This is a genomic window from Ruegeria sp. YTSA219 (assembly GCF_059609985.1).
The window spans coordinates 115,344-169,962 of sequence record NZ_JBXWMT010000009.1 but is presented as its reverse complement, the minus strand read 5'-3'; the positions used below and the strand labels follow the sequence as shown (position 1 = coordinate 169,962).

The window sequence follows — 54,619 nt, the reverse complement described above, 5'->3', positions numbered from 1 at the left end:
AGAATAGATTGCTCATGTCATACCCCTGAAACTCACGGGTATGAATCACGCAGGCGGGATGACGGCAACCAAATTAACAGGTCCAGAACCTAAGCCGTGGCTAACTGTCCACGCAGCCAAGCTTTGAACAGGTCGACATCGATATGCGAAACGTTCAAATGCCGGGCCGCTGCTCGAAGCTGCATAACCAACTATGGGTATTGGGTTTGATCTAATCTAGCGACAAATAGTTTTTGTGGTAGATAGCCTGTTTTATCATTTTCACTTGCAGCTCAGGTCGCGATACAAGTTTTTCAATTGTCTCAAATCCGAACAGGAAATCTGGACTTGATCAAACCAGACGTCTCATCGACGAAAGTCAGGATTGCCACATTCGTGGCCAATCCGGCGCTTGGCTTCGACTTCGTGGCAAACGCGGCCGGTCCTGGCGTTATTGCAGGTTCCAACGTCGTTTATCAGACAAAGGGGTCGGTGGCACCTTGTTCTCGGGAATCGCTTATCGACCGCTCACCTAGCGGATCTGTTTGTTTGGATTTTTCGTACACTCGGAAGGAATAGAAGATGAAAGTAGGGTTCATTGGACTTGGTAATGTCGGCGGAAAGCTTTCAGGCAGCCTGTTGCGGAACGGAATCGACCTGACGGTTCTTGATCTAAACCGCGACCTGATGGCAGCGGCGGCGGACAAGGGTGCCAAGTTGGCGGAAAATGCCGCAGCATTGATGCGTGATTGCGATGTCGTCATCACCTGCCTACCCTCGCCTACCGCATCGGACGCTGTCATGCAGGAGATGCTGCCAGAGGTGAAAGAAGGCAAGATCTGGCTGGAGATGTCTACCACTGACCAAGCCGAAGCCGAACGCCTTGGCGGTATCGTCATCGCCGCCGGTGGTGCCGCAGTCGATTGCCCGGTATCTGGCGGTTGCCACCGCGCCGACACTGGTAATATCTCGATCTTTGCGGGCTGTGACCGCTCAACGTTCGAGCGAGTTCTGCCGTTGCTGAAGACAATGGGACGCCGTATCCTGCATACCGGTGAACTTGGCAGCGCCTCGATGCTCAAGGTACTTACCAATTATCTGGCCACCGTCCATCTGGTCGCCAATGCCGAAGCGTTGGTGACGGCAAAGGCTGCAGGTATGGACCTGAACACAGCCTACGAGGCGATCAAAATTTCGTCCGGTAACAGCTTTTCCCATGTTACCGAAAGCCAGGTAATCCTGAACGGTTCGCGCGATATCTCATTCACCATGGATCTGGTGAAAAAAGATGTGGGCCTGTTCCAGAGTATTGCCGAACGAAACAATGTGCCGCTGGAAGTCTCACCCTTGATTTGCCAGATTTTTGACGACGGCATTGCACGCTATGGCGATCGCGAGCTATCGCCCAACATTATCCGCCGGTTAGAGGACGCCACCGGTCTTTCCATCCTTGCCCCCGGCTTCCCTGCGGAAATGGCGGATGACGAACCAGAAGAGCCTGGATACGAGGTGATCCCGCAGGGTTCGTCGCGCGTCTCTGCCGGCAGCTAGAGCCCGTTTCAGCAGCCACGAGCAAGTTGAGGGCAGGTATCATACCTGCCCCGACGGCCAATGCTCAGAGGCTCAGAGGCTCAATGCCCTTTGAACGGCGTCGCACCAGCTTACTCGGCCTCGAATTGCGGGACGGTATGATGCAATGCGCAAAACAAAAAATCCGAGGATGAGGCGGATATACGATAGGGACGAAGGTCCGACAGGGCCGTATTGACACTGGGTGAGGGCGTCGGATGTGGACTGCCGACCGCCCAAAAACTCATTTCCTAACACGCCCTCTCTGTGATCCCGACACGCGCCTCTGTTCTTACCCGTCGAGCATAGCGAGAACAGCGTCACGATCGGACAGAACCAGCAACAAAGCGATATCATCCGGTTGTAGCTTTTCAAGTATCATTGATGCGGCTTGTGTGGGCGAAGCGGCTCTGAGTATTTGTTCTGCACCATACCCATGTTCCAACGCCGTCTTTTCGATCAGATCAGAAATTTCCCCCGAATCGCGGCCTCTTAGATATCCTTCCAGCTCGGTTGCGACGACCACGTTAGGTTGGAAATTCAGCGCTGTCGCGGTTACGTCCCGGATATCCTGATCCGATCTGTCCCCCGCATGGCTGAGCATGATGAAACGCCGTTTTGCTGGCAAGCTCGACAGCGCATCGCAAACGGCGGAAATCGAATGCGGGTTATGTGCAAAATCCACAAAGACCCGTGCCCCGTTGTATCGGAACTCGTTGCAACGGCCTGGATTATCCTTGGCGTCTGGTTTGAACCCGGCCAATCCATCCCGAGCCGCCTGAACGGGCAAGTCCAGCGCCAAAGCCAGGCACAAGGCCGCTAGCGCGTTCAGGATATTGTATTTCGCAGCGCCGCCCATGGTCAGGGGAACATCGGAAACTGCAATCACCACCTGTTCCGCCGCACCGTCGAAAAACACGATATCACCCTGCCGCACATAGGCGCAGCACCTGTCTGCATCGCGCGCCTGGCGGATCAGGTCGTTCTGCGCGTCCAGCGAAAACCACCAGATATTCGCCGAGGTACTCTCCGCCTCGGCACGGACAAAGTCATCATCGGCATTCAGAACCAGCACGCCCCCTTCGGCCAATGTTCGATGTACGGCGAATTTGGCCTGGGCCAGTTCCGGCACCGTGTTGACCCCGTATTGGCCCAGATGGTCGTTGGCCACATTGGTGACAGCCGCCGCCGTGGCGGCGCGGGTCGGCAGACCCCGGCGCAGGATGCCCCCACGGGCGACTTCAAGACAGGCAACCTCCAGCCTTTTATCGCGCAGCAACATCCGCCCGCCGCCGGGGCCCGAGTAATCGCCACGGTCCAGTATATCATCGCCCACGCGGACAAACTCGGTCGAGGTTAGCCCGGCGACCTTGCCCGAAGCGCGCGCGATAGCCTCAAGCAGCCGGGTCGTAGTGGTCTTGCCGTTGGTTCCAGTGATGAACGCGACCGGGATATCATGCAGCGCAGACCAGTCCACCTCACCCGGGGTGGGCAGCCCATCAACAGGCCAAGTCTGACTGCCTGTGCCATGCCCGATCGACACCTCATCATCATCGCAAAGGATATCCACGCCATGCGCCTCAGCCGCTGCGATCAAGGCGATCAGCGCAGGATTGGCTTCCATTTCCATGACGCCTTTGACATCCGCAACCATCTGATCGAAATCTCCGGGCTCGGATGCCAGCAGTTCTGCAGCACAGAAATGCCAGGCGGTTTGCGCTGCGAATATCCCGGAATAGAGCTGATCCATCGGTGTCGAGATCGCCAGATTGACGCCGCCCGTAAAGGTACGGTGGATCAGACCCTGTCCCTGCCAGCCCAATGCGTCCAGAACCCGGCGCGCATGCTTCTCCCACAAGTCGGTGATCTGCGTCGCGTCGATATCAGTGAAGAAAACATCCATCACCGCGCCCGGTCGGTTCCATAGCAGGCCCGGCCCGGTCAGACGCCGGGCGTCATCCACCTGAATATGGTCAACGGTCGCGCTTTCTATTGTCAGCGCGGTCTCAAGCTCTTCGATCCGGTCCATTCCGGTGCCTCCGCTCAATCCGCGTCTTCGCTGATTTCACGGGCCAGACGCACGCCACGCTCATCCCGGATCAGGTTCTGGTCGCCTTCGAACATATCTTCGAACGAGGTTTCGGCGGGGGCTGCCACAGGTGCGACCTCGGGTTCTTCGCCATCAGAATTGAAATAGATGATCTGTTTCCAGCAGCGCGTTGTGTCATCACCAAAGATCACCAACAGATCGCCCTGTCCGGCCTGTTCCAACGCGGCACTGACCGCTTCGACCTCGTCGGGGATGACCGTGATGGCTGCGGCATCCACTCCGTTGTCGATCAGGGCTTGACGCATCATCTGCGGCACCTCGTCATGCCCGCGTCCGCGACGGCGGTCATCTGCCTTGCAGATGAAATGATCAAAATGTCCGGCCAGGGCGGCGGCCCCATCGACAATATCTTCGTCGCGCCGGTCGCCAGGCATCGCTACCACGCACAGCCTGCGGCCCTTGATCTCTAACTGATCGGCCAGCGCCGCCATCGCTTTCAGCGCGGCGGGGTTATGGCCATAATCGAGGATCACCTTGAAGGGATGTTCGTCATAGACATTCATCCGTCCAGGTGCCTGAAAATAGCTGGTGTCGAAGGTGCGCAGCCCATGACGGATATTATCTAGGTCCACGCCGAAACTATAGGCCATCGCGGCGGCGAACATCGCATTCTGGACGTTGAAAATTGCCTTGCCTTCCAACGTCGCGGGGATCAGATGCGACCACAGAACCGGGATATGAAGCCCGTTGTCATAGATGGTCAGCATGTCACCATTCATGCCTTTTTCAAGCACGATAGCCTTGCCGCCGGCCTTGATATGTTCCTTGACCAGACTGTGCGCTGGATTGGTCGTGACATAGAAAATCTGATCCGCTTGAGCGTAGTCGGCCATTTTCAGACAGTTGATGTCATCGGCATTCAGCACTGCAGTATCCACAGCGCTTTCAACCACCACGCGCTTGACAACGGCCAGCTCCTCGACCGTGTTTATGCCGCCGAGACCCAGATGATCGGCCGAGACATTCAGACACGCCGCCACGTTCGACCGCTGATAGCCCAGACCGGACCGCACAAGCCCGCCGCGTGCGGTTTCCATCACCGCAAAATCGACCGCCGGATCACGCAGGACGATCTGTGCGGATTTCGGTCCCGTCATGTCGCCCTTGACGCTTAGTTTACCGTCCACATAGACGCCATCGGTCGAGGTCATGCCAACGGTCTTGCTGCTGGTTTTCATAATATGCCCCAGCATCCGCGAGGTCGTCGTCTTGCCGTTGGTGCCTGTGATCGCCGCAATCGGGATGCGGGTTTCTTCGGTGGCTGGGAACAACATGTCGATCACCCTGCCCGCCACGTCGCGGGGCTGACCTTCGGACGGCGCCACGTGCATCCGAAAGCCCGGGGCGGCGTTCACCTCGACGATAGCTCCGCCAATATCCTTGTAGGATTTGGTGATGTCGTCGATCAGAAAATCCACACCTCCCACATCCAATCCAACCGCCATTATGGCGCGTTCGGCCATGTCACGATTGTCAGGATGCACCACATCCGTCAGATCAATCGCTGTCCCCCCCGTCGAAAGATTTGCCGTTGAACGGAGATAGAATATCTCGCCTTCCGGCAGCACGGTTTCTTCGGTCACGCGCGCATTCTCCATCAAGCGTTTGGCCTGATTGTCGATTTCCAGCATTGTCAGCACTTTCTCGTGCCCGATGCCACGGCGTGGATCCTGGTTCACGATGTCAACCAGTTCGGCAATCGTGTGTGTGCCGTCTCCAACGACATGTCCGGGGACACGCTTGGCCACCGCAACCAGTTTGTTGTTCACAACCAACATTCGGTGGTCAAAACCGGTGATGAAGCTTTCCACCAGAATGGCCCTGCTGCGAGAATGTTCCTTGGCTTCGGCAAAACCGGCCTCGACCTCGGACTCCGAATTCAGATTGATCGAAACACCGCGTCCATGATTGGCGTCAAGCGGCTTGACGACGACAGGAAACCCGATACGCCCAGCTGCTTTTGCCGCCTCGCGTGCCGAATAGACCATGCGCTGCTGTGGTACCGGCAGGCCCAGATCGTTCAGCAGATTGTGGGTATCTTCCTTGTCGCAGGAAATCTCGACCGAGATATGTTTGGTCTCAGAAGTGATGGTAGCCTGGATGCGTTTCTGATACTTCCCGTGTCCGAACTGCACCAGCGAGCCAGAGTTCAGCCTGATCCACGGAATGTCCCGCTCTTGTGCCGCCTTGACCAACGAGCCGGTCGAGGGGCCAAATTCTTTGCGCTGCGCCCGCAGCACAAAGCTGCGTAACTCATCATCCCAGTTGAAATCCGGATCAAAATCGTAATCCACCTGGTCCTTGAGGGAGTGTGGCAACAGATGCATTAGCAGACGCATCGCCAGCTTGCCCGCATCCAGTCCGACATCGCGCTGGCGGTATTCATAGACCATGTTGTACTGGCCGGGTTCGCCAGTGCCGCGCGTTCGGCCAAAAGTCACATCCGTACCGGCTACGTTTTGAACCTCGATAGCGCAATGTTCCAGCACATGACCCAGCCATGTGCCCTCATCTTCGCGCAGGCGGCGGATGAACCCGCCGGGTTCGCGATAGGAACAGCCATGTTCTGCCAAACCGGGAAGTGCCGCGACCAGAGCGTCGATAAATTCCGAACCAATTTTTGCCGAAGGCCATTCTTCCAGAATACCCAGATCGATAACGTGGCGAATAACCGGAAAACTTGCCCAAACATTCGGGCCGACAAAGACGTTGGTCGAAATTATTTTCATGAGGCACCCTGTTGGTTAGTTTTTATTTTCCCCCGCCGGCGCCCTCGTCCCCGGACAGGTCCGGCAATGTACAGAACGCCATATGCTCATCCGGCGGAAACGCCTGCCGAGCCGTCAGATCATAACGGCACCCTTCGCCCAGAACGTCAAGCCGAAGTCCCAGAAGGCTCAACGCCTCTCCGCGGCGGGCATCCCACATCGATGAATGCGTCAGATGGCTGGCATCCACCACAGTGACCGTTCCACTGCCTACGACCTCAAGGACGTTATCGGGCCCAATGAAGGCCGCCGTGTCTTCGTCAACGCCCAACCCGATCAGGAAAGGGTTGAAAGATGAGGCGGTTAACAGGCGCCCCAGGCGGTTACGCTGCGTGAAATGCTGGTCAATGATGACTGCATTGGTCAAACCCATGCCCGGGGCCAGAGTGATATTGCCTTCGGCTGGGGCGGAATTGCTGCTGCCGCCTGCAACCATATGCTCGGACATGACCGACGCCCCGGCTGAGGTTCCCGCAATCGGTATCCCCGCCGCATTCCGGCGCCGGATTTTCTGAGCAACAAGCGTGCCACCCAGAATCGCCGACAAGCGCAGCTGGTTCCCGCCGGTCATGAATATCCCGGTGGCGCGGTCCAACATCTCGGCATAGTCGGGATTGTCGCAATCGGCGCGACGCGAGATGGGCAGGAACTCAACCTGACCCGCTCCAAGCTCAGAGAAAATGCGGTTATAATCCGGCCCTGTTTCTTCCAGCATCGAGGCTGTCGGGATCACGACAATATCGGCATCGCCGCCGCCGGACAGCTCTACGAATTTGCGGTGAATCTGCATTTCCTTGACGCGGTCTTCGCCACCGCCGATCGGGATGATGAACCCGCGCGGGGTCTCTGCATCAATGGGTGCAGGGCACATATCTTAACTACCTTCCGGAGCTATAGCGGGCAGCCACCGGGGACCGCGCGGACGTTCAAATCTGTTCATACAAGCCGCGCCGGGCTATCTGGCCATCGCGGACATGCCATTCCCCCCGGGCCATCACATGCCGCACAGCGGTGTTTTCGTCAAGAACCACCAGATCGGCGTCCATACCTACGTTCAAACGGCCTTTTCGGTGCAGCTTGAGCAGATCGGCGACATTTGACGTTAGCGGGGCCAGCGCATCTGACAGGGGCATTCCTTTGTCGGTCAGCTCGCGCAGCGTTTCTGGCAGAGTGTCGGACAACCCCACACCAAACCGTGTCAGATTGCCCTCACGGTCAAAGGCCGGCAGGCAGCCACCCCCATCAGAGCTGATGGTGAAACGGTCCGCACGACCACCCAGATCGCGAAATTGGATATAGGCCTCGGCGGCTGATATGCCCGGCTCGATATGCTCGCAAGGGAATGCGGTCGCGTCGATGTAACATCCGTGCCGCGCCAACGCGACAGCCTGTTCAAAGAGGGGTTTGTTGCGATTGACATGAGTTGGATTGAAGACGCGTGCGGGGATTTCGCAGGTCTCGATTGCCTGTTCCAACATCGAAAGGCCCCTGTCGCCGTCGCCCATATGGCAATGCACGATCCCTGCCTTGCCGGTCATCAGGCCCGCGACATGCGCCTCACTTGCGATCCGCAGAAACTCGTCCATTGTCGGTTGGCTTGACCGGTGATCACTGATCGCCAGTTCGCCGACGCCGATAACCGGATCAAGGAATACTATATCACCCCGGGCGGAACCGGTCAGGGTGGTCAGAGGGACGTGATAGCCACCAGTGTGACACCAAGCCGAAAGCCCCTCCTCCCGCAGCCCATAGGCCTGCTGCACCAACGTCTGCGTGTTGCGGGTCAGATCGTCCGTACCCAATACCCCGACAACCGAGGTGACCCCGGCACGGGTGAACGAGGACAGGACCATCGGCGGCACCCGGCTGGCTGGCCCGGTTTCACCGCCACCACCCGTGATATGCGCATGTCCGTCGATCAAACCCGGAACAACCGATGCACCTTCGACGTCAACGACTTCAGCCTGAAGCGGATCCGGCAGTTCGGGTTGAGTGCTACCGAGGTAAATAATGCGTTCACCCGCGGTGAGAATATGGCCTAAACCAACAGGCTCAGGCGTATAGAGCCGCGCATTCTTGATCAGTTTCAACACGTTTCATACCCGTCAGTAAGAGCAAAGACATCCTTTCTTGCACTGAAAGTCAGCAGAAGAACCATCCCTTAATTCGGAGAAAGCGTAAATGTCGGGCGCAGGCCTTAAAGGCAAAATCTTAGGAGCGCTGAGGTAAAGCTGGGCATTTGCGCAATTCGCCGCGCCAGTCGCTTTCGGATCGGAACAACCGTAAGAAGCGAATGTAGCGGACGCCGTGAAACCTTTGTTGACAGCCGCCTCACTGAGAAAAGGCCCGCCGAAATGGTGGGCCTTTCTATTTTCACGTTCAGCTCTTTTTGCCGACATTTTCTTCGAATGAGACTTCAAAAGCCGCCTGCTTTTCAGGACTGGCTTCGGTCTGATACTTGGCTTTCCATTCGCTCATGGTCATCCCGTAAAAGATCTGGCGGGCTTCGTCCTTGTCCATCTCAATGCCCTGTTCATTGGCCGCTTCCTGATACCAGCGCGACAGGCAGTTGCGGCAAAATCCGGCCAGGTTCATCATGTCGATGTTCTGAACATCGGTCCTGTCTTCCATCAGGTGCTGCTGCAACCTGCGGAATGCGGCGGCCTGAAGTTCGGTTTCAGTTTTCTGGTCCATGTTCTCGCTCCGGATGCTTGCCCAATATGTTCAAGATGACCTAACAACCAAAGCGGGCCGTTTCAATCATCAGCAACACCTCAGTGCGCTAGGCCAGTTTCAACGCCAGCCAGGGCACGATGGAAAAGATAAGCACCAGAATTTTGTAATTGGCCAGATACCTGAAATACGCACGTTTCACATCCGCGCGGTCCATTTGGAACATCCGACTATGGATGCCAGCCGCCCAATCCTGCATCAGCACGACCATCAGGGTCGAAAATAGTAACACAGCAAGGTTGATCACCGCCATCCAGCCGAAAACAGATGTCAAAAGCTCTTGCGTCATGATCGCCTCCTTTCGCCTGATATATGGGGTTTCGGGCGTGGTCGCTCAATGGTGCGCAGGCTCTCAGCCACCAAAAGTCACAATTCGCTTTGCGAAAGGGCGTCTTCCAGGACAATTCCCAGACGTTCGGCCCACGCGCGCTGCCCCGCGTGGTCGGCGATCAGGTCATTGCGCAGTTCGATTAACGCATTAGGGCGGCCAAAGGCAGTGCAATGCTTGTCGATCGCATCGCCCGGCAGAACGCCAGTATAGGGTTCATTGACGCCAACACATAGGTCCTTTTCAGCCTGCAACCGGTGGATCAGTGGGCGCGAAAAACGCTCATCCGGAGTGTGCAGCACACCGACATGCCAGGGACGCGGTTCGCGTCCACGCAACTGCCGGGTGAAGGAATGCATCGACACGATCACCGCATGGGGCAGTGCGGCCAGCTCAGCCAATGCCCTATGGTAAGGGCGGTAACACATGTTCAGACGCCGCTCGCGCTCATCCGCATCGGCGTTACGGTTGCCGGGAATGATTGACCCATCATACAGTTTCATCACAAGAGTCGGGTCGTCCTCGCCTCGGTTCGGATCGATCACAAGGCGCGAGAAATTCGCCGCGATCACAGGCACGTTCAGAATTTCACCCAGATGTTTCGATACTTCATAGGCGCCCACGTCATAGGCAATGTGGCGCTCCATATCCTCACGCGGCAAGCCAAGATCCCCACCATTGATTCCCGGTGGAACAGTATTGGTCGCGTGGTCACATGTGATCAGCCAGCGGGAAGGGCGATCCGCGCCATGGATAAAAAACGGAGAATACGTCATAAGCCTGTCATGTTGTTTCCGGCAGGTTTAGGACAGTTGCTTCGGAAAGGGAATTGCGCAATAAGCGGGCAGAGTCGATGTTTGCGGTAACATTCGCGCAAATTCAGGACATGATTTGAGGAGAACAAGGTCAATGCGACGCCTGAGAAATGTGAAAATCGTGGCGACGCTGGGGCCGGCGTCCAATGACTATGACACCATTCGCGCATTGCACGAAGCTGGAGCCGACGTATTTCGCCTGAACATGAGCCATGGCAGCCATGACGAAATCCGCGAGCGGCACCGGATCATCCGTCAGGTCGAAAAGGATCTGGACAGCCCTATCGCCATTCTTGCAGATCTGCAGGGGCCAAAGCTGCGTGTCGGCGTATTTGCCAATGATGCGGAAGAGCTGATCGAGGGCGCCGTGTTTCGGTTGGATCTGGATCCGGCCCCGGGCGACGCAGGCCGCGTATGCCTGCCCCATCCCGAGATTTTTGCTGCGCTGGAACCCGGTGCGCGCCTCTTGGTCAATGATGGCAAAATTCGCCTGATCGTACAGGATTGCGGCCAGGATCATGCGAATTGTACCGTCGAGGTTGGCGGGACAATTTCGAACCGAAAGGGCGTGAACGTGCCGGATGTCGTGCTGCCCTTGGCCGCGTTGTCCGCCAAGGATCGTGGTGATCTGGAATTCGTCTGCCAGCTGGGTGTGGATTGGTTGGCGCTGAGTTTCGTTCAGCGGGCCAAGGATGTTTTTGAGGCTCGGGCACTGGCCGATGGGCGCGCCTCGATCCTGTCCAAGATTGAAAAGCCTGCTGCGGTTGAAGCGTTTGACGACATCCTCGATGCCTCTGACGGCATTATGGTTGCGCGCGGAGATCTGGGCGTGGAGCTGCCGGTTTCCGCGGTGCCTCCGATCCAGAAACGTCTGGTCCGCCGGTGCCGTAGCGCCGCCAAGCCGGTGATTGTGGCCACACAGATGCTGGAAAGCATGATCGAAAGCCCGATGCCCACGCGCGCCGAGGTTTCAGATGTGGCAACCGCAATCTACGAAGGCACGGATGCCATTATGCTGAGTGCGGAATCTGCCGCTGGCTCATATCCGATCGAGGCCGTGCAGACCATGAACAAGGTCGCCATCGAGGTCGAAGCCGACCCCACTTATGATCAGATTATCGCAGCATCGCGCACGGCGAAAGGGACTACCGTGGCCGACGGCATCGTCGCCGCCGCTCGTGAAATTGCCGAGAAAACGGATATCAAGGCCATCTGTTGTTTCACTCAAAGCGGCACAACTGCGCTGTTGACCGCGCGCGAACGCCCCGGAGTTCCGATCATTGCAATGACCCCGGCAAAGGGAACGGCCCGTCGGTTATGCCTGAGCTGGGGCTGCCATTGCGTAATGACGCCCGAGCTTGAGCGTTTCAAAGGGGCGGTCGTGAGCGCCGCCCGTGCTGCTCGTTCTGGTGGATTTGCAACTGACACGGATCAGATCGTTGTCACCGCTGGTGTTCCGTTCAACGTGCCCGGCACGACCAATATCCTGCGGATCGCGCCTTGCGACGAAAGGCTGATCTATAACACGGATCCTGGCTGATCAGGCGGGTATGACATTCTGCCCGACCGGTTCCTTGACGATTTCCATCACGGTAAAGGAACTGGTCTGGTGAATGCCCGGAAGCTTATTGATCTTTTCCCCCAGGGTCTGGCGGAAATGGGCGATGTCGCGTGTGCGAACGGTTAACAGATAATCAAACGACCCCGCCACCATCAGGCAGCTTTCGATTTCGGTGACATCGCGCACGGCATCGTTGAATTTATCCAATGAGTTCTCAGACGTTGCAGCCAGGGAAACCTGCACAACCGTCATATGCCCGAGACCCAACCGCTCCTTGTCCAGAACGGCGCTGTATCCGGTGATATAGCCGGTTCTTTCCAGTCGTTTTACACGCTCTGAGCACGGGGTGTTGGTCAGGTTTACCCGCATGGCAAGCTCGACGATTGGCAGGCGGCCATTGGCTTCCAATTCCTGCAGGATGCGTTGATCGATCTTGTCCAATTCTCTGTCCATTAGGTAAATTCCCTGTAATTTTGGCGCATAATGGGATAATTTACTGAGAATAGACCAAAAATAATACCATTTCCTAGTGATTTTTCCTGATACTGACTTGAGGGCAGTCTACAATAAATGCTCCAAGTTCCGGCTGCCCTGCCGGGGGCACGGGCCCCGGTCAAATGAACAATAAATGGAGGAACGAGATGACAACAAAAATTGTCATAGGACTGGACGGGACAGAATCCGGAGAACGTGCCATCGCCTTCGCCAAAGATTTGGCTGAAAGAATTGGTTCATGCGAGCTTCTGGTTGCATATGTCATTGAATGGTCGCCCTACACTTTTCAGACACCTGAAGAAAACGCAAAGCGGCACATGCGGCGTGAGGAGGAGATTGAACTAGCAACGACACGGGTGGTGGCACCCGCCGTCGACGCCCTGAAGGCCGCGGGTTTCGCCGCGACCGGAGTGGTGCGCCACGGAGATGTGGCTGAAACGCTGAATGCCATCACGGTAGACAGCAAGGCCGTACAGATTGTCGTTGGACGCTCGTCCGCGGATGGCCTCAAAAAGCGTATCTTCGGCAGCTCAACGCAAAACCTTGTAATGCATGCCGATGTACCGGTCACGGTCGTGAATTGAGGGAGGCACAGGAATGAAAACACTATCTCAACTGGGATTGGCAGCCGCCACCCTGATGGCCAGCCCCGTCGCCGCGCAAGAGGCGCCCGGGTTGGACGAAAAGATCAATCAGGCTTTTGCTGATATCACTGGGCCATTCGTTAGCTTCATATTCGCACCAATTCCCGGGACAGGATTTCCCTGGATCGTGATGTGGTTGGTTATCGCGGCGTCGGTCTTTACTCTGTACTTTGCTTTTGTGCAGATGCGCTTTTTCGGCCACGCGATAAGTCTGGTCAAAGGCGACTATTCCGATCCCAACGATGCTGGTGAGGTTAGCCACTTTCAGGCATTGGCCACTGCCCTGTCGGGCACGGTCGGGCTTGGCAATATCGCAGGCGTTGCCGTTGCTGTTGGCATTGGTGGCCCCGGGGCGACCTTCTGGATGATCCTGGCTGGTCTTCTGGGCATGGCGTCAAAATTCACCGAATGTACACTTGGCGTAAAGTATCGCAACGAATACGAAGACGGCAGCGTCTCGGGCGGCCCGATGTACTATATGTCCAAGGGTTTTGACGAGCTTGGCCTGCCCGGAGGTAAGATCCTGGCGGTTGTGTTCTCGATCTTCTGTATTCTTGGAGCGCTGGGCGGGGGCAACATGTTTCAGGCCAATCAGGCGCATCAGCAGATTGCAGGCATCGTCGGGAATTACCCGGGTTGGATCACCGGTGTGGTCTTTGCGGTTGTCGTGTTCATGGTGATCGTCGGTGGACTTAAATCCATCGCGCGAGTGACTGAAAAAGTTGTGCCCTTTATGGGCGTGATGTATGTCGCGGCGGCTCTGGTCATCATCGTCATGAATGCGGATATGATCGGTTGGGCCTTTGGTCAGATCTTTGCCGGTGCGTTTACCGGTCTTGGTGTGGCCGGCGGAATGGTCGGTGCTCTAATCCAGGGCTTCAAACGGGCCGCGTTCTCGAACGAGGCCGGCGTTGGGTCTGCTGCGATTGCCCACTCGGCGGTGCGCACAAAGGAGCCGATCACAGAAGGCTTTGTTTCGCTGCTTGAGCCGTTCATCGATACGGTCGTGATCTGTACCATGACCGCGCTGGTGATCATCATCACACAGCAGCTGATCATCGACCCCGAGACCGGCAACTATATGTTGAACGAAGCAGGAAGCGCTATTGCGACCGTTGACGGCAACTCGGGCGTCAGCCTGACCTCTGCCGCCTTTGGCAGCGCGTTCAGCTGGTTCCCCTATGTTCTGGCGATTGCGGTGATCCTGTTTGCTTTCTCGACTATGATCAGCTGGTCCTACTATGGCCTGAAGGCCTGGACCTATCTGTTCGGTGAGGGGCACACCAAAGAGCTGGTGTTCAAGATCATCTTCTGCGTCTTCGTGGTGATCGGTGCTGCGGCCAACCTCGGCCCGGTTATCGACTTCTCGGATGCGGCGATCTTTGCGATGGCGGTTGTGAACGTCTTTGCGCTCTACTTCCTGATGAAGATCGTTCGTCAGGAACTGGCATCGTATAGTGAAAGACTGAAAAGCGGTGAGATCCGCAAATACGGTCACTAAATAGACCACCGGGGCGGCCTGCGTCGCCCCGGTGCCTGACTGGGCTGCTAAAATTGCAGATTCAGCCAAAACCCCCTTGCCAGTATGGTCGAACTTGCGTAAACGGCGCTTCTGATCGCGTGACCGGCCGAGATGGCATGCCGAGTCGCGTTTCGAACCGAACCCCGAAAGGAGACGGAAATGCCTAAGATGAAGACAAAGTCGAGCGCCAAAAAGCGCTTTAAGGTGACTGCGACCGGTAAGGTCCTTGCTGGCCAGGCCGGCAAACGTCACGGCATGATCAAGCGGACCAAGAAATTCATCCGCGATGCTCGTGGCAACACCACCCTGTCCGCCCCCGACGCCAAAATCGTCAAGGGCTATATGCCCTACGATCGATAAGAGGAGATTAAGACATGTCCCGCGTTAAAGGTGGAACCGTAACTCACGCCCGTCACAAGAAGGTTATCAAGGCCGCCAAAGGTTACTATGGCCGCCGCAAAAGCACCTTCAAGGTTGCCCGTCAGGCCGTAGACAAGGCCAACCAATATGCAACCCGCGACCGTAAGAACCGCAAGCGTAACTTCCGCGCGCTGTGGATCCAGCGGATCAACGCTGCTGTGCGTTCGCATGACGAAGCCCTGACATATTCCCGCTTCATCAACGGCCTGAACCTGGCCGGTATTGAAGTGGACCGTAAAGTTCTGGCCGATCTGGCCGTGCACGAACCGGAAGCGTTCGGCGCGATCGTCGCCCAGGCTCAGGCTGCTCTGACCGCCTGATCCTCTGTAAAGAGACAGTGAATAAAGGGCCGTTCCGTTTGGGGCGGCCTTTTTTGTTACTGGTAACTGGCAGGGTCCACTTTGAACCAAGAAGGCCGGATGCTGTGCAATGTCTGTCTGCCCGATTACTGAGAACGGTCAAACGATCTTGGGTTTATTTGCGATTTGGCTCACATAGGACATAAAACCAAAAAACATCTTGGCAGATAGTCTGCGTTTCGCTTCTGATTTCAAAGCCTCTGCAGTTTCGGAAAATAACAGACCCTCTTCCACCATGCGGTCCGCTCCGCGTTCAATTACGGTGAGAAAATAGGTCGCTTCCCCTTCTGCCACATATCCATGACCTTTCCGGGCCCCAAGTTGAAATCCGGCATCGACCAGGATGCCTGAAATCTGACGCATTATCCAAAGATTAGTGACATTTTGATTGATCATGAATTTGATGAGTTGATCGAGCGGATCAAAGTCCGCGATCTGCGCAGTTGCGGTACTGTAGTCGCCATCGCAAATTGCCAGCACACCTCCGGGCTTCAAAAGGCGGAAGGCCTCTTGAACAACGTCTTCAGGTCCAGGGACGTGGCACAACAACGTGTGCATTAACACAAGGTCAAAGGTCTCGCTTTCAAAACCTGTGTTTTTGGCATCCCCGATATCGAAGCTAAGTCGATCATCATCCCCAAAGCTCTTCTGGGCCCGTGTGACCATGACGGGCGAGGGTTCAATTCCATGGGCCGTTGCGGCTCCTGCAAGCTCCAACAAATCTCGGGTAACGTGTCCTGTTCCTGAACCAAGCTCCAGCGCCCGTGCACCTTTGGGGAGCCTCAGGTTTTCCATGTAGGCTTTGCGAATTGCAATCTGCGCAGGCTCTAAACAGCGCACTTCCATTGCTGTTGCGATCCGCTCTTGAAGGGCGGTGTCTTGCGCGCCGAGGTCAGAGTATGGATCGGCCATAAGTTAACTCATTTGAAATGGACCACAGGAGGACATGATAGACCAACATTTTCATCGGCACCAATAGCGGCCATTGAGGTCCATTGGTCGTGTGACGGGGCATCTCCGGCCCTCTGTCCCCTAGCTACACCAGCAACACGTAGGGGCTTCGCCGTCATCATGTGTGAAGTTGGCTCCTGAAAACCGCAACTCAGCGCGTAATATGCCGCCTGGTTTCGGCCATACCAATACCCTTTGTCAGGCTGAGTATGCCTATTCTCAAAGCGGCCTGTCAGGATGCAGGATCACCAACTATCGTGTTCAGTTCGCGCTCAGAGATTTTGGTGCCGCACCTTCTTTGCGCCGTTCATCCCGACCAAGACCTGCACGCGGCACCAAATGTTGTCAAATTCGTTGCGACCACCCCATGCCACACAAACGCCCAGCATGGGATTTCTTTAGAGTGCTGCCTTGCGGCTTTCGTCCAGATAAATCTCACGCAGACGTTTGGCTATGGGTCCCGGCGTGCCGTCGCCCAGCGCTGTGCCGTCAATTTCAACCACAGGCATGACAAAAGCACTGGCAGAGGTGGTGAACGCCTCATCGGCCTCCTTGGCCTCGTCGATAGTGAACAGGCGTTCTTCGACAACCATCTGCGCTTCGGCTGCCATTCGCAGAACGGCCTTGCGGGTGATGCCGTGCAGGATGTCGCTCGACAACGGCCGGGTGACAATCTTGTTGCCTTTGACAAAATACGCGTTGTTGCTGGTGCCCTCGGTCACATAGCCGCCTTCCACCATCCAGGCATCATCACAGCCCGCAGCCTTGGCCATCATCTTGCCCAGCGAGGGATAGAGCAGTTGTGTCGTCTTGATGTCGCGCCGGCCCCAACGGATATCCTCGATCGAGATGACCTTGGCACCTTTCCGGGCAGCAGGGCTGTCTGCCAGACCCGGCTTGTTTTGGGTGAACAAAACCAGTGTGGGTTTGGTATCAGCCGCAGGAAATGCAAAATCTCGGTCGCCGTCGCTGCCGCGCGTGACCTGGAGATAGACCAGCCCCTCTTCAATGCCGTTCAACTCAACCAGCTTGCGGTGGATCTCCAGCAGCTCGTCCTTCGCGCAGGGTTCAGCCATCTGTAATTCGTCCAGCGAGCGCTTGAGGCGGACCGCGTGGCCTTCGAAGTCGATCAGCTTGCCGTCCAGAACGCTGGTCACCTCATACACGGCATCGGCCATCAGGAAGCCACGATCAAAGATCGACACTGTGGCTTCGGTTTCGGGCAGGTAGTCGCCATTCACATAAACGGTGCGGGTCATGTCAATCTCCTTAGCCCCAGAGCGCCGCCAATGGCGGGTACACTCCGGCATCATCAAAAGTCAGCGGGTTGTCGCGGTCTTCGGCCAACAGAAGTGGTCCGTCAAGGTCCGTTACCATCGCACCCTGCGCCAGCAATGTCGCAGGGGCCATCGCCAAAGAGCTGCCGACCATACAGCCGACCATGATGTCATAGCCTTCAGCAATCGCCGCTTTGCGCAGCTCCAGCGCTTCGGTCAGACCTCCGGTCTTGTCGAGCTTGATGTTGATCACATCATATTTGCCCTTCAGTTTGGGCAGGCTGGCACGATCATGGCAGGATTCGTCGGCGCATACGGGAACCGGGCGCTCCATCCCGATCAGCGCGTCATCGTCACCGGCGGGCAGAGGTTGCTCGACCAAGGCCACACCCAGGCGCACAAGATGTGGCGCAAGATCGGTGTAAACGGCGGCGGACCAACCTTCATTTGCGTCCACGATGATTGTCGCATCCGGTGCGCCTGCGCGAACGGCTTCAAGTCGGGGCATGTCATCCGGCGTGCCCAGTTTGATCTTTAAAAGCGGGCGATGTGCATTCGCAGCCGCCTGCGCCTGCATCGCCTCGGCGGTGTCCAATGACAATGTATAGGCCGTGATTTCGGGGCCCGGCTGAGGCAGCCCAGCCAGATTCCAGACGCGTTTACCGGCACGCTTGGCCTCAAGATCCCACAGCGCACAATCTACGGCATTCCGTGCAGCGCCCGCAGGCAATAGGTCCATCAGTTGCACTCGGTCGAAACTGTCGGGCAATCCGGCAATTTCAGCCTCGACCGAATCCAGTGTTTCACCATAACGCGCATAGGGCACACATTCGCCCCAGCCCTGATACTGGCCGTCAGAAATGCGTACAGTCAGAACCTTGGCCTCGGTCCGTGACCCACGTGAAATTGTAAAGACCTGAGCCAGCCTGAATACATCGCGAGAGACGTCAATTTGCATAACATACCTTTTCCTGGCTGAGCCGCCCGGATTTTCCAATTTAGATCCGGGCCGGCGGGACCAGACCGCTTTATACTGCTGCCAGCGCGTCGACCAGCTTGCCTGCACCAAAACGGAACGGGTCCGTCGCGGGCAGCCCCATGTCGGCTTCGACCTGTGCCAGATAGGCGGATGCGTCTGCTTCGCTCATATGCTGCGTGTTGACCGAAACACCGATGACCTGACACTCAGGATTGGCAACCTTGGCCAGCGCCAGCGCCGTGTCCCGCAGAGCCTGCAAAGATGGCAAACTATAGGTCGGCAGACCGCGCATATGCTCGCGGGTGGGTTCATGGGACAGGATCAACGCGTCCGGTTGACCGCCATGGATCAACGCCATTGTCACACCGGAATATGACACATGAAACAGTGACCCTTGCCCTTCGATCAAATCCCAGTGGTCGTCATCATTGTCGGGTGTCAGCCATTCGACCGATCCCGCCATGAAATCTGCGATCACCGCGTCCAGCGGTACACCGTCACCGGTGATCAGAATGCCAGTCTGGCCAGTAGCTCGGAAGGTCGACTTCATGCCACGCTTGCGCATCTCGGCATCCATAGCCATCGCGGTGTACATCTTGCCAACCGAACAATCGGTGCCCACGGCAAGACAGCGCTTACCTTTACGTTTGATGCCGTTGGCGATTGGGTAGTCGACCGACGGAACCCGCACATCATGCAGCTTGCGGCCTGTTGCTTCGGCGACTGCGACTAGATCGGGTTCATCATACAAAAGGTTGTGCAGGCCCGAGGCCAGGTCGAAACCTTCCTCCAATGCCATGACCAGCACCTTTTTCCATTCCTGACTGATCACACCGCCACGATTGGCCACGCCAATGACCAAAGTCTTGGCCCCGGCCTCTTTGGCCTTAGCCAGGGACATGTCGGTCAGGCCCAGATCGGCTTTACAGCCCTCCATCCGGTATTGACCCACGGCGTTTTCCGGACGCCAGTCCTTGATTCCAACGGCAACCTTGGCCGCCAGCTGGTCGGGCGCATCGCCCAAAAACAACAAATACGGTGTCTCGATCATTGCGGTGCACTCCTTTGATTCTGGCGCAGGCTATGGGACGGGCAAGGCGAGTGTTTCTCGATTTCGCCCAGCATCGCTGGATCCCGCAGGAAAATTTCGCGCAAATATCGCAGCTTGCGCAAAATTCTTTCAAGTTTTTAAAGCGATTAAACTTTAATCACCAGAGACACGGCGCATTGCGGCGAATGCTGCGACTGCATTGCCGCAGATGCACAAACATGCTTGCGGAGACCTGCGCAATTTAATACCTCATAAGACAACAAAATCGCAATTTCCTTTCCTGCACGAGGTCCAGATGAGCTTTCGCATTCAACCCGCCGCCCCCGCGCGCCCCAACCGTTGTCAGTTGTTTGGCCCCGGGTCGAACACCAAGCTGTTCCCCAAGATGGCGGCCTCTGCGGCGGATGTGATCAATCTTGATCTTGAGGATTCGGTTGCACCATCTGACAAGGACACAGCGCGTGCCAATGTCATCGAGGCGCTGAACACCCTCGATTGGAGCACTAAATACATGTCCGTACGAATCAACGGGCTGGATACGCCTTACTGGTACCGCGACGTCGTGGATGTGATGGAGCAGGCCGGAGATCGACTGGACCAGATCATGATCCCCAAGGTCGGTTGTGCGGCGGATGTCTATGCGGTGGACGCGTTGGTCACCGCCATCGAACGCGCAAAAGGCCGTACTAAACCGATCAGCTTTGAGGTCATCATCGAATCCGCAGCTGGCCTCGCCCATGTCGAAGAAATCGCTGCCTCGTCCCCCCGGATGCAAGCCATGAGCCTTGGGGCCGCCGACTTTGCGGCCTCGATGGGCATGCAGACAACTGGCATCGGCGGCACGCAGGAAAATTATTACATGCTGCGCGAAGGTGAAAAACACTGGTCCGACCCGTGGCACTGGGCGCAGGCCGCCATCGTTGCCGCCTGCCGCACCCATGGCGTGCTGCCGGTGGATGGACCGTTCGGCGATTTCAGCGATGACGAAGGCTATATCGCGCAGGCCAAACGTTCTGCCACTTTGGGCATGGTCGGCAAATGGGCAATCCACCCCAAACAGATCGCGCTGGCCAACCAGGTCTTCACCCCCTCGGACGAGGCGGTGTCAGAGGCCCGCGAAATCTTGGCCGCCATGGAGCAAGCCAAGGCCAATGGCGAAGGTGCGACGGTCTACAAAGGGCGTCTGGTCGATATCGCCTCGATCAAACAGGCCGAGGTGATCGTGGCCCAGGCCGAATTGATCGCTGCCAATAGCTAAAAGTAGAAAGGCGCCTCACCGGGCGCCTTTTTCTTACCGTCCGAAGACATCATTGGGTGTCCAGGTGAACCTTTCGCCCTTTTTACCAGATTTCATCATCAGACAGGATGTTCCGAGCTTCTGGAAATAGATGATCTTGAGCGCGTACCACCCGGCTTTGGGCACATCGACTTCGGTCCGCTGATTGGCCTCGCAGCCCTGAATGCCCGAGACTTGTCCAATGTTCTGGCCTCCGACGAATGCCTCTATCCCGTCATTTGACCACGTTTCCAACTCGTAGATTCCAGCAGAGTCGAACCGCATGTACCCCGTAATCTCGGCGGCGACATTGTAAGCGCCGTCAAACGTCATGACGTCCTGACCCTTACTGGTGTCCCTGTAATCCAAGCCCCGCAACGGTTGTCCGGGCTGCGCTTTAGACAGCATGCTTTTTGCATGGCTCAGATCTCGGATCTTCTTGTGTTGATTGCCAGTGCCAAAGTAATTCACATTCAATCCCGCCTTGGGGCTGGGCTGTGGGTTGGCAGGTTGCAGTTTTAACGGAGCTGCAAAAGATGCACCCGCAATCATCACCAAAGTTGCGACCAGTGCTCCGGTCCGAACAAGTTTCATCGTCTTCTCCCTGAATACGACCGGTTGGGGTTGTCCCCATTTTTGGTCAAATCTTTGGCAAGACAGTAAAACGTGAATCCAACTCCGGCAAGCCGGTACAGAATCATCTTTCCAATGTCAGGCCCGCATATCCTTGGGCGAGCCCATGACGACATAGGACGTGATCGACGTGACATGGGGCAAAGTCCCCAGAACTTCGGTGTGAAAAGTTTTGTAAGACGACAGATCGGCACATTCCACGCGCAACAGGTATTCGATCGTGCCGGTGATGTTATGGCACTCCACCACCTCAGGCGCGCGCTGCAATGCACGCTCGAACCCTTCCTGAGCGGCCTTTGTATGTTCGCCCAGCCCCACGCCAATATATGCGACAAAGCCGATGCCCAGCGCAGGTGGGTTCAATACAGCACGATAGCCCGAGATCACGCCCGCGCGCTCTAATTCCTGAACACGGCGCAAACAGGCCGAGGCTGACAGCCCGACCCGATCGGCCAATTCAAGGTTGCTTATCCGCCCATCACGTGTCAGCTCACGCAATATATGGCGATTTATATCATCCAACTTGATCATTAATTGCAGAATTACCGCAATAACCAGCGCAAACGCAATTTCATTTGGGCGGATTCCATCAATTATCTGCGCTATGAACCCTGAATTGCTTTTTGCCCTCGTCACCTTTGCCTTCGTCTCGTCGATCACGCCGGGACCCAATAACCTGATGCTGATGGCCTCGGGCGCGAATTTCGGGTTTCGACGCACAATCCCACATATGTTCGGAATCGGGTTGGGCTTTACAGTCATGGTCCTTCTGGTCGGAACGGGGCTGGTGCAGGTGTTTGATGCCTATCCAATCAGCTATACCGTGTTGAAAGCGGCGTCGGTGGCCTATCTGCTGTATCTGGCATGGAAAATCGCGCATTCGGCCCCAGCCGAAGCGGGCGCACCTGCGGGGACACCGATGACGTTTTTACAGGCCGCAGCATTCCAATGGGTCAATCCAAAAGCCTGGGCCATGGCCCTGACAGCAACAACCGTATACACCCCCGATCGCTCCCTGAACGCCATCGTCATTGTCGCGATTGTTTTCGGCGCAATCAATTTGCCCTCGGTCAGCACATGGACGGTACTCGGGCAGCAGATGGCGCGGATTCTCACGAACCCACACCGACTGATGCTGTTCAACTGGGTGATGGCGGGGCTGCTGGTCGCGTCGCTCTACCCTGTGCTTTGGCCCGTTTGAGAACGCTCGCAGGCTGACAATGACCGGTCATCAAGGCCCTTTTGAGGGTGAATACGGGCACCCCTACCAACCCTTTGAATCTTGCTGAGTTGCATCCGGGGCAACGTCAGGCCATATAGCAGGGAACTTCCGCGTTGAGAGGCGTCATGACCCAGTATCTGGAATTCGAAAAACCTTTGGCCGAGATCGAAGGAAAGGCCGAGGAACTGCGTGCGCTGGCGCGCGCCAATGAAGAGATGGATGTGGCCGCAGAGGCCGCCGCTCTGGATGCCAAGGCTGAAAAGCTGTTGGACGAACTCTATGCCGATCTGACGCCATGGAGAAAATGTCAGGTCGCTCGTCACCCTGGACGTCCCCATTGCAAAGACTACGTGGAAGATCTGTTCACCGAATTCACACCTCTGGCAGGCGATCGGAATTTTGCTGACGACCTGGCCGTGATCGGCGGTCTGGCGCGGTTCAACGATCAACCCGTTATGGTGATCGGCCACGAAAAGGGCAGCGACACCAAATCGCGCATCGAACGCAATTTCGGCATGGCTCGCCCCGAAGGGTATCGCAAGGCTGTCCGACTGATGGAAATGGCAGGACGCTTTGGACTGCCGGTTATCACCTTGATCGACACGGCTGGCGCCTATCCCGGCAAAGGCGCCGAAGAGCGCGGCCAGTCCGAGGCGATTGCCCGCTCGACCGAAATGTGCCTGAAGATCGGCGTCCCGTTGGTCTCGGTCATCATCGGCGAAGGTGGATCAGGCGGTGCGGTGGCTTTTGCAACGGCAAACCGTGTCGCGATGCTGGAGCATTCGGTCTATTCGGTCATTTCACCCGAAGGCTGCGCCTCGATCCTTTGGAAAGATTCAGAGAAAATGCGCGAAGCAGCCGAAGCGTTGCGGCTGACCGCGCAAGACCTGCACAAGCTGGGCGTTTGCGACCGGATCATTTCGGAACCCAAGGGCGGCGCACATCGCGATCGCGCTGCGACCGTGGACTCCGTGCGGGATGCGATTACGGCGATGCTCAAGGATCTGGACGGCAAGGATTCCGCCGCCCTGATCAGAGATCGTCGTCAAAAATTCCTCGACATCGGCTCAAAAGGGCTGGCTGCGTAACCCTCAGCCCCCCAACTGCCTCAGCAGCGCAACTGAGGGCTCTCCGGTCGCGGGCAGCCCATTGGCCCGCTGGTACGCAGAAATCGCGGATGTCGTGTTATTCCCGATGACACCATCCGCCCCTTGCGTATCGTAGCCCGCGGATGTCAAACGGCGCTGCAACTCTTTGCGGTTCTCAAGTGTCAGCCCAGTCTCATCCGGGCCGAACGAGGCCTGGAACGGCGCCCCTCCGGCAATTCGGTCTGATAGATGCCCTACCCCGATCGCATAGCTGTCCGAGTTATTATACCGTTTGATCACCTGAAAATTGCGGAACACGGCAATGCGGGGCCCTGGCACCTGGGGTTGCAGCACAGCAACCGGCGTACCGGATACCGTCCCGGCCTCACCGCCCCAGGGCTGCCCGCGCACCCAACCGGAACGCGCCAGATAAGCCGCCGTTGATGCCAGCGAATCCGTTGGATCGTCGGACCAGATATCGCGCCGTCCATCGCCGGTGAAATCCACCGCATAGGCCAGATAAGAGGTCGGAATGAACTGCGTGTGCCCCATGGCACCGGCCCAACTGCCTGTCATGTTGGCAGGCGTCGTGTCGCCGTTCTGTAGAATCTTCATCGCTGCCATCAGTTGGCTCTCAAAGAACTGCCCGCGCCGACCGTCATAGGCCAGCGTCGACAGGGCCGATACAACAGGCACATCCCCACGCCGCGCACCATAGCGGCTTTCCAGCCCCCAAATCGCCACGACAACTTCTTTGTCCACGCCGTACTGCGCCTCGATCTGAGACAGCGTTCCCGCATGACGCACCAGCATTTGCTTGCCGGTCGCGATCCGTTCATCCGAGGTTGCAATCGCCAGGTAGTCTTCAAGCGACCTCTTGAACTCGACCTGATTTCGGTCCCGCTCGATCACTCCGGGCAGATATCCGGCGCCCTGGAAGGCGCGGTTAATTGTGCTTTGCGAAATCCCCTGTGCGGCCGCGCGGCTTTTGAAGCCCGCCACCCAGGCGTCCCAGCCCGCGTTCCGAACCGGTTGCATGCGCGCGGCCGGCGCCGAAGGAGAAGGCACGCTGTCCGTACAGGCAACCAACAAGCCGGAGCCCAGCCCAAGGGAAAATAACCGTCGATCAATCATGGTTGAAAACTGCTCTTATCGTGATTTCTCACAGCCTAGCGCAGAGAAATCGCCGGGGCCAGAACAGCGATACCGAACCGGGCGATTTCGGCAGCTTCGGCAACAAGCCGCTTAGCTGACCAGCATCCGCAGGCCCTGTGTAACATCCGAGCGAACCGCAAGGCGCAGACCCGGCTCATCCCCGGCCTTTAGCGCCGCAATTATCAGCTTGTGGTGATGCGGTGGTTCCGTTCGCCGCAGCCGCCCATAAAGCGCGCGCATCGTCGGCCCAAGCTGCAACCATACGGTTTCAGCAATCGCCAGCATCGCCGGGGCCTGCGCCCGCAGATACAGAGTTCGGTGAAATTCCAGATTGGTGCGAATATATCCAACGGCATCCCGTTTGGTGACCATCTCGGCTACCGTCATGTTGATGCTCTGCAATCGGTCAATCAGGGCAATATGCGCTCGGGGCAATGCCCGGCTGGCCAGCTCGACCTCAAGCAAGGCCCGCAGCGCAGCAAGCTCCTCGATCCGGTCATTGGTCAGCTCGGGCGTCGAGACGCGGCCCGAGGACGACAGAAACAGCGCCCCTTCAGCCGCAAGCCGACGCACCGCCTCGCGGGCCGGTGTCATCGAGACTCCGAACTCTTTGCCAATTCCCCGCAAGGTCAGCGCCTGACCGGGGGCGACGTCGCCATGCATGATGCGGGATCGCAGGGCCCGGTACACCCGGTCATGCGTTGCGGTCTGCGTTTCCGAGGGGCGTGTGTTCAACATGTCTCTATGTGATCACAAACACCGCACAGGTCAACTCGCAGGCGCATCAAATCTGTACTGATGCAACTGCGCCCCGTTGTCACGCAGCCAGCGCCGCTGTTCTTTGTAATCTCCGAATAACCGCTCGACCTGGGCCCAAAAGGCTGGGGAATGGTTCATCTCGGCCAGATGCGCCACCTCATGTGCGGCAACATAATGCAGGACGTCTGGTGGAGCGAGAATCAGCCGCCAGGAAAACATCAACCCACCCTCAGAACTGCATGATCCCCAGCGCGATCGGGTATCCCGAATGGAGATGCTGGCATAAGCCCTACCCAACATCGCTGCGTAGTCATCACATGCGCCGGTCAGCCGGTCGCGTGCCAGTTCTTTCAAAAAGCGCGCCAAACGTCGCGCTTCAGCGCCTTCAGGTACTGAAATCTGATCCGCCTGCAACAGAACGCGTCGGCCCGTTGCCCGGACAATGCGCCGTTGGGTGCCCTCAACAGGAATATGCTGCCCAAATTGAACCACCGAGGGGTCTGGCCGATCACTCAGGTGCTGCCGAATCCAGCTTTCTTTTTGGCGGGCAAAGTTCAACGCATCGGATTCAGCAACGCCATTTGGATAGGTCAGTGTAACACGCCCGTCCAACTGGGATATACGCAGACTGATCCGCCGTGCCCGCGCCGATTTGCGCAATGTCAGCGGCACCGGAGGCGATCCTGGCAGTGCGTGATCTCCCATAGGTCTGTTTCTCCTGCTCAAAGGCTTTGACAGTGCCCGCTGCTTGTGGCACCTGACCTGAATCGTCGATACGACTCACCTGATATCAAGGGGATTGGACATGCCCAAGGAAGAATGGGGTGTAAAGCGCGTTTGCCCGACCACCGGTAAACGGTTTTATGACCTGAACAAAGACCCGATCGTTAGCCCTTATACCGGCGAGATCGTGGAACTCGAAACCGGTAAAAGCCGGATGATCGCAGCAGATGCAGAAGATGCCGCATCGGCCAAGGCGCGCGAAAACGCACCTGAGGAAGAACTGGTTCTGGATGACGACGACGATGTCGAAGTCGATCTGGATGATGATCTGCTGGATGACGATGATGACAGCAGTGATGAAGTTCCGCTGGACGACATCACTGACATTCCAGCAGAGGACGATAGCTGATCACGGTCAGAGGCGGCCTCGCGCCGCCTCGCGCCATTTGCAATCTGGTTGCAAAATTTTAACGGCGACGCCTGTTTTTGGACTTGCGCTTAGCGCCACTGTCTCATAAACGTCCGCCCACTGCTTCTGCAGTACCTGTATGGGGCCTTAGCTCAGTTGGGAGAGCGCTTGCATGGCATGCAAGAGGTCAGGGGTTCGACTCCCCTAGGCTCCACCAAAACCTCATTCAGATATTTTGCGTCACTTAAGACTCTGAATAGAAAAGATAATTCTCCGGTTCGAAGACCCGATTTGGAAGAGTAACTTCCCTTCTGAACAAATAGCATTCTAAGCAGCGCTCTCTTGCCCCTATAGTCGCTTTTTTTCCATACTTTCCAAGATTTTGACAGAATTTCGGCGACCGGTTCGAACATCTCTTCAAAATTCCTTTGCGGAACTTCGAAATCTTCCAACTTCCGCTTGAGCTCTTCCTGCTTCATCGTCTGTCTGGCTACAGGAATGGCAACCCACACGTTGCGGACTTTTCCGCCGCTCCACCCATGATTGACAATATCTGGTCTGTAGCACATTGCGACAATAGTGACGTGTGCTTGTTTCAAGTTTCAATCCTGGCCGCTTTGATCGGATTGGGCCTTGTAGTAAGGAATCTTGGTATTGCGGCCTGATCCAGGCAATATTGCCAAATCAAAGCGGTCTCAATCGAGAGCTGCGCCCACCCCAGAGTTTGATGCGGTAATGTTTACCGCTGTCAACTCAGCCAAGGATGGGCGAGACAGACATCCCCTAGCCCAATACTGCTGTAACCGCGCGCAGAGTTGCCGCGACGACGGTATCAGCTTCTTCACGACTCAGGCAAAACGGTGGCGCGAAGCCCAAGATGTCGCCTTGCGGCATAGCGCGTGCGATGACCTTATCCTGTGCCAAAAGAGCGGCTGAGACTTGCGGGCCGATCTTGTCCGCGGAGTCAAAGAAGGTGCGGCTATCTTTATCCTTCACGAACTCGACCGCGCACAACATTCCTTCGCCGCGCACATCGCCGACATTGCCGTGTGCTGACAGTGCATCCTTCATTGACTGTTTCAGATAAGCGCCGACGTTGCCTGCGTTTTCGATCAGGTTCAGATCATCAATCAATTTGAGGTTTGCCACACCGGCCGCGGCCCCGATCGGGTGTGCCGAATAGGTCCAGCCGTGGCCGATGGCGCCGTTTTCATCTGTGCCCTGTTCCAGCACCTTCCAAACTTTTTCCGAAACAATCGAACCTGACAGCGGTGCGTAGGCCGAGGTGAGGCCTTTGGCGATGGTGATGATATCGGATTCCAAGCCGTAATGCTCAGAGCCGAACATGCTGCCCAGGCGGCCAAACCCGGTCACAACTTCATCGGCAACCAACAGGATGTCATGCTTGCGCAATACGGTCTGGATGGCGGCCCAGTAGCCTTCGGGCGGGGGCACGATACCACCGGTTCCCAGCACCGGCTCGCCAATAAATGCGGCGATTGTATCAGCGCCTTCACGTTCAATCAGCGCCTCCAGTTCAGTAACGCAATGCGCGACGAATTCGGCTTCGCTTTGGTCCAGATTATCGCGGCGGAAATAATAGGGCGCTTCGGTATGAACCACCTGCGTGAGCGGCAGATCGAACTTTTTGTGGAATAGTTCCAGCCCAGTCAGCGACCCGGTGACAAGGCCCGAGCCATGATACCCGCGCCAGCGCGAGATGATCTTTTTCTTTTCGGGGCGACCCAGGATATTGTTGTAATACCATATTAATTTGACGTTGGTCTCATTTGCATCTGAACCGCCCAGGCCGAAATAGACCTTGGACATGTTCGAAGGCGCGCGATCAAGGATCATCTTGGACAGGGTGATGGAGGCTTCTGTTCCGTGGCCTACGTAGGAATGATAATAGGCCAACTCGCGGGCTTGATCCGCAATCGCTTCGGCAATTTCCTGACGGCCATATCCCACATTCACGCAATAAAGTCCTGCAAAGGCGTCCAGCAATTTGGTACCATCACGGTCTTCGATATGGACCCCGCTTGCGGTTTTGATCACACGGGTCGCTGTTTCGCCCCGCGCGTGCTGGGCCAGATGAGTGGAGGGATGGAAAAAGTTCTCGCGGTCCCATTGGTCAAGTTGATCGTTCTTCAGCATCTTTTCACTCCTCATGCCCAGTCGCGGCAGACATATTTGATTTCGGTAAACTCTTCCATTCCCCGTCTTGCCCCTTCACGGCCCAGACCGGATTGTTTGGTGCCGCCAAAGGGGATCGGCGCGCCGGTGACCTTGGTGCGATTCACCGCCACCATGCCAAATTGCAATGCACGAGATACGCGGTAAATACGGCGTGGGTCATGGCTGTGCAGATACGCAACCAAACCGTATTCGGTGTCATTGGCCCGGGCGATCACCTCTTCTTCGGTATCAAAGGGCGCAATGGCCGCCACAGGGCCAAATGTTTCCTCTGACATAAGCACGGCATCGGCGGGCACGTCGGTCAGAACCGTGGGCTGATAAAACAGCGGGCCGAGAGGATCCCTTGCACCTCCGCACGCCAGTTTGGCCCCCTTGGCCAGCGCATCGGCGACATGTTCTTCCTGCTTTTGAACCGCCTTTTCATTCATCAGAGGGCCGATGTCGGGGTCGTCCATACCGATGCCAAGGGACAGCCTGCGGGTCGCTTCGGTAAACTGCGAGCAGAATGCGTCGTAAATTGAGCGCTCCACAAATATCCGATTGGCGCCAAGACAGTCCTGCCCGGATGTGGCGAATTTGGCCTTGATCGTTTCAGGAACCGCAATTTCAAGATCGGCCCCTTTGAACACAATCACCGGTGCATGCCCGCCTAGTTCCATTACAAGTTTTTTCACTGTGTCGGCGGACTGACGGTAAAGTAACCGTCCGATTTCGGTGGAGCCTGTAAACGAGAGTGCCCGAACACGGGTGTCTTTCGTCCAAGGTTCGACCACGGTCGAGGCCTGGCCGGTGACCACGTTGAACACGCCCGCCGGAATACCCGCCTTTTCCGCCAGTTCAGCCAACGCGAGGGCCGAAAACGGGGTTTCACCTGAGGGGTGAGCCACAACCGTACATCCCACTGCCATGGCTGCTGCTGCTTTGCGGGTCAGCATGGCAGCAGGGAAATTCCACGGAGTGATCATTGCCACCACCCCGACCGGCTCTAGCCAAACCTCGACCTCGGCATCGGGCAGATGGCTGGTGACGCCTTCAATATTGGGTCGCTTGGCCTCTTCGGCGTAGAATTCTACAAAAGACGCAGCATAATCAATTTCACCGCGCGCCTCGGACAGGGGCTTGCCCTGTTCCAGTACCATGATCCGTGCCAGATCTTCTTTGTGGTGCAGCATCAGGTCGAACCAACGGCGCAGAATGGCGGATCGGTCTTGTGGCAAGAGGCCCGACCAGGTCGGAAAGGCAGCTTGTGCCGCATCCACGGCGGCAGAGGATTCCTCTGCCGAAAGGCTGGCGGCCTCACCGATAACATCGCCAGTTGCCGGATCGGTGACGCGGATGGTGTAACCCGACGAAGCTGCACACCATTTACCATTCACATAGGAAAAACTGCGCGCCAAAGATTTGTCAGCAATATCATCGCGCGCAGAAAGTGCAGTGTCTTTCATGGAAACCTCTCCCTCGATGCCCGACAATGTCGGGCATTACAGGCAAAGGATGAGACCAAATTTCGGGTCCAAAGCAGAGTATTCTGCTGTCAACCATCTCTCAGGCAGAGGGTTACTCCTGCCATCCAGCAATGAGGGAAATCGGCGGAACGCCCTGCCCCTTCACTGGTTTGGTGACAATATAGGTAAAATATTTTTCCAGACCTATGTCAGCATTGAGCATTTCATCAATCAGGCGTTGATAGGCATCGATATCGCGCGTCACGATTTGCAGGATGTAATCAAATCCTCCGCCAAGCGCCCAGCAGGCCAACACTTCTTCATAGCGTTGCATTGCGGCCTCAAAAGCCTGAAAGCTGGCAGCGGTATGATCGGACAGTTCGGCCGCAACAAAAACAGTTACATGTGGCCCAAGTTTGCGCAGGTTGATCTCGGCTCTATATCGCTTGATCAACCCGGCTTTTTCCAACTTTTTCAGCCGCTCCCAGCAGGGGGTGGGCGACAGGCCAACGCGGTCGGCCAAAGCCGTTTTTGTGATGCGCCCGTCGGTTGAAAGCACCCGTAGAATATCCAGATCGCGGGCGTCGAGCCGCATGGTCTCACCTCCGGGGAATAAAGTTATCCAGCGTTCAACCCGATCACCGCCGCGCAATCTCCCGCTTTGATGAGACCGGGAAAGTGGCGACTTATCAAAAGGCCCGTAACTTTGGCGCGGTATTCAATCGGGGCAATCCCGGTGCGATCAACGGGCCAAACGCGGGCCACAACATCGCCTTGGCTGACCTGTTCACCAAGATCAACCATCGGCTCGTAGAGGCCATCGTCTTCCGAGAAAACAAAGCAGTCACCATCGGGCATATCCAGGCGCACGGTGGGGTCAATCTGCATCTCGCCCTTCAGAATTCCAGCGTGAATCAGCACATTGCGCAGGCCCTTTTTTGCAACAGCAATCGACTTGGCTGTTGCAGAGCCACCACCGCCCAATTCTGTTGAAACCAGAACCTTACCCATATCTTCGACCGCGGTGTCGTACATTCCGACATTGTCGATCTCCAGTAGCTGCACCGAATAGGGGGCGTTAAAGGCGGCCATCGCGGCGAAACAGGCCGCTTCATTGGCTTTATCTTCAAGGATATGGGCCGCCGCGAAGGGCACGAAATCCAGCGTTTTTCCGCCCGAGTGAAAATCCACCGCAATATCGGCCATTGGCAAAAGAACGCGCTGGAAATAGTCGGCAATCTTTTCGGTTGGGGTGCCATCTGGCCGGCCCGGAAAGGCACGGTTCATATTGCCTTTGTCGATGGGGGACGTACGTAACCCGGCGCGATAAGCGGGATAATTGAAGGCAGGCACGATGATCACGCGTCCGGTGATGTCCTCGGGCTTTAGCGTAACCGTCAGTTCTTGCAACGCCACGGGCCCTTCATATTCATCGCCATGGTTGGCGCCGGTCAGCAAAGCCGTAGGCCCATCTCCGTTTTTGATAACCGTTAGCGGGATCATAATTGACCCCCAAGCACTGTCATCCCGGCTGTAAGGCAGCCGTAGGAAACCGTGGTGGATACCATCGCAATCCAGCGGGATCGTCGGGGAAATTGGGTTGGGTGTCATTACTCAGTCCTTCACAACCATTTTGCGGGGCACGTTGGCCAGGCACTCATGGCCGGATCTAGTGATGCGGATGCTTTCAGTAATCTCAAAACCCCAATCCTCCATCCAGAGGCCGGTCATGAAATGCAGGGTCATGTTCTCCTGCAGAACCGTCTTGTCGCCGGGACGAAGCGAGAAGGTCCGTTCGCCCCAGTCAGGCGGGTAGCTGACACCGATCGGGTAACCGGTGCGGTTATCTTTGGTGATCCCGTATTTCTTTAGCACGCTGAAGAAGGCAATGGCGACATCCTCGCAGAGGTTGCCCTCTTTTGCAGCCTCCAGCCCGGCCTCCATGCCCTCAAGCACAGCCTTTTCAGCGTCGAGGAATGTTTGCGTGGGCTTTCCAAGGAAGACCGTGCGCGACAGCGGGCAGTGGTAGCGTTTGACGACACCTGCGATCTCGAAAAACGTGCCTTCGCCGGATTTCATTGGTTGATCGTCCCATGTCAAATGCGGGGCTGAGGCATCCGCGCCTGAGGGCAAAAGTGGCACCAGCGCGGGATAGTCTCCGCCCGCACCGATCTGTGCGTCATAGCGTAAGGCCGCATCATAGATTTCCGCCACCAGATCGCATTTGCGGATGCCCGGCTCGACCTTTTCAAAGATACGTTCATGCATACGGCCCACAATGCGGCCTGCTTGGCGCATGTATTCCAGCTCGGTTTCAGATTTTACCGCGCGCTGCCAGTTGACCAACGCAGTCGCATCGGAAAATTTGGCATTTGGCATGTGGTGCTGTAGCGCGGCAAAGGCCGCAGCTGTGAACCAGTAGTTGTCCATCTCAACGCCGATATGGCCCTTATCCAGCTTACGATCGGCCAGCTGTGCCGACAGGTAATCCATCGGGTGACGTTCGGTGGATTGTACATAATGGTCCGGGTAACCGATGATATTGGCGGGATCCATAAAGCAGGTGCGAAGCGCGCCATTGGCATCTTGTCCACGGCCGTACCAGACCGGCTCGCCAGTGAGACTCAGCACTACGCATTGATGCACGTAGAAAGACCAACCGTCATAGCCGGTCAGCCAGTTCATGTTCGAAGGGTCCGTCACGATCAGAAGGTCAAGCCCACGTTCGGCCATGGCGGCGCGGGTTTTTGCAATGCGCTGGCTGAACTCATCGCGTGAGAAGTGGAGTTTTGGTTCTGGCATAGAGTTAATCCGTTGTTAGCTTGAAAACGTGGTGCCTTTGCCTGAGTTTTCCGCGCGCTGGCGAGCAAGCGTGGCAATGGCGGTATCCTGGACACCCGTACCTGTCAGGTCAGCAATAATGATGTCACTGTCGGATTGTCGCCCCGGCGCCTTGTCGGAGGTGATATCACCCAGTTCAGCAAACCTGCCATCAGCCGGGAAAATGCCCACCGCAATGGCGCTGCGCAGTTCGCCTTTGAGGGCGCATTGGGCTTGGCTGTCGGGCACATAGAGCGTTGCCTTGGCAAGACAACCCGGGTCAAGCTCGACCTTGTGTTCCTGATCCGAACCCATCGCAATGATAAGCTGCCCCGGTTGCAGCCAGTCCGCTTTGATCAGCGGAATGTCCGAAGGGGTTGTCGTGACGATGATATCTGCCGAGGACACGGCACCCGCCCTATCAGTGCTGGCCGTGACGTCGACCCCAAGTTCTTCGCGAAGGCTGGAAGCCAATGTTTCAGCCTTGGCCGCATCCCGCGCCCAGATCACAGCGCTTTCGATGCCGCGCACAAGGGTCAGCGCCTTGAGTTGTAGCTTCGCCTGCACACCAGCACCGATGATACACGCGCGTGTCGCGTCCTCGCGCGCAAGGTGGCGCGCAGATACCGCTCCCGCAGCGGCGGTGCGCACATCCGTGAGATAACCATTATCCAGAAGCAAAGCTTCCAGAACGCCAGTGGTGCTTGAGAATAGCACCATCAAGCCTGATGTGCTGGGCAGGCCCAGCTTGGGATTATCGAAAAAGCCAGGACTCATCTTCATGGCAAAGCTGTCTATGCCGGGGACATAAGCAGACTTTACACATACCTCGCCATTATGATCGGGGACCATCAGTGTCATGATCGGCGGCATGATAACCTTGCCCCCGGCGAGCGTCGTAAAGCCCTGTTCGATGCAGTCCACCGCGTCCATATCCAGTGGCACCAGATCTCGCAGTTCGGCCTCGGTCAGTATTTTGATCTCCGGCATCCTACCCCTCCGCCGTTACATCTACATCTTCGCCGGAGATGATCCGGTGGTGCAGTTGCATGTCGATGTTTTGCCCCGAGATCAGCGCGACGCACCGACCTGGGTCTTTGATTTTTCCCGCCAGAAGCGCGGCAATGCCGACACTGCCGGACCCTTCAATGATCTGACGTTCCTGCCAATAGGCGTGACGGATGGCAGCAGCAATCTCGGTCTCGGTCACAAGAATCAGATCATCAACAAAGGCACGAGTCATGGCAAAAGTGTGCTGGTTGTCCAATCCAACCCCACCGCCCAGCGAGTCGGCCAGTGTCGACAGTTCTTCGACCAGAACCGGTTTCCCCGCCTTCTGGCTTTCATACATAGCCGCCCCGCGCTCCATCGAAATTCCGATAACGCGGACCTGCGGATTAACCGCCTTCATCACCATCCCGACGCCGGAAATCAGCCCGCCGCCCGACAGCGGCACTAGAACCGTTTCAAGATCCGGGGATTGTTCCAGCATTTCCAGTGCAACGGTGCTTTGCCCGGCAATGATATCGCGATGATCAAACGGGGGAAGCATGACCATCCCATCGGCGACCAGCCTGTCAACTTCTACCTGTGCGTCATCCTGAGAACGCCCGACAATGCGCACCTCTGCGCCCTGCGCCTTGATCCCATCCACTTTGTTTTGTGGAACCAGCTCGGACATGCAGATGATACACCGCACCCCGGCCTGCTTTGCCGCATAGGCCAAACCGCGCCCGTGATTGCCCGTCGATACACCTACCACACCTTTGGCGCGCTGCGCATCGCTAAGTGACAACACAGCATTGGATGCCCCGCGCAGCTTGAAACTACCGGTGATCTGGCCTTGCTCCAGCTTGAGGCGAATATCACTGCCCGTGGTTTTGCTCAGCACGTCTGAAGACATCGTCGGTGTAACCCGGATCGACTGTGCGATCCGCGCGCGCGCAGCAAAACTATCCTGAAGTGTGATTTCAGAGCTCATCTCTTGTCCTGACTTTCTTCCTATTTACTGAACAACATACCGCCCGCGGGATAATTCGAAGTAATCCCAAGATGCCTCATGCAGCGCCAAACCATCGCCTGATTGGAGGTAACAACCGGTTTGCCAAGCCGGGCCTCCAATTGTGCGACACATGGGGCGGCACGCACCGCCGTACAGGAAATAAAAAGCGCATCAGCATCGGGATCGCACGCAGCAACACCACCTTCGATAATGCTGTCCATTGAGACGCGCGCCATGTCGCGATCATCGGACAATCCAAAGCAAACAGCGTTCACCACGTCGAGGCCGTGTTGCGAGAAATAGGTGACCAGAGAATCCGTCACATCCTGCGTATAGGGCGTAAGAACGCTTACTTTTTTTACCCCCAAAGCCTCAAATGCATCAAAGGCTGCCGAGCTGGGTGTGACGCAAGGCGTGCCCGGCTTTGCGCTGTTCATGTGCTCGGCCACTCTGTCGTTCCCCAAAACTACCGAAGCTGCCGTGCATCCATAGACCAATACATCTAGCGCCTCGCCAGGCAGAATCTCTGCTGCGGCATCGGTCAGCAGCGGCCCTGTCTTCAAAAGGCTTTCATGTGTGGTTGGGTTTTCAAACCCGATCCGGTTTACATATACGCCCACATCATGCCCTTGCAGAATGCGTGCGAAGTCAGTTTCCGTCGTATGATCCGTGGCCAGCGTGACCAGCCCGATACGATGTGTGATAGGGCGAGCATCCAGGGCGAGAGCCACAGACGAAGTCGAAGATTGTATATCCAAAGCCATTGCCATCCTCACACCACCAGAACTGGGCATTGCGCAAGGCTGGTCACCTTGTGAGAGACGCTGCCCAGCAAATAGCCCTCAATCGATCCCAATCCCCGGCTGCCCATGACGATCAGGTCATTCTCATGTTCTTTGGAAAAGCTGACGATAGTCCGCGCCGTTGGCCCGCCTTTGACAAAGGCCCGGATGTTCTCGCACCCCGCCTCGCGCGCAATGGACGCGCCGCGTTCAGCAGTTATCTTTGCGTGATCGCGCATGATCCCGTCAATATCATCGGGCTTTTCTGCATCGATGACATACATCGATCCTTCCAGTATCGAATGATGACGGTAAAGCGTCAGTACCAACATTTCCGCATCACACAACTTAGCCAATTCAGCGGCTTTGCGAAGGGCGGCCTCTGATCCTTCAGACCCGTCAAAAGCAGCGAGTATTGATTTGAACATTTGTCGCTCCTTTTATTTGTTAAAGGCTATGTCGCGCAAAAACAGTGCCACCTGCGGGAAGAAGATCATCAAGACCGAGACACTCAAAAGCATGATCACGAAAGGCGGCGTTCCTCTGATTACTTCCAGATAGGGACGTTTGAACACCGCAACCGCCGTGAAGATATCGCATCCGAACGGCGGGGTGGCCGAGCCGATGGCGGCCTGCAATGTGATCAAAGTGCCGACCAGAATTGGGTCCAGCCCGGTTTTCTCGACCACGGGCGCAAAGATCGGAACAAAGATCAAGATGACCACGATGGGATCCACGAACATACAGCCGATGAAGAACGCAATCGCGATTGTGAACAGGACGCCGATCTGCCCCATTTCATCAATGCCAAGAGCGCCCAAAATCTGTTGCGGTATCTGCGCGAATGACAGAACCCAGGCAAAGGCAGCACCTGCCCCCACCAAAATAAAAACTACCGCCGTTACCATGCCCGTTGACAGGGCGACCTGGTATAGGCCGGTGATTTTCATTGTTTTGAAAATGAAGACTTCCAGCAACACCGCATAGGCCACGCTGATTGCTGCGGCTTCGGTCGGGCTGAAAACGCCGAAGAAGATGCCGCCGATGATCAGAACCGGGAAACCCAGCGGCCACAAGGCCCGTTTCACCGCTGCCGCGCGTTCGCACCATGTGGCGGCCGGTTCAGTGGGGACGTCATTTATTTTGGCGTAGATCATACTGTAGACCGAGAACATGAACAGGATTAACAATCCGGGCCCGATGCCCGCGATGAACAGTTCAGGGATGGAGGCCTTGGCAACTACACCGTAGATGATCATCCCAATACTGGGTGGGATCAGGAACGCGATGTCACTTGAGTTGACGATCAGGGCCAAAATGAAAGAATCCTTGTAGCCACCTTTCAGCATTCGGGGCCTGAGTGGCGTTCCCACCGCAACGACCGTGGCTTGGGTGGACCCGGACACGGCACCGAACAATGCGCAAGCCGCAGCTGTACTGACGGCCAACCCCCCTCGAACATGGCGAACAAAGGCCATGACCATATCAATCAGCCGCCCTGCGGACTGGCCACGTGTCATGATATCCGCTGCCAGAATGAACATAGGCACGGCGATCAATGAAGAGGGCCGGATACCACCCAACATTTGCTGAATCATAAACTCGGTTTTGTCGATTGTGCCAAACAGCTCGATCACGCCGATGAACGCGCCGGCAATGAGGGGAACCATCATCGGGAAACCCATAAGCAGCAGGACAACCATTGCGGAAAACATTAAGAGTGCCATGGTTAAAGCTCCACTTCCAGTTCCCGCGCATCTGCTTCTCGCAGGTCAGTTGACAGGTAGATTTCAGGTTCCTGAAGGTTTTTGATGAAAGTGAGCGCGTATTGAACCCCGGTCACAAACAGCCCAATCGGCACCCAGATGTAGCTGAGATAAACAGGGTATCCGAGGGCCGGATAGACCCGCCCCTTGGCGTACATGCTGATGATGTATTGCACAGCGTACCACGCCAAGAGCAGCAACAGCACAGCGGTGACTCCCGTGACTACAACCATCAAGATTTTTCTGACCCGTTCGGGTAACGCGTCTGAGATGGCGGACATGCGGATATGCCGACCATGGCGCGCGGCGTAGCCGATACCAGCAAATGTCACCAACAATATGAATATACTGTTCAACTCTTCGGCGAATATAATGGAGTGGTTGAAAACAAACCGGCTGATGACATTTGCGATGGTGTTGACTGCCATCAGAATGACGCCTGTGGCCATGATCACCCGCTCAAGCGCAGCGATCCCCTTGTCAATGCCATCAACAATTCCGGCAAGGCCCGACTTTTTCTTCGTCGTTTCGCTCATATTCCCCCCGAACATTCGCAACATAGGCTGATCGCCGGTTTACTATTTCCAAATTGCAGGCCCGAACTATGGTTCTGGGCCTGCATCGATTTTTCAGATGAACACATCGCAAACGTGATGGATGCCTGTGGCAAAGCGCTACTGCTGCGCAGCGGCTAGATCCTTCTTCATTTGCTCGAGGATAGCAGCGCCACGTTCGCCCGCTCTTTCGACAAAGGCTGCTTCGACCGCTTTTGCACGTTCTTTAAAGGGTGCACGCTCTTCCTCGGTTAGCCGGTTTATTGTGTAGCCCGGATTGCTCTCCTGAATTTTTGCCAGACCGGTTGCATCCAGTTCGACGGCAACATCAAGAATATAATCGAGTGCGACTTGCGACGCATTCTGAACAAGTTCTTTGTCCGCATCGCTTAGCGCGTCGTAAAACTCGGCATTTGCCATCACAGCAGTCGTGTACTGACCATGTCCGGTATAGGTCATCACATTAGTCAGGTTATCCAGATCATAGGCCTCGATCCAAATTGCCGGGTTTTCTTGCCCGTCAACCATTTTAGTTTTCAGTCCGCCGATCAGCTCGCCCCAAGGCATTGCAATCGGGGAAGCGCCGAAGGCCGTGTAAGTCTCCAAAAGCAATGGTGAGGTCATGGTCCGAATTTTCATACCTTCCAAATCGGCAGGTGTCCGAAATTCCTCCATTGTAGTGACCACCATTTCACCTTCCGGGAACACCGACAACAATTCCAGTCCCTGTTCGCGATAGATGTCGTGGAACATCTCGTTTACAGCGACGCCTTCTTTGAAAAACTTGCGCACGACTTGAGGGTCCGTCGGCTGGATATATGGCACCAGAAAGGCTTCGGCTTCTGGGATCAACGCACCGGTGAAACCTGGAGATTGATCAATGAACTGCAGCAATCCAGCCTGGGCCTGCTCCATGGCGTCGGCCGATTCACCAAGCGTACCCACAGGATAAATCTGGACTGTGTGATCCGAGTTGGCTTCGATTTCCTCTTTGAACTTGGTGGCATACAGGCCTTGCGGATCTGTCAGCCCCTCTTCCATAGCATAGCGCCAATTGTCCGCATAAGCAGCAGTTGAGGTTAGCAATGCAGCAGCAAGGGGTGCGCAGACGCGCAGGGTAAAACGTGCAGTCTTGGTCATCATATCCTCCCAGATATCACCTTCTTTGTTAGTGATGTTCCACCACATCCCGAAGATTGTACTGCGAGTCAATTATTATATTGTTGCGCTACATTCTAATAAGCGAATTGCGGCAAAGGCTCGCGTGGGCGCAAAAGTAAACCGGCCAGAAGCTTCAGAGCTTGGCGAAAACGTTCGATTTCGCGAATGCTTCCCACCGAAATGCGCACTGCATTTGTTGGGGTAGCCTTGGGAGAAAGGAATGGGCTTTCAGGGGACACCGCAACATTTAGTTCGCGGGCATGGGCGACAAAACTGTTGGAATCCCAATCTGGTGGGAGCTGCAACCAAAGATGCAAACTGGCCGGATGGCCCGTCCATTTAAAACCAGCAAGCTCTTGCGTTGCTATATGATACCGCTTGACGATTTCTGCGCGCTGCCAATCCGCCAGCGCTTGTGCTGTGCCATCTTCCACCCAGCGTGAGGCAAGTTCGCAGATCAGCGGCGTTGCCATCCAACCAAATACGATCAGTCTCGCTGTCAATGCAGGAAGCAAATGGTCCGGAGCAACGGCATAACCCGCACGCAACCCGCTGACCGTGCATTTGGTGAACGTTGTCAGGTAGACCGACAGTTCTGGTGCGAACATCGAAACAGGCGGCTGGCGATCCGCTGCGACCGGACCAAATGCATCGTTTTCAATAATATGCAGCCTATGTTTGCGGGCGATTGCAGCAATTTGGCGCCGACGTTCCTCTGGCATCATATGTACATTAGGGTTGGCAAGAGATGGCAGTAAATACAATGCTTTAGGGGACTTATCAACGCACGTCTTTTCCAATGCATCGGGCAGGATTCCGTGCTCATCAGTTTCAAGGCCAACATGTCGGTATCCGAAATATGCGACACTCGAAACCAAGAGGTGATGCGTGACCATATCTGACAGAATGACGTCGCCAGGACGCAATATCGCAGACATTGCTGCCGACATTCCATGCGTTACCCCGTTCGTCATGAGGACTGAATCTGCATTTGTCTCAAGGCCGCAATGTGAAAGCCATTTGACTCCCGTTTTTCGGTGTGTCTCGTGGCCTACATTCGGACGTGTAGAAAGATATATGGCCGGGTCGAGCCCGGCATGCAAAGTCCTCAGCGTTGATTGCATCGCCTCAACATGCAGGCCATTAAACAAGGGGCGCGAAATCGACATGTCGAACAAGTTTCGAGGTTCTGACTCCAACTTGAATGGCTGTCCGTCGGTTTTGTCAGTGTCGACAACATAGCTGCCACGCCCAATCTGACCATCGATCAGGTTTTGGCGACGCAGAATGTCGTAAGCTTTGCTGACGGTATTAACGCTCAACCTCAGGTCATCGGCCAGTTTCCGGTGTGTTGGTAATTTCTGTCCCGGTGACAAACTGCCGTCTTCGATCGCGCCTGCAATCATCGTGGCAAGGCTCGTATGCAGCGGTGAACTCAGCGTATCTCGGGATGGTTTCCAATTTGTCATGCGACAATAGTAACCAATTCGAATTCGCGAACAAGCAGATCAATCACAAAGAGCTTCACAGGGGTCGGAATTACAGCTTTTTGTATGTGTCTCCCTTGGGAAGAAAGTAGTTGCCGTGACCGCGGATCTATCACTTGGTTTTCCTGCACATCTCAACACGCCAGTTTGCGCGGATTGTCCGGGACTGGATGAAGCCCATTGGCTTTGGGGCCAGCGCCTACGGAACTCCCTCAATGCGCCGAACCAAAGTCACGCAGTTCGACAAGAAAAGACAGGAAATCTTCGGGCGGTTCAGTTGCTCTTGGGTCATGCAAAGATGGTAAGCACGGTTCGGCATCTGAGCGTCGAGCTTGAAGACGCCTTTGCCATCGCAGCAGCAATCGAGATCAAGAGCTTGTAGACCAATTTTGAACCGGCCATCTGCTGCTGCGCATCTCATCGAACCTGATGTTCGTTGCTAGCGCAAATTCGAACCCACCCCCAACTCGCAAGTTGAGGGATTTTTGCTCCGCGTCGCATAGAGAACAGACACGCGTTTAGCGACGTTTCTACAAGATGAGATGTCCTCGGCTGATTCCATACCTCAATCTACGGATCGCATTCTTGCGGGAGTTGCACTGATGCTTGGATTTTGCCTCACCGCTCCTTTGCTGGACGTAGCTGCAAAACTCGCGTCGGCTAGCGTACCAGTTGGGCAGATTACGGCTGCTCGGTTTGTAGTGCAGTGCGTGTTGATGGCCCCGTTCGTCTGGATAATGGGGCTGTCGTTGCATGTAGCGCGAGGCAAATTGATCGCACTCGCATTCCGCTCATTACTTTTGCTGTTCGCAACTTTTTGCTTCATTGCTGCCATCCGTGTGATGCCACTCGCCGATGCGTTGGCAATCGTGTTTGTGGCCCCGTTCATTGTCTTGTTGGTTGGTAAGTTTTACCTTGGTGAAGACGTAGGTCCGCGTCGTGTCGGGGCAGCTCTTGTCGGGTTTGTTGGGGTAATGTTCGTCATCCAGCCCAGTTTCGCGGCCTTCGGCGCGGTTGCAATAATTCCGCTTGGTACGGCAGTTGCTTTCGCTTTCTACATTCTTGTGACGCGAGGATTGTCACGTCGGATGCATCCCGTGGCTCTGCAATTCCACACTGGCCTGATTGCCAGCCTGTTTTCCATTCCAATCTTAATATTTGCGCAAGGCTCTGGTTCGGAGCTGTTCGATCCTGTTTGGCCGACAGACATCGCTTTGTTGTGGCTTTTGGGAGCTGGTTTTTTTGCAACGGTGAGCCACATGATGATGACCTATGCGCTTTCGTTCGCGCCTTCAGCCACATTGGCACCTTTGCAGTACTTTGAGCTGCCAGTTGCGACCCTGTTCGGCTATCTTGTCTTCAATGACTTCCCGAACACGCTTAGCCTACTTGGTATTGCAATCATCATCAGTGCAGGGCTGTACATGATTCATCGCGAAAGAGTCGTAGCCAGACAATTGGTCACAGAACGTGCGACACCTCCAATCTAAAACTACTCTCGCTCTCGGCCAAATTTCAGACATTTGAGCAAAGCAGAATTTCGGATGACCGCTTCCGCCGAGTTAGCCCCGTACATTGAACAACATCGGGCGGCTACGGCCCTTCGCAAACCAGCGGGAAGGCACCGATTTCCGGAATTGTGAGCGTGCCTACAGTGACGGATTCGTCTCCTTCGACAGCGGTTATCAATCGAACAGAGGCAACGATCCGACTGTATTCGGGATCGGCGAAGTCGATTACAGTACGCATATCGACATCGGCCCCCTGTGCCACGATGATTGGTATCGCACCATCGACTTCAGTAAGGCTCCAGTGTTTGCCGTCTGCGTGAATGGTCGCGCTTACGACTGCGAGACCAGGGACAGTTCCCAATCCGACATCAAATACAGCGCCTGATCCATCAGGGGCCTCGCAATACAGCCCAACAGTTGCGAATGCCGAGGTTGCCGAGTGGAGCGCTAAGAGCGCCAGTGCAGTAGTTCTGATCATGAACTTTCCTTTTCGTTCGCAATCCGGTCAAAATATATCTTTGGTTCAAAGTTCTCAATAAGCGCGCCTGAACGCGGGTCAAAGAAGCAGAAACACCAGCACCCTCAGACCACAACGTTGCCCCAAATTAATGGCACCGCACGGCTGGAACTTGGCTGGTTCCAGTGAGATTCTGCGCGTTGACAATGTTGCGACCTGTGTTGCCGTTTGGCCGCTAATCAGTTGCTAGGCCCGACTGATAGAAATCAAAATAGACCCGGACTCTCTGCATTTGATGAGAATCGCGCGCCGGACAAGAGCGGGGAATGCCCCATCACGAAAATCAGCGTCGTAATTTCCTTTAGAACGGCGTGGGGCATAATGAAGCTGCAGGCGTTGTCTTGTGTGTTCCGCTGCATTAGCGTCCGGAATCATGGTCATCCGACGAAACACATTTGCGCTATTGACGAGTCTTCTGGTCATTCTGGCCGGATTTGGTGGCGAGTCTCATGCCTGCGTCGGGCTTCACTGCGGGGACCATATGCAATCGGCGGGACACTCCGCCGCGGTGAAAAGCATCCCTGACATCTCGGCCCAAAGCAGCCATCACGACACGGAAAATGCCGGAACCGGAGAGTGTAACCCTTCGCTTTGCCAAGCCGTCGTACTGATCTCGCAGAACAGCCAAGTCGTGTGGAACCAATATCAGCTTGACCGAGAGTTCCAGATTGTATCCCAATCCAAGTTGACTGAACCAGATAGCCCCTACAGACCCCCTGACCTTTGAAGCTGCCAAAATCCGCGCGCGCCTAAGTGACCGGCCCTTGCGGCTGTTTGCGATGTGCCGCAGCACTTCCAGCTTCTACAAAGTCAGGTTCAACCCATGAAGAAAAGTCACGTGTTAATCGGCGCTTGCGTCGTCTCGGCTGTTGCCGCTTTCATAGTTTTTCGTTCAGACCCAATCGAAGAAGCCAGCCCCCAGGCGACAGTTTCAAGAGACGGCCTAGTCGCAATTCAGATGCCGCCTATTGAGGGCAATGCAGCAATCGGCCAGCGGGTCTTTGATGCCTCCTGTGCCACTTGCCACGGTGTCAATGCGGTCGGAATTGACGGCGCAGGACCGCCACTGATCCACAAGATTTACGAACCTAGTCACCACGCTGATGAAGCGTTTCAGAGGGCGGTTTCACAGGGTGTAAGAAGTCACCATTGGCAGTTTGGAGACATGCCACCCGTCGACGGCTTGACGCGAGGTGACGTCGCTATGGTGATCGCCTACATTCGCGATATCCAGCGCGCCAACGGAATAAATTGAGGATAGCCCCATGAAGAAGATTGTAACGCTTATACTCTTGGCCGCGCTCCCCAATTTTGCGCTGGCGCATTCCAAGGCCACAGAAACAACACCTGCAGATGGAACCACAGTAACGATTGTGCCCGCTGAAATTGGCCTCAATTTCTCGAAAGACATCCGGTTGACCCGGATAGAGATGGCACATGAAGAACACGGGGCAGTACGACTGGATCTAGGCGACCAGGCAAGATTTGCTCAGAAGTTCAAAATTCCACTGCCAGGCAATGGCGCGGGCACCTATGTCATCGAGTGGCGCGGTTTAGGTGAGGATGGTCATGCTATGCAGGGCGCGTTTACCTTTACTGTGGAATGAGCATGCCAGACATCTGGGAAATTGCTGCAATCCTCGCAAAGCTAGCACTCTATATCGGCTTTGCGGGGGCCACTGGCCTTGTGGTCGTTAAGTGTCTCTATTCCAGCTTGGTCACACCGATAAGCCTGGCGATGAAACGCCAATCCATGGCCTTGGCGTGGCTTGCTCTCATCGCGACGGCACTGGGATTCATGCTTAGTGGTGCCCTCTTGACGGGCGGAGCGGATGGGCTGGTCGACCCCGAAATGCTTGGATTACTCTGGCAGACTTCCGTAGGCGATGTATTTGTTCTTCGAGTGATAGGCGCAGCAATGATCCTTGTCGGATTGTCTGTTCCGCGCTTTGGTTTAGGGATCGCACTTGTGGGTGGCACGATGGCTCTGTGGTCCTTTGCACAGATCGGGCACCTATCGGATCTAGAGAATTTTGGTACCCAACTCTTGTTACTAGCACACCTGCTCTGTGTAGCCTTCTGGGTAGGCATATTCAGCCCGCTGCGGAGTATGGCTCTTCAACCTGAGCAAATTGCAGACGCTGCTGCACTTGGGCATAGGTTTGGCCAAGCTGCGGCACTGATGGTACCCGCATTGATCGTCGCAGGTTTCTGGATGGCTTGGTTGCTTGTTGGTGATCTCCGAGCGCTCATCTCCACTGGTTATGGGCAGGCCCTGTTGCTCAAAGTACTATTTGTAGGGCTGCTATTGATCCTAGCCGCCGCGAACAAGCTTCGATTTGTTCCGGCAATGCTAGACGGAGATACCAAGGCGGCGCAGCACCTCGCCCGTTCCATCGAAGTTGAGGCGCTGATCGTTCTGGCGGTGCTGACAACTACGGCGACACTAACAACCGTTCTGACGCTTCCGAATTGAGGTGGGTGGAGATGACCAGGCACTTATTTATATTGGTCCTATGCAGCGTTTATTCCAGCGTTGCCGCGGATCATACGTTTACAGACAGAGACGTGGCGAATGGACAGAGGCTCTACGTAGATCAATGCGCCGCGTGCCACGGCGTTAACCTGGAAGGCCAACCCAACTGGCAAACACCGGGTGAAGACGGTGTGATGCCTGCGCCACCACATGACGTGACCGGGCACACATGGCACCATGATAGCCTGCTTTTGTTTGACTACACCAAATTCGGCGGTGCAAAGACACTGGCCGCACGCGGCGTCAAGAATTTCAACAGTGGCATGCCGGGTTTCGAAGGCACTTTGACTGATGACGGCATATGGGATGTTCTGGCTTATATCCGTTCCACATGGCCGAAAGATATTCAGCAGGCACAAGCCAGTCGCAACCTCGCACACGACTAGAGGCAGGCCAACACGAATGTCAGAGACATCATCTGTGTGGGATGCCTGAACGTTGGCAAATCGCAATGTTCAGGAGGAACTATTTTCCGGAGCTCGAAATCCCAAAAGCCTTTCGATATTTGGGAATGAAAATATCTTTCCCCTTTATCTTGCGTGTGATCCAGTCACCCACTGTCACAAAAAGCCAGCTGCTGCCGATGACCGGCCCAAGGGGCACCAGAATGGGTGCTTTTTTCCAGGGCGCGTAGGGTTTCTGACTTTCAACGGGTGCGCCCTCGATTACTTTCTTAAGCGTTTTGATCAGCCACGGATTCTGCCGTGCCGTTGCTACGATTGTCATTCCGTCGCCAATGTCGGCAATGTCACCGCCGACGAAGACATTCGGATAGCTTGACGGTCGCAACCATTTGTCGGTTTTGACCCTACCCAATGCATCAGCCGACACGCCCGGAAGGCTTTGAACCAAAGACGATTGGGGTTTCGATCCAACCACCGGAAATATAAGATCTGCCGCAATCACTCTACCGTCGGTCAAGCTCACGGATCCTTCGTAGGGCCGATCCAAATGGCGTAAATCCTGCGCCCTCTGGCCGAGAATGACAGTGACGCCCAGCCGTTCCAACTTACCTTTGAGCTGCGCGCCTAGCTTGGCCGGGTACTTGGGAAACAAGATATCATCCGACGAAACCAGGGTGATGGATTTACCCGGATGTGCCGAGGCGGTTTCGCCCGCAAGCTCTGTCCCGACAGCGCCTGCCCCTACGATCACAACTGAATTCGCTTTGGCCAATAGCGCGCTGACGTCTTTGCTCGCTTGCTGAAAATCCGCAATGCTGTCACCCGACGGCTTGAACGGCGCTGCATAGGATGATCCGGTGGCGATCAGGATATAGTCCGCCGGAAAGACAGCTCCAGATTCCAAAGTGACCTCGGTTTCAGAGACCGAAACGGCGCGCCCGCGCACGACCTTACCCGATTGAAGCAGATTGTCGTATGGCAGGATGAGCTGGTCCAGCAAGGCGGGTTCAACCAGCGCGCGGATCGCTGCAGGCGGATGCACGAACGCTTCGCGTTGCTCAATCAGGGTGACGTCCGCGCAAGCGTCCAGTTCCCGGGCAACTTCAAACCCGACATAGCCCCCGCCAATGATCACAATTTTCTTCTTCGCCATAGGGTCCCCCCGTTGCGGCATAACGTTCTGACCACTATCTAAAATTGCACGTTCACACGAACAAGTACGGTCATATAGGATACTGCCTTGAAACATGATGAGTTAGAGGATCATTGTCAGATCGAAGCATTGATCTCAGCGATCTCAGGTCGATGGAAGCTGTTGATCATCTACTGGCTTTCGCAGGGGGACTGCCGGTTCAACCAGCTTCAGCGAAACCTCGGACGCATCACGCATCGAACGTTGACGCGCCAGCTGACCGAGTTGCAGACGACGGGCTTTGTCTCTCGCAAAGACTTCAAGACCATACCGCCGCATGTCGAATACAGCCTCACACCTCTGGGTCAAAGCCTGCTTCCACTGCTGTATGAGATGCATCAATGGGCGGCGCAGAATGCGGACAAGTTACCGGAACCGAAAGATCTTTCGAAACAACTAGGGCGATGACCTAGCCCATTGAACAGGGGCCAGGCATCTGAAGGGGCAAGACCAAGATCTATGTCAAAGCCCGACCAATATCTCTGGCAACCATGTCGCCACTTCGGGGATCAGGATGATAACCAAAAGAACCAGCATTTGCGCCCCTACAAAGGGCAACACGCCGCGATACATCTGCCCATAGCTCATGTCACGCGGAGCGATTGAGCGAAGATAGAAAATCGACGGTGCCATTGGCGGTGTCAGATACGAAGTCTGAATCACCACTAGAACCATCATGGCAAACCAGATCGGATCGATTCCGGCGGATTTCACGATCGGGGCAAAGATCGGAATGAAAATCAGAACGATCGACACCCAGTCCAGTACAAAGCCCGCGAAAAAGACCACCAACAAAAAGAATGCGATGATACCGGCATTGCCATACCCGATCCCGGCAACGGTATCGCGCACCAGCTGTCCGCCTCCGGTGACCGCAAAGATGCTGGTGAACATCGTGCCTCCGGCCACGATCAACATGATCATAGCGGTGATGCGCAGGGTCACATTCAGTGCCTCGGACATCAGTTTCAGGTTTAGTTCCCGAAACATCAAAGCCAGCAGGATCGTACCGGCGGCCCCGACTGCGGCAGCTTCGGTAGCCGAGGCGACACCGGCCAGAAGCGAGCCCAGCACCAGGACAATCAATGCCAGCGGGGGCAACAATGCCGTCAACGTCACCTTCATCTTACGGCCGGTTGGCATCGCGCGCTCTGCCTGTGGCAACGGAGGAGCGTCAGCAGGTCGGACCATGCTGCGCACCAAAATATAAAGCACGAAAAACACCACCATCAGCAAGCCGGGCAGGATAGATGCGGCAAACAGCTTGCCAATCGACAGCTGCGCAATCGACGCATAGACGACCACAATGACCGAGGGTGGAATTATTGTCCCCAGTGAGCCCCCTGCACAGATTGTTCCCGCGATGAGGTCATTACGATAACCCGCTTTGGTCATGGCTGGGATGGCCATCAACCCCACAACTATCTCGACCGCACCTACAACACCGGATGCGGCGGCGAAAACTGCGCACATTGCAATCGTCGACAGCGCCAATCCACCGGGCAAGCCGCCCAGCCACAACTGCAATGCAAAGAACAGACGTTTCGCGATCCCCGAACGCTCAAGTATCGCCCCCATGAAAATGAACAGAGGGATTGCTGCCAGTACGAAATTCGAAGCCGTATGAAGCAGCGGACCATAAAGCTGCAAAAAGATCAGCTCACCGAACACCATGTAGCCAAAGGCGACGGAGATGATGATGAGCGAAAAGGCCACCGGCACTCCGGCAAAGACCAGCACAAAAAGGGCTGCAAACATCAGTAATGGTGTCATTGGTTTTCTTCCATGCCGTCCAGTTCGCCGGGCGCCTCACCAGGGTTCTTACGCCCCGAAAGCAACTTGATCGCCTCAGCCAGGAATTGCAGCGCCAAGGCCGCCAGACCAACGGCGATGACCGTGTAAAACGGCCAGACAACCGGCGCCCAGGGGCTGACGCTTTCGACCTCTCCGGTGATCAGTGCTTTCCAGGCTTTTTTGCTTGCAACCCAGGCAAAGATGGTTGTGATCGGTGTCATGACCAACAGAAAGACAACACCGTTCAACAGCTGCTGCGCCCGCATCGGCATACGCTGAGACAGAAAGTCGATCCTGACATGCACGTCACAGCGCAGGGCATAAGCCGCCCCAAGCAGAAAAACCGAACCGTTCAGCATGTACGAGATATCAAACGCCCAAAGCGTCGGCGCACCAAACGCATAGCGAGCAACAACCTCGTACAGCATTGCCACGATCAGGGCAAAAATTACGCATCGACCCAGCAGGGCCAGCGCCCCAGCAATCGCGTCGATGACTCTGAGAATAGTGGTCATGTATGTCCCCGGAAACGGATGACCGGCACGAATATCCGGTCATCCAACCAATGTCAGGGCAGAGCTTATTCGGCGCTGTCGCGAACCAAATAACCCGAATTCTCGGCCCAGTTCGCTTGATAGGTGAGGTAGCTGTCCAGAACCTCTTGCATCCGGGCGCTTCCGTCTTCGGCTTTTTTGGCAGCCTGGCTACGGGCCCAATCGCGCCCGGCGGCGCGGATCTTTTCGGATTCCGCTGGTACCATGTTGATGATTTCAACTTTGGTGTCGCGGAAGGCAGCCATGGCTTGAATGTCCGCGTGACCGAAATGTGTGAAGCTTTCGTATGTTGTCAGCTTGGCCGCTGCGGTAACCTGAAGCTTGATATCCTCGGGCAGAGCATCCCAGGTTTCCTGTTTGACGAAGACTTCCCACAGAAAGGACGGCTGATGCACGCCGGGCATGATCATATAGGGCGCAACCTCGTGGAAACCTTCAGAGATATTGCCTCCTGGTGTCGACCATTCGACCGCGTCCACACCCTTACGCTGCAGCAAAGTGTAGATTTCATTTCCCGGGACAACCGTCGGAACGCCGCCAAAGCTTTCCTGTAGAACAGCGGCCCATGCGCCCGAGGTCCGGTATTTGACGCCCTTCAGATCGTTGGTTGTTTCGATCTTGACGTTCGAATGCGCCATAACTTCGGACGTACCGACCCCAACGACCAGCGTGTGCAGACCCATTTCTTCGCGGCGGAAGTCCTGCAGCATCTGCTCACCGCCGCCTTCATAGATCCAGTGCAGGGTCGCCTCGCCGGACATTCCACCGGGGAAGCTGGCGAAAACGGCATTGGTCGGGTCCTGGTTTACCAGATAAGACGGCGTGGAATGTCCGGCTTCGACGATGCCGTCCTGAACTACTTCATACGCCTTGAAGGCCGGGGCCAGAACGCCCGCGCCAAAAGGTTGGACATGCATGCGCCCCGCGGTCAGTGTGTCCACATTAGCCGCAAATCGTTCCATGAAGTTCTGGTAAAAGAATGAACCTTCACCAATCGCTGCGGTCATCTTCCATTCAATTTCTGCGGCGCTTGCGGGCATTGCAAGCGTGGCTGTTACCGCCAGGGCGGCAAAGTTCGAGAAGAGTTTCATCTTGTCCTCCTGTTATGGGCCAAAGCCCGATTTTGCACGTCGAATGACGCGGAATTTCCGGTGATCTGCTTCTATGGCAGAGTGTTGCGGATGATACGGAACAGCCGATCTGGGTGTCCCTGCCCGGCCCCGTTCACCGGGGCCAAAGCCTTTGATATGGCCGAAGGAATTTCTTGCCTCAGCCCTGTGGTTCACCGCTTATTGCGTCGAGCCTTCCAGATCTTCGGGGCTGAGTGCGGCGGGCATGTTCTGATATGCTACGGGTCGCAGCCAACGGCGGATGGCCATTGTGCCGACGCTTGTCGCGCCGAAATTCGTGCTGGCAGGATAAGGCCCCCCGTGGACCATGGACCCCACCACCTCGACCCCGGTTGGGAAGCCGTTGAACAGCAACCGCCCGGCCTTGCGCTCCAGAATCGGGAAGAGTTGCTGCGCCAGCGCAGTGTCGCTGTCATCCATCTGGATCGTGGCCGTAAGTTGCCCGTCCAGCTGGGCTGACAAGGCAACCATCTCTTTTTCCGAGCCCACGCGCACAATCAGCGATGCGGGCCCAAACACTTCTTCGCTGAGGCTGGGATCAGCCAGAAACGCTTCGGCATCGGTTTCGAATAGCGCCGGTTCAGCTGAACGGCCTGAAGTGGAACCTTGATGGATCGTGCGCACGGCGGGATGTTCGGCCAAATGCGATTGGCCGGATCGAAATGCCTCGGCAATCCCATCGGTCAGCATGGTCTGTGACGGCACTGTACTCAGGGCACTCGCAGCAGCATCGATAAATTGGTCAGCATCATCGCCTGTGATCATCACGGCAACACCCGGATTGGTGCAAAACTGCCCTGCCCCCATGGTCATTGACCCCGCCCAGGCTTTGCCGATCTCTTCACCTCTGGCGGCCATAGCGTTTGGAAGAACAAACATCGGATTGACCGAGCCCAATTCACCAAAGAACGGGATCGGGTCTGGGCGCGTTGTGCAGAGGTCAAACAGCGCCCTGCCTCCGGCCAGCCCACCGGTAAAGCCCACGGCACGGATTGCTGGATGCATTACCAATGCTTCTCCGATGCTGCGGTCCCCACCTTGCACCAATGAGAATACGCCGTCGGGCATACCGGTCGCCTTGGCCGCCGCTTGAATGGCATCAGCGACGATTTCGCCGGTGCCTGGATGGGCGGGGTGGCCTTTGACCACGACCGGGCAACCTGCGGCCAGTGCCGATGCGGTGTCACCTCCGGCAACCGAAAATGCCAAGGGGAAGTTCGAAGCGCCAAAAACAGCCACCGGGCCAACCGGGCGCTGCATCATCTTGATGTCAGGACGTGGGGCGGGTTGGCGATCCGGCATCGCCAGATCATGGCGGCGCTCTAGATACGCACCATCCTGGACGAATTCGGCAAACATGCGCAACTGACCAACCGTGCGTCCCCGCTCGCCTTGAAGACGCATCTCAGGCAGACCGGTTTCTGCACTGCCAATGCTGGTGATGGCCTCGGCACGGGCCTCGATCTCATCCGCGATAGCATTCAGGAACTTGGCCCGATCCGCTCGGCTGCGATTGGCGTAATCTCCAAAGGCGGCCTCGGCCAGGGTACAGGCCTGATCAACCAACTCAGGCGTACCCGCAGCAAAGTTGCTCCCCTCACCCGAGACGGGGCTGGAGGCAAAGCTTTCATCAGCTCCAACCCACTGACCGCCAATCAAGTGCTGACCGCGAAAAACATATCCATTATTCAACGACATACCCAATCCTCACGCTGCATTTTGCGCCGAAGAATCGGCCTGACTAGTCCAGTTCTCGTACCAGGTACGGAACAGTCTGAACTGTTGTTCAACATAGCCGCGCTGGCTGTCAGTAAGGGCATCTGTTTCGTTGAAATGATGCGTGTATTCGGGATGACCCGTCATAACCATCAAGTGTTTGTAGTAGAGCACAAGATCGGTGCCTTCGTCGAACGACGACAAAACGCCCAAAGCCGCCTCAAGCTCCAACGCTCGAGCACGCGCGTTGGCATCGCCCTTGGCCGCCGCCTGACACAAATCCACCAGATGCAGAATCTCATCGGGCAGCACATTCCCGATCCCAGTGATGGCGCCGGTTGCGCCACAATTCACGATCCCGTGGAACACCGCGGTATCCACGCCGACCATCAGGGAAACATTGTCATCACCGCTGGTGATGTTTTCGGACGCATAGCGCAGATCTTCGGCGCCGCCGAATTCCTTGTAACCGATCAGGTTCGGGTGGTCCTTGCGCAGATCAAAGAACAGGTCCGCACGGGTGGTAAATCCGTAATAAGGGCTGTTGTAGATCACTGCGGGAAGATCCGGTGCCGCGGCCAGAATGCCTTTGAAGTGGTGCCGCTGCGCAGTCATGGACGCGCCGCGTGACAGTACACGTGGAATGACCATCAAACCGCTGGCGCCCACTTTCTGCGCGTGTGCGGCATGCTGGACTGCCATGGCCGAATTGATCGCGCCTGTTCCCACGATCACCGGGATACCAGCCCCGACCAACGCCTCGACGCCCTGCATACGCTGTGCATCGGTCAAAAGGGGCCAATCACCCATCGAGCCACAATAGACAACCGCGGACATGCCCGTCTCGATCAGCTCATGACCTTTACTCACAAGCGCCTCAAAGTCAGGACTGCGATCCCAGCGACAGGGCGTCATCAGGGCCGGGATACATCCGGAAAAGACATTCGGGTTCACGATTTGGGTCTCCGTAATTTTTTTCCCGGGCCGGTGGATTGCCCCACCGGGTTAGGGATTCGCGTAATCTTGCCGTCAGTCTACTTTAAATATTTTATTTGTCGACAAATTTTCGACAATAAGAAATAAGGCCCTAAAATATGTGAAAAACAACTGGTTTTTGGCTGGGATTAACACTCGACTTAGCACCGGTACGTGTGGCAAAATTGATGTGCGAACGCAGATGGACCGCGATCCAGCGGCTAGGGAATGCTCTGACATGGAAAAACGAAAGCCGGTCGAAGCCGGCCGCAAACGTGGATCAGGCGTTCAGTTCGTCTATGAAACCCTGCGGGACGAAATCATCGACCTCGCCCTTGCGCCCGGCAGCGCCATAGACGAGGCCAAGCTGAGCGAGCGGTTCTCGATGTCGCGCACCCCGATCCGTGAAGCCCTTGTCAGGCTGACGTCGGAAGGGCTCGTGGCGACACTGCCGAACCGCGCGAGCATAGTGGCGCCCATAGACTTTTTGAATCTTCACACATTCTTTGATGCGATGACCCTGATGTATCGCGTTACAACCCGGCTGGCCGCCGAATACCGAAAGGACCAGGATCTGTGCGACATTCGCATGCGGCAGCAGGAATTTTCGGATGCAGCTGCCAAAAATGACGTTCTGACCATGATCGCAAAAAATGCAGAGCTTCATAATGCAATCGCCAAAGCAGGGCGCAACCCATATTACGAAAGCCTGACGCGCAGATTGCTGAACGAAGGGCAACGGATCATGCGGCCCTATTATTCGTCCTTTGGGGATCGGTTGCCGGATCGGTATTCCCTGGAGCATGACGACATAATCGCAGCTATAGCGGCGCAGGACATCACCGAGGCCGACCGATTGGCGAGCGCCCATGCGGAACAAATCGTCCAGAACATCCGCGACATGATCTCGGCGGATCGGCGTCACTCAATCAAACTCTGATTCTGTTTCGCTAGATACTAAGCCGTTGGAAAAATTGAGGGGTTTGAAGGTTTATATCCAGATCTTCCCAAAAAAATTTACCTATGCTAAAAAAATTTTGATATTTCCTCTGCGATCCGGTTGAATGCGCGGCAACCCACGATTCCGGGAGACAGGGAATGAACGCAGCAAACGCGCGCGACAAATCAAAGCCGAAGGGCACGCCGACCGAACTGGGGCAGGCAATTCGCAGGCGGCGCAAGGCGATGGGCCTGACTTTGGACAAGGTCGCACAGACCTCTGATCTGACAACGGGCTTTCTGTCTCAG

General features: G+C 56.0%; 55 protein-coding genes, 1 tRNA gene and 1 pseudogene (1 of these 57 running past the window's edge). 20 read left to right on the top strand and 37 right to left on the bottom strand.

The features are described 5' to 3' along the window. The first annotated feature begins 561 nt into the window (after positions 1-561). Positions 562-1,530, top strand: coding sequence for an NAD(P)-dependent oxidoreductase (locus AC2FFB_RS14160; RefSeq protein ID WP_496693964.1), 969 nt, complete (start codon positions 562-564; stop codon positions 1,528-1,530). Between the two features lie 310 nt (positions 1,531-1,840). On the opposite strand, the gene AC2FFB_RS14155 is transcribed toward AC2FFB_RS14160, so the two are convergent. The 7 genes from AC2FFB_RS14155 to AC2FFB_RS14125 all read right to left on the bottom strand — a co-directional run bounded on the left by AC2FFB_RS14155 (position 1,841) and on the right by AC2FFB_RS14125 (position 10,263). After that, the gene (locus AC2FFB_RS14155; protein WP_496713176.1) at positions 1,841-3,577 is read right to left on the bottom strand and encodes a Mur ligase family protein; all 1,737 of its coding nucleotides are present in this window, start codon (positions 3,575-3,577) and stop codon (positions 1,841-1,843) included. Between the two features lie 14 nt (positions 3,578-3,591). Next, positions 3,592-6,387, bottom strand: coding sequence for a cyanophycin synthetase (gene cphA, locus AC2FFB_RS14150; RefSeq protein ID WP_496875066.1), 2,796 nt, complete (start codon positions 6,385-6,387; stop codon positions 3,592-3,594). Positions 6,388-6,409: 22 nt separating this feature from the next. Beyond that, positions 6,410-7,297 (bottom strand): cyanophycinase, encoded by an 888-nt coding sequence (locus tag AC2FFB_RS14145; RefSeq protein WP_142637921.1) that lies wholly within the window; start codon positions 7,295-7,297, stop codon positions 6,410-6,412. A 55-nt stretch (positions 7,298-7,352) separates the two neighbouring features. Further along, the gene (iadA, locus tag AC2FFB_RS14140) at positions 7,353-8,519 is read right to left on the bottom strand and encodes a beta-aspartyl-peptidase (protein WP_496875065.1); all 1,167 of its coding nucleotides are present in this window, start codon (positions 8,517-8,519) and stop codon (positions 7,353-7,355) included. Positions 8,520-8,805: 286 nt separating this feature from the next. Beyond that, positions 8,806-9,120: a DUF1244 domain-containing protein gene (locus tag AC2FFB_RS14135; RefSeq protein ID WP_142637917.1), complete on the bottom strand. Its 315-nt coding sequence runs from the start codon at positions 9,118-9,120 to the stop codon at positions 8,806-8,808. 88 nt (positions 9,121-9,208) lie between these two features. Further along, positions 9,209-9,448: a DUF6868 family protein gene (locus AC2FFB_RS14130; protein WP_142637915.1), complete on the bottom strand. Its 240-nt coding sequence runs from the start codon at positions 9,446-9,448 to the stop codon at positions 9,209-9,211. A 77-nt stretch (positions 9,449-9,525) separates the two neighbouring features. After that, complete coding sequence (locus tag AC2FFB_RS14125; RefSeq protein ID WP_496875064.1) at positions 9,526-10,263, bottom strand: N-formylglutamate amidohydrolase; 738 nt, start codon at positions 10,261-10,263, stop codon at positions 9,526-9,528. 133 nt (positions 10,264-10,396) lie between these two features. Here AC2FFB_RS14125 and pyk point away from each other — a divergent pair, with 133 nt between their 5' ends. Next, complete coding sequence (gene pyk, locus AC2FFB_RS14120) at positions 10,397-11,842, top strand: pyruvate kinase (RefSeq protein WP_142637911.1); 1,446 nt, start codon at positions 10,397-10,399, stop codon at positions 11,840-11,842. On the opposite strand, the gene AC2FFB_RS14115 is transcribed toward pyk, so the two are convergent. Beyond that, positions 11,843-12,316, bottom strand: a complete 474-nt coding sequence (locus AC2FFB_RS14115) for an Lrp/AsnC family transcriptional regulator (protein WP_271950091.1) — start codon at positions 12,314-12,316, stop codon at positions 11,843-11,845. It lies immediately after the preceding gene. Between the two features lie 188 nt (positions 12,317-12,504). Here AC2FFB_RS14115 and AC2FFB_RS14110 point away from each other — a divergent pair, with 188 nt between their 5' ends. The 4 genes from AC2FFB_RS14110 (at position 12,505) to rplT (ending at position 15,264) form a co-directional block, all read left to right on the top strand. Beyond that, positions 12,505-12,942, top strand: coding sequence for a universal stress protein (locus tag AC2FFB_RS14110; protein WP_142637907.1), 438 nt, complete (start codon positions 12,505-12,507; stop codon positions 12,940-12,942). 13 nt (positions 12,943-12,955) lie between these two features. Then, positions 12,956-14,503 (top strand): alanine/glycine:cation symporter family protein, encoded by a 1,548-nt coding sequence (locus AC2FFB_RS14105; protein WP_271950089.1) that lies wholly within the window; start codon positions 12,956-12,958, stop codon positions 14,501-14,503. A gap of 180 nt (positions 14,504-14,683) precedes the next feature. Further along, a complete protein-coding gene (rpmI, locus tag AC2FFB_RS14100; protein ID WP_010443552.1) occupies positions 14,684-14,884 on the top strand; it encodes a 50S ribosomal protein L35 in 201 nt (66 codons plus the stop codon). Positions 14,885-14,898: 14 nt separating this feature from the next. Further along, complete coding sequence (rplT, locus tag AC2FFB_RS14095) at positions 14,899-15,264, top strand: 50S ribosomal protein L20 (RefSeq protein ID WP_142637903.1); 366 nt, start codon at positions 14,899-14,901, stop codon at positions 15,262-15,264. 138 nt (positions 15,265-15,402) lie between these two features. Here the strand turns inward: rplT and AC2FFB_RS14090 are convergent, their stop codons facing one another. The 4 genes from AC2FFB_RS14090 to dgcN form a co-directional block, all read right to left on the bottom strand. After that, positions 15,403-16,149 carry a methyltransferase domain-containing protein gene (locus tag AC2FFB_RS14090; RefSeq protein ID WP_496875069.1) on the bottom strand — a complete coding sequence of 249 codons (747 nt, stop codon included), beginning with the start codon at positions 16,147-16,149 and terminating at the stop codon, positions 15,403-15,405. 503 nt (positions 16,150-16,652) lie between these two features. Further along, positions 16,653-17,513 (bottom strand): D-amino-acid transaminase, encoded by an 861-nt coding sequence (locus tag AC2FFB_RS14085; RefSeq protein ID WP_142637899.1) that lies wholly within the window; start codon positions 17,511-17,513, stop codon positions 16,653-16,655. Between the two features lie 10 nt (positions 17,514-17,523). Next, the gene (gene dgcA, locus AC2FFB_RS14080; protein ID WP_496689979.1) at positions 17,524-18,489 is read right to left on the bottom strand and encodes an N-acetyl-D-Glu racemase DgcA; all 966 of its coding nucleotides are present in this window, start codon (positions 18,487-18,489) and stop codon (positions 17,524-17,526) included. Between the two features lie 70 nt (positions 18,490-18,559). Then, on the bottom strand, positions 18,560-19,561 hold the full coding sequence (gene dgcN / locus AC2FFB_RS14075; protein WP_496875063.1) for an N-acetyltransferase DgcN: 1,002 nt from the start codon (positions 19,559-19,561) through the stop codon (positions 18,560-18,562). Between the two features lie 295 nt (positions 19,562-19,856). Between dgcN and AC2FFB_RS14070 the strand changes: the two genes are divergently transcribed. Continuing rightward, the gene (locus AC2FFB_RS14070; protein ID WP_496702238.1) at positions 19,857-20,819 is read left to right on the top strand and encodes an L-malyl-CoA/beta-methylmalyl-CoA lyase; all 963 of its coding nucleotides are present in this window, start codon (positions 19,857-19,859) and stop codon (positions 20,817-20,819) included. A gap of 33 nt (positions 20,820-20,852) precedes the next feature. On the opposite strand, the gene AC2FFB_RS14065 is transcribed toward AC2FFB_RS14070, so the two are convergent. Both AC2FFB_RS14065 and AC2FFB_RS14060 read right to left on the bottom strand, forming a co-directional pair. Then, positions 20,853-21,431 (bottom strand): PA14 domain-containing protein, encoded by a 579-nt coding sequence (locus tag AC2FFB_RS14065; protein WP_142637891.1) that lies wholly within the window; start codon positions 21,429-21,431, stop codon positions 20,853-20,855. 117 nt (positions 21,432-21,548) lie between these two features. Then, positions 21,549-22,001: an Lrp/AsnC family transcriptional regulator gene (locus AC2FFB_RS14060; RefSeq protein ID WP_281973130.1), complete on the bottom strand. Its 453-nt coding sequence runs from the start codon at positions 21,999-22,001 to the stop codon at positions 21,549-21,551. Positions 22,002-22,074: 73 nt separating this feature from the next. Here AC2FFB_RS14060 and AC2FFB_RS14055 point away from each other — a divergent pair, with 73 nt between their 5' ends. After that, positions 22,075-22,671, top strand: coding sequence for a LysE family translocator (locus tag AC2FFB_RS14055; protein ID WP_281995537.1), 597 nt, complete (start codon positions 22,075-22,077; stop codon positions 22,669-22,671). 146 nt (positions 22,672-22,817) lie between these two features. Further along, positions 22,818-23,780, top strand: a complete 963-nt coding sequence (locus AC2FFB_RS14050) for an acetyl-CoA carboxylase carboxyltransferase subunit alpha (protein WP_142637885.1) — start codon at positions 22,818-22,820, stop codon at positions 23,778-23,780. Between the two features lie 3 nt (positions 23,781-23,783). On the opposite strand, the gene AC2FFB_RS14045 is transcribed toward AC2FFB_RS14050, so the two are convergent. The 3 genes from AC2FFB_RS14045 to AC2FFB_RS14035 form a co-directional block, all read right to left on the bottom strand. Beyond that, on the bottom strand, positions 23,784-24,914 hold the full coding sequence (locus AC2FFB_RS14045) for a lytic murein transglycosylase (RefSeq protein WP_496693975.1): 1,131 nt from the start codon (positions 24,912-24,914) through the stop codon (positions 23,784-23,786). A 111-nt stretch (positions 24,915-25,025) separates the two neighbouring features. Next, positions 25,026-25,673 (bottom strand): GntR family transcriptional regulator, encoded by a 648-nt coding sequence (locus AC2FFB_RS14040; RefSeq protein ID WP_496875062.1) that lies wholly within the window; start codon positions 25,671-25,673, stop codon positions 25,026-25,028. A 30-nt stretch (positions 25,674-25,703) separates the two neighbouring features. Next, positions 25,704-26,399 carry a M48 family metallopeptidase gene (locus tag AC2FFB_RS14035; protein WP_496693976.1) on the bottom strand — a complete coding sequence of 232 codons (696 nt, stop codon included), beginning with the start codon at positions 26,397-26,399 and terminating at the stop codon, positions 25,704-25,706. 100 nt (positions 26,400-26,499) lie between these two features. Here AC2FFB_RS14035 and AC2FFB_RS14030 point away from each other — a divergent pair, with 100 nt between their 5' ends. Both AC2FFB_RS14030 and AC2FFB_RS14025 read left to right on the top strand, forming a co-directional pair. Continuing rightward, positions 26,500-26,826, top strand: coding sequence for a TIGR02300 family protein (locus AC2FFB_RS14030; protein WP_271950067.1), 327 nt, complete (start codon positions 26,500-26,502; stop codon positions 26,824-26,826). Between the two features lie 141 nt (positions 26,827-26,967). Further along, positions 26,968-27,043, top strand: a tRNA-Ala gene (locus AC2FFB_RS14025). Positions 27,044-27,609: 566 nt separating this feature from the next. Here the strand turns inward: AC2FFB_RS14025 and AC2FFB_RS14020 are convergent. From AC2FFB_RS14020 to ehuR, 13 genes are all read right to left on the bottom strand, one after another. Next, positions 27,610-28,983 carry an aspartate aminotransferase family protein gene (locus AC2FFB_RS14020; RefSeq protein WP_496702250.1) on the bottom strand — a complete coding sequence of 458 codons (1,374 nt, stop codon included), beginning with the start codon at positions 28,981-28,983 and terminating at the stop codon, positions 27,610-27,612. An 11-nt stretch (positions 28,984-28,994) separates the two neighbouring features. Continuing rightward, positions 28,995-30,470, bottom strand: a complete 1,476-nt coding sequence (locus AC2FFB_RS14015; protein WP_496875061.1) for an NAD-dependent succinate-semialdehyde dehydrogenase — start codon at positions 30,468-30,470, stop codon at positions 28,995-28,997. A 112-nt stretch (positions 30,471-30,582) separates the two neighbouring features. After that, on the bottom strand, positions 30,583-31,065 hold the full coding sequence (locus AC2FFB_RS14010; protein ID WP_142637871.1) for an Lrp/AsnC family transcriptional regulator: 483 nt from the start codon (positions 31,063-31,065) through the stop codon (positions 30,583-30,585). Between the two features lie 23 nt (positions 31,066-31,088). After that, positions 31,089-32,081, bottom strand: coding sequence for a N(2)-acetyl-L-2,4-diaminobutanoate deacetylase DoeB (doeB, locus tag AC2FFB_RS14005; protein ID WP_496693996.1), 993 nt, complete (start codon positions 32,079-32,081; stop codon positions 31,089-31,091). Between the two features lie 3 nt (positions 32,082-32,084). Continuing rightward, on the bottom strand, positions 32,085-33,272 hold the full coding sequence (gene doeA, locus AC2FFB_RS14000) for an ectoine hydrolase DoeA (RefSeq protein ID WP_142637866.1): 1,188 nt from the start codon (positions 33,270-33,272) through the stop codon (positions 32,085-32,087). 15 nt (positions 33,273-33,287) lie between these two features. Beyond that, positions 33,288-34,280: an ectoine utilization protein EutC gene (gene eutC / locus AC2FFB_RS13995; RefSeq protein WP_281973142.1), complete on the bottom strand. Its 993-nt coding sequence runs from the start codon at positions 34,278-34,280 to the stop codon at positions 33,288-33,290. Between the two features lies 1 nt (position 34,281). After that, on the bottom strand, positions 34,282-35,271 hold the full coding sequence (gene eutB / locus AC2FFB_RS13990) for a hydroxyectoine utilization dehydratase EutB (protein ID WP_271950054.1): 990 nt from the start codon (positions 35,269-35,271) through the stop codon (positions 34,282-34,284). A 20-nt stretch (positions 35,272-35,291) separates the two neighbouring features. After that, positions 35,292-36,056, bottom strand: a complete 765-nt coding sequence (gene eutA, locus AC2FFB_RS13985; RefSeq protein WP_496875060.1) for an ectoine utilization protein EutA — start codon at positions 36,054-36,056, stop codon at positions 35,292-35,294. An 8-nt stretch (positions 36,057-36,064) separates the two neighbouring features. Further along, complete coding sequence (locus AC2FFB_RS13980; RefSeq protein ID WP_496689996.1) at positions 36,065-36,502, bottom strand: universal stress protein; 438 nt, start codon at positions 36,500-36,502, stop codon at positions 36,065-36,067. A gap of 12 nt (positions 36,503-36,514) precedes the next feature. Continuing rightward, the gene (locus AC2FFB_RS13975; protein ID WP_282027707.1) at positions 36,515-37,801 is read right to left on the bottom strand and encodes a TRAP transporter large permease; all 1,287 of its coding nucleotides are present in this window, start codon (positions 37,799-37,801) and stop codon (positions 36,515-36,517) included. A gap of 2 nt (positions 37,802-37,803) precedes the next feature. Further along, entirely contained in the window at positions 37,804-38,376 is a 573-nt protein-coding gene (locus AC2FFB_RS13970; protein WP_496693999.1) for a TRAP transporter small permease, read from the bottom strand. A 138-nt stretch (positions 38,377-38,514) separates the two neighbouring features. Next, a complete protein-coding gene (gene dctP, locus AC2FFB_RS13965; protein WP_142637852.1) occupies positions 38,515-39,534 on the bottom strand; it encodes a TRAP transporter substrate-binding protein DctP in 1,020 nt (339 codons plus the stop codon). A 95-nt stretch (positions 39,535-39,629) separates the two neighbouring features. Then, positions 39,630-41,024 (bottom strand): MocR-like ectoine utilization transcription factor EhuR, encoded by a 1,395-nt coding sequence (gene ehuR / locus AC2FFB_RS13960; protein ID WP_496823807.1) that lies wholly within the window; start codon positions 41,022-41,024, stop codon positions 39,630-39,632. A gap of 143 nt (positions 41,025-41,167) precedes the next feature. On the opposite strand from ehuR, the pseudogene AC2FFB_RS13955 reads away from it, so the two are divergent. Further along, a pseudogene (locus AC2FFB_RS13955) lies at positions 41,168-41,424 on the top strand (site-specific integrase); the annotation flags it as partial. Between the two features lie 160 nt (positions 41,425-41,584). Further along, positions 41,585-42,532: a DMT family transporter gene (locus AC2FFB_RS13950; RefSeq protein ID WP_496875059.1), complete on the top strand. Its 948-nt coding sequence runs from the start codon at positions 41,585-41,587 to the stop codon at positions 42,530-42,532. A gap of 103 nt (positions 42,533-42,635) precedes the next feature. Here AC2FFB_RS13950 and AC2FFB_RS13945 read toward each other — a convergent pair whose 3' ends face one another. Next, positions 42,636-43,031 carry a hypothetical protein gene (locus AC2FFB_RS13945; RefSeq protein WP_496694003.1) on the bottom strand — a complete coding sequence of 132 codons (396 nt, stop codon included), beginning with the start codon at positions 43,029-43,031 and terminating at the stop codon, positions 42,636-42,638. Between the two features lie 862 nt (positions 43,032-43,893). On the opposite strand from AC2FFB_RS13945, the gene AC2FFB_RS13940 reads away from it, so the two are divergent. The 4 genes from AC2FFB_RS13940 (at position 43,894) to AC2FFB_RS13925 (ending at position 45,992) form a co-directional block, all read left to right on the top strand. After that, a complete protein-coding gene (locus tag AC2FFB_RS13940) occupies positions 43,894-44,325 on the top strand; it encodes a c-type cytochrome (RefSeq protein WP_496694004.1) in 432 nt (143 codons plus the stop codon). 10 nt (positions 44,326-44,335) lie between these two features. Continuing rightward, positions 44,336-44,677: a copper resistance CopC family protein gene (locus AC2FFB_RS13935; RefSeq protein ID WP_142637842.1), complete on the top strand. Its 342-nt coding sequence runs from the start codon at positions 44,336-44,338 to the stop codon at positions 44,675-44,677. Then, positions 44,674-45,546: a CopD family protein gene (locus AC2FFB_RS13930; RefSeq protein WP_496694005.1), complete on the top strand. Its 873-nt coding sequence runs from the start codon at positions 44,674-44,676 to the stop codon at positions 45,544-45,546. The genes AC2FFB_RS13935 and AC2FFB_RS13930 overlap by 4 nt, the downstream gene beginning before the upstream one ends. Before the next feature lie 92 nt (positions 45,547-45,638). Then, on the top strand, positions 45,639-45,992 hold the full coding sequence (locus AC2FFB_RS13925; protein ID WP_425472001.1) for a c-type cytochrome: 354 nt from the start codon (positions 45,639-45,641) through the stop codon (positions 45,990-45,992). 79 nt (positions 45,993-46,071) lie between these two features. On the opposite strand, the gene AC2FFB_RS13920 is transcribed toward AC2FFB_RS13925, so the two are convergent. After that, complete coding sequence (locus AC2FFB_RS13920) at positions 46,072-47,163, bottom strand: NAD(P)/FAD-dependent oxidoreductase (RefSeq protein ID WP_496694006.1); 1,092 nt, start codon at positions 47,161-47,163, stop codon at positions 46,072-46,074. Positions 47,164-47,250: 87 nt separating this feature from the next. Between AC2FFB_RS13920 and AC2FFB_RS13915 the strand changes: the two genes are divergently transcribed. Continuing rightward, positions 47,251-47,610, top strand: coding sequence for a winged helix-turn-helix transcriptional regulator (locus tag AC2FFB_RS13915; protein ID WP_142637835.1), 360 nt, complete (start codon positions 47,251-47,253; stop codon positions 47,608-47,610). 54 nt (positions 47,611-47,664) lie between these two features. On the opposite strand, the gene AC2FFB_RS13910 is transcribed toward AC2FFB_RS13915, so the two are convergent. From AC2FFB_RS13910 to AC2FFB_RS13890, 5 genes are all read right to left on the bottom strand, one after another. Continuing rightward, positions 47,665-48,975, bottom strand: a complete 1,311-nt coding sequence (locus AC2FFB_RS13910) for a TRAP transporter large permease (protein ID WP_281995521.1) — start codon at positions 48,973-48,975, stop codon at positions 47,665-47,667. After that, a complete protein-coding gene (locus AC2FFB_RS13905) occupies positions 48,972-49,511 on the bottom strand; it encodes a TRAP transporter small permease subunit (RefSeq protein ID WP_496875058.1) in 540 nt (179 codons plus the stop codon). Before AC2FFB_RS13905 ends, AC2FFB_RS13910 begins: the two co-directional genes overlap by 4 nt. 65 nt (positions 49,512-49,576) lie before the next feature. Further along, on the bottom strand, positions 49,577-50,641 hold the full coding sequence (gene dctP, locus AC2FFB_RS13900; protein WP_496875057.1) for a TRAP transporter substrate-binding protein DctP: 1,065 nt from the start codon (positions 50,639-50,641) through the stop codon (positions 49,577-49,579). Between the two features lie 198 nt (positions 50,642-50,839). Then, the gene (locus AC2FFB_RS13895; protein ID WP_496713221.1) at positions 50,840-52,378 is read right to left on the bottom strand and encodes an aldehyde dehydrogenase (NADP(+)); all 1,539 of its coding nucleotides are present in this window, start codon (positions 52,376-52,378) and stop codon (positions 50,840-50,842) included. Positions 52,379-52,387: 9 nt separating this feature from the next. Continuing rightward, positions 52,388-53,353 carry a dihydrodipicolinate synthase family protein gene (locus tag AC2FFB_RS13890; RefSeq protein ID WP_496875068.1) on the bottom strand — a complete coding sequence of 322 codons (966 nt, stop codon included), beginning with the start codon at positions 53,351-53,353 and terminating at the stop codon, positions 52,388-52,390. Positions 53,354-53,609: 256 nt separating this feature from the next. Here AC2FFB_RS13890 and AC2FFB_RS13885 point away from each other — a divergent pair, with 256 nt between their 5' ends. Together AC2FFB_RS13885 and AC2FFB_RS13880 are read left to right on the top strand one after the other, a co-directional pair. Further along, complete coding sequence (locus AC2FFB_RS13885) at positions 53,610-54,311, top strand: GntR family transcriptional regulator (RefSeq protein WP_496690004.1); 702 nt, start codon at positions 53,610-53,612, stop codon at positions 54,309-54,311. Positions 54,312-54,469: 158 nt separating this feature from the next. Beyond that, a protein-coding gene (locus AC2FFB_RS13880; protein ID WP_281973159.1) for a helix-turn-helix domain-containing protein crosses the window boundary here: on the top strand, positions 54,470-54,619 show its 5' portion. The gene runs 456 nt beyond the window's last position; only the first 150 of its 606 coding nucleotides appear in the window; it begins with the start codon at positions 54,470-54,472; its stop codon lies off the right edge, out of view.

Excerpts from the sequence above, each read along its gene's own strand:
- ehuR (WP_496823807.1), bottom strand. The coding sequence starts at position 41,024 with ATGACAAATTGGAAACCATCCCGAGATACGCTGAGTTCACCGCTGCAT.
- AC2FFB_RS14160 (WP_496693964.1), top strand. The coding sequence starts at position 562 with ATGAAAGTAGGGTTCATTGGACTTGGTAATGTCGGCGGAAAGCTTTCA.
- AC2FFB_RS14115 (WP_271950091.1), bottom strand. The coding sequence starts at position 12,316 with ATGGACAGAGAATTGGACAAGATCGATCAACGCATCCTGCAGGAATTG.
- AC2FFB_RS14040 (WP_496875062.1), bottom strand. The coding sequence starts at position 25,673 with ATGTTGAACACACGCCCCTCGGAAACGCAGACCGCAACGCATGACCGG.
- AC2FFB_RS13885 (WP_496690004.1), top strand. The coding sequence starts at position 53,610 with ATGGAAAAACGAAAGCCGGTCGAAGCCGGCCGCAAACGTGGATCAGGC.
- AC2FFB_RS14070 (WP_496702238.1), top strand. The coding sequence starts at position 19,857 with ATGAGCTTTCGCATTCAACCCGCCGCCCCCGCGCGCCCCAACCGTTGT.
- dgcN (WP_496875063.1), bottom strand. The coding sequence starts at position 19,561 with ATGATCGAGACACCGTATTTGTTGTTTTTGGGCGATGCGCCCGACCAG.
- AC2FFB_RS14045 (WP_496693975.1), bottom strand. The coding sequence starts at position 24,914 with ATGATTGATCGACGGTTATTTTCCCTTGGGCTGGGCTCCGGCTTGTTG.
- AC2FFB_RS13975 (WP_282027707.1), bottom strand. The coding sequence starts at position 37,801 with ATGGCACTCTTAATGTTTTCCGCAATGGTTGTCCTGCTGCTTATGGGT.
- AC2FFB_RS13970 (WP_496693999.1), bottom strand. The coding sequence starts at position 38,376 with ATGAGCGAAACGACGAAGAAAAAGTCGGGCCTTGCCGGAATTGTTGAT.
- AC2FFB_RS14090 (WP_496875069.1), bottom strand. The coding sequence starts at position 16,149 with ATGGAAGTGCGCTGTTTAGAGCCTGCGCAGATTGCAATTCGCAAAGCC.
- dctP (WP_142637852.1), bottom strand. The coding sequence starts at position 39,534 with ATGACCAAGACTGCACGTTTTACCCTGCGCGTCTGCGCACCCCTTGCT.
- eutC (WP_281973142.1), bottom strand. The coding sequence starts at position 34,280 with ATGCCGGAGATCAAAATACTGACCGAGGCCGAACTGCGAGATCTGGTG.
- eutA (WP_496875060.1), bottom strand. The coding sequence starts at position 36,056 with ATGGCTTTGGATATACAATCTTCGACTTCGTCTGTGGCTCTCGCCCTG.
- AC2FFB_RS14060 (WP_281973130.1), bottom strand. The coding sequence starts at position 22,001 with ATGATCAAGTTGGATGATATAAATCGCCATATATTGCGTGAGCTGACA.
- doeB (WP_496693996.1), bottom strand. The coding sequence starts at position 32,081 with ATGACACCCAACCCAATTTCCCCGACGATCCCGCTGGATTGCGATGGT.
- dctP (WP_496875057.1), bottom strand. The coding sequence starts at position 50,641 with ATGAAACTCTTCTCGAACTTTGCCGCCCTGGCGGTAACAGCCACGCTT.
- AC2FFB_RS14135 (WP_142637917.1), bottom strand. The coding sequence starts at position 9,120 with ATGGACCAGAAAACTGAAACCGAACTTCAGGCCGCCGCATTCCGCAGG.
- cphA (WP_496875066.1), bottom strand. The coding sequence starts at position 6,387 with ATGAAAATAATTTCGACCAACGTCTTTGTCGGCCCGAATGTTTGGGCA.
- AC2FFB_RS14155 (WP_496713176.1), bottom strand. The coding sequence starts at position 3,577 with ATGGACCGGATCGAAGAGCTTGAGACCGCGCTGACAATAGAAAGCGCG.
- AC2FFB_RS14145 (WP_142637921.1), bottom strand. The coding sequence starts at position 7,297 with ATGTGCCCTGCACCCATTGATGCAGAGACCCCGCGCGGGTTCATCATC.
- AC2FFB_RS14130 (WP_142637915.1), bottom strand. The coding sequence starts at position 9,448 with ATGACGCAAGAGCTTTTGACATCTGTTTTCGGCTGGATGGCGGTGATC.
- AC2FFB_RS13950 (WP_496875059.1), top strand. The coding sequence starts at position 41,585 with ATGTCCTCGGCTGATTCCATACCTCAATCTACGGATCGCATTCTTGCG.
- AC2FFB_RS14010 (WP_142637871.1), bottom strand. The coding sequence starts at position 31,065 with ATGCGGCTCGACGCCCGCGATCTGGATATTCTACGGGTGCTTTCAACC.
- AC2FFB_RS14085 (WP_142637899.1), bottom strand. The coding sequence starts at position 17,513 with ATGACCCGCACCGTTTATGTGAATGGCGACTACCTGCCCGAAACCGAA.
- AC2FFB_RS14015 (WP_496875061.1), bottom strand. The coding sequence starts at position 30,470 with ATGAAAGACACTGCACTTTCTGCGCGCGATGATATTGCTGACAAATCT.
- AC2FFB_RS14030 (WP_271950067.1), top strand. The coding sequence starts at position 26,500 with ATGCCCAAGGAAGAATGGGGTGTAAAGCGCGTTTGCCCGACCACCGGT.
- AC2FFB_RS13945 (WP_496694003.1), bottom strand. The coding sequence starts at position 43,031 with ATGATCAGAACTACTGCACTGGCGCTCTTAGCGCTCCACTCGGCAACC.
- AC2FFB_RS13920 (WP_496694006.1), bottom strand. The coding sequence starts at position 47,163 with ATGGCGAAGAAGAAAATTGTGATCATTGGCGGGGGCTATGTCGGGTTT.
- AC2FFB_RS13940 (WP_496694004.1), top strand. The coding sequence starts at position 43,894 with ATGAAGAAAAGTCACGTGTTAATCGGCGCTTGCGTCGTCTCGGCTGTT.
- rplT (WP_142637903.1), top strand. The coding sequence starts at position 14,899 with ATGTCCCGCGTTAAAGGTGGAACCGTAACTCACGCCCGTCACAAGAAG.
- AC2FFB_RS14065 (WP_142637891.1), bottom strand. The coding sequence starts at position 21,431 with ATGAAACTTGTTCGGACCGGAGCACTGGTCGCAACTTTGGTGATGATT.
- dgcA (WP_496689979.1), bottom strand. The coding sequence starts at position 18,489 with ATGCAAATTGACGTCTCTCGCGATGTATTCAGGCTGGCTCAGGTCTTT.
- AC2FFB_RS13895 (WP_496713221.1), bottom strand. The coding sequence starts at position 52,378 with ATGTCGTTGAATAATGGATATGTTTTTCGCGGTCAGCACTTGATTGGC.
- AC2FFB_RS14050 (WP_142637885.1), top strand. The coding sequence starts at position 22,818 with ATGACCCAGTATCTGGAATTCGAAAAACCTTTGGCCGAGATCGAAGGA.
- AC2FFB_RS14020 (WP_496702250.1), bottom strand. The coding sequence starts at position 28,983 with ATGCTGAAGAACGATCAACTTGACCAATGGGACCGCGAGAACTTTTTC.
- AC2FFB_RS14105 (WP_271950089.1), top strand. The coding sequence starts at position 12,956 with ATGAAAACACTATCTCAACTGGGATTGGCAGCCGCCACCCTGATGGCC.
- AC2FFB_RS14055 (WP_281995537.1), top strand. The coding sequence starts at position 22,075 with ATGAACCCTGAATTGCTTTTTGCCCTCGTCACCTTTGCCTTCGTCTCG.
- AC2FFB_RS13905 (WP_496875058.1), bottom strand. The coding sequence starts at position 49,511 with ATGACCACTATTCTCAGAGTCATCGACGCGATTGCTGGGGCGCTGGCC.
- AC2FFB_RS13980 (WP_496689996.1), bottom strand. The coding sequence starts at position 36,502 with ATGTTCAAATCAATACTCGCTGCTTTTGACGGGTCTGAAGGATCAGAG.
- AC2FFB_RS13935 (WP_142637842.1), top strand. The coding sequence starts at position 44,336 with ATGAAGAAGATTGTAACGCTTATACTCTTGGCCGCGCTCCCCAATTTT.
- AC2FFB_RS13910 (WP_281995521.1), bottom strand. The coding sequence starts at position 48,975 with ATGACACCATTACTGATGTTTGCAGCCCTTTTTGTGCTGGTCTTTGCC.
- AC2FFB_RS14125 (WP_496875064.1), bottom strand. The coding sequence starts at position 10,263 with ATGACGTATTCTCCGTTTTTTATCCATGGCGCGGATCGCCCTTCCCGC.
- rpmI (WP_010443552.1), top strand. The coding sequence starts at position 14,684 with ATGCCTAAGATGAAGACAAAGTCGAGCGCCAAAAAGCGCTTTAAGGTG.
- AC2FFB_RS13930 (WP_496694005.1), top strand. The coding sequence starts at position 44,674 with ATGAGCATGCCAGACATCTGGGAAATTGCTGCAATCCTCGCAAAGCTA.
- pyk (WP_142637911.1), top strand. The coding sequence starts at position 10,397 with ATGCGACGCCTGAGAAATGTGAAAATCGTGGCGACGCTGGGGCCGGCG.
- eutB (WP_271950054.1), bottom strand. The coding sequence starts at position 35,271 with ATGAGCTCTGAAATCACACTTCAGGATAGTTTTGCTGCGCGCGCGCGG.
- AC2FFB_RS14035 (WP_496693976.1), bottom strand. The coding sequence starts at position 26,399 with ATGGGAGATCACGCACTGCCAGGATCGCCTCCGGTGCCGCTGACATTG.
- AC2FFB_RS14110 (WP_142637907.1), top strand. The coding sequence starts at position 12,505 with ATGACAACAAAAATTGTCATAGGACTGGACGGGACAGAATCCGGAGAA.
- doeA (WP_142637866.1), bottom strand. The coding sequence starts at position 33,272 with ATGCCAGAACCAAAACTCCACTTCTCACGCGATGAGTTCAGCCAGCGC.